The sequence below is a fragment of the Herbaspirillum rhizosphaerae genome, assembly GCF_046025915.1.
Lineage (GTDB): Bacteria > Pseudomonadota > Gammaproteobacteria > Burkholderiales > Burkholderiaceae_D > Herbaspirillum > Herbaspirillum rhizosphaerae_A.
In genome coordinates this window covers 1-57671 of sequence record NZ_JAQQFR010000020.1, presented here as the reverse complement: position 1 = coordinate 57671, position 57671 = coordinate 1, and the positions used below count along the sequence as shown (strand labels likewise).

The 57671-nt window shown below is 57.5% G+C and carries 50 protein-coding genes (1 of these 50 running past the window's edge); 33 read left to right on the top strand and 17 right to left on the bottom strand.

Going from position 1 to position 57671, the window contains the following annotated elements; translation table 11 throughout:
- On the top strand, positions 1-378 hold the 3' portion of the coding sequence (locus tag PQR63_RS22680; protein ID WP_408170441.1) for a peptidoglycan DD-metalloendopeptidase family protein. It extends 360 nt beyond the left edge of the window; only the last 378 of its 738 coding nucleotides appear in the window; the start codon falls outside the window, past its left edge; its stop codon occupies positions 376-378.
- A 74-nt stretch (positions 379-452) separates the two neighbouring features.
- On the opposite strand, the gene ubiA is transcribed toward PQR63_RS22680, so the two are convergent.
- Positions 453-1319: a 4-hydroxybenzoate octaprenyltransferase gene (ubiA, locus tag PQR63_RS22675; protein WP_408170439.1), complete on the bottom strand. Its 867-nt coding sequence runs from the start codon at positions 1317-1319 to the stop codon at positions 453-455.
- Between the two features lie 286 nt (positions 1320-1605).
- Here ubiA and ugpB point away from each other — a divergent pair, with 286 nt between their 5' ends.
- The 4 genes from ugpB to PQR63_RS22655 all read left to right on the top strand — a co-directional run bounded on the left by ugpB (position 1606) and on the right by PQR63_RS22655 (position 5949).
- Positions 1606-2913, top strand: a complete 1308-nt coding sequence (gene ugpB / locus PQR63_RS22670; RefSeq protein ID WP_408170438.1) for a sn-glycerol-3-phosphate ABC transporter substrate-binding protein UgpB — start codon at positions 1606-1608, stop codon at positions 2911-2913.
- A 188-nt stretch (positions 2914-3101) separates the two neighbouring features.
- Positions 3102-3986 carry a sn-glycerol-3-phosphate ABC transporter permease UgpA gene (ugpA, locus tag PQR63_RS22665; RefSeq protein ID WP_408170436.1) on the top strand — a complete coding sequence of 295 codons (885 nt, stop codon included), beginning with the start codon at positions 3102-3104 and terminating at the stop codon, positions 3984-3986.
- Between the two features lie 36 nt (positions 3987-4022).
- A complete protein-coding gene (gene ugpE, locus PQR63_RS22660; RefSeq protein ID WP_094562756.1) occupies positions 4023-4874 on the top strand; it encodes a sn-glycerol-3-phosphate ABC transporter permease UgpE in 852 nt (283 codons plus the stop codon).
- A 4-nt stretch (positions 4875-4878) separates the two neighbouring features.
- Positions 4879-5949, top strand: coding sequence for a sn-glycerol-3-phosphate import ATP-binding protein UgpC (locus tag PQR63_RS22655; RefSeq protein WP_408170434.1), 1071 nt, complete (start codon positions 4879-4881; stop codon positions 5947-5949).
- Positions 5950-6023: 74 nt separating this feature from the next.
- Here the strand turns inward: PQR63_RS22655 and PQR63_RS22650 are convergent, their stop codons facing one another.
- On the bottom strand, positions 6024-6488 hold the full coding sequence (locus PQR63_RS22650; RefSeq protein ID WP_408170433.1) for a RidA family protein: 465 nt from the start codon (positions 6486-6488) through the stop codon (positions 6024-6026).
- Between the two features lie 144 nt (positions 6489-6632).
- Between PQR63_RS22650 and gcvA the strand changes: the two genes are divergently transcribed.
- The 3 genes from gcvA (at position 6633) to cheD (ending at position 9588) form a co-directional block, all read left to right on the top strand.
- On the top strand, positions 6633-7547 hold the full coding sequence (gene gcvA / locus PQR63_RS22645; protein WP_408170431.1) for a transcriptional regulator GcvA: 915 nt from the start codon (positions 6633-6635) through the stop codon (positions 7545-7547).
- A gap of 26 nt (positions 7548-7573) precedes the next feature.
- Positions 7574-8650: a fumarylacetoacetate hydrolase family protein gene (locus PQR63_RS22640; RefSeq protein ID WP_408170429.1), complete on the top strand. Its 1077-nt coding sequence runs from the start codon at positions 7574-7576 to the stop codon at positions 8648-8650.
- Between the two features lie 335 nt (positions 8651-8985).
- Positions 8986-9588 carry a chemoreceptor glutamine deamidase CheD gene (cheD, locus tag PQR63_RS22635; protein ID WP_408170427.1) on the top strand — a complete coding sequence of 201 codons (603 nt, stop codon included), beginning with the start codon at positions 8986-8988 and terminating at the stop codon, positions 9586-9588.
- A 16-nt stretch (positions 9589-9604) separates the two neighbouring features.
- On the opposite strand, the gene PQR63_RS22630 is transcribed toward cheD, so the two are convergent.
- Genes PQR63_RS22630 through PQR63_RS22610 form a run of 5 tightly spaced genes read right to left on the bottom strand, consistent with a single transcriptional unit; the run spans position 9605 to position 13120 of the window.
- Positions 9605-9988, bottom strand: a complete 384-nt coding sequence (locus PQR63_RS22630; RefSeq protein ID WP_408170425.1) for a nuclear transport factor 2 family protein — start codon at positions 9986-9988, stop codon at positions 9605-9607.
- A 40-nt stretch (positions 9989-10028) separates the two neighbouring features.
- Positions 10029-11036 (bottom strand): TRAP transporter substrate-binding protein, encoded by a 1008-nt coding sequence (locus PQR63_RS22625; RefSeq protein WP_408170423.1) that lies wholly within the window; start codon positions 11034-11036, stop codon positions 10029-10031.
- A gap of 55 nt (positions 11037-11091) precedes the next feature.
- Positions 11092-11730 (bottom strand): glutathione transferase, encoded by a 639-nt coding sequence (yfcF, locus tag PQR63_RS22620; protein ID WP_408170422.1) that lies wholly within the window; start codon positions 11728-11730, stop codon positions 11092-11094.
- Between the two features lie 38 nt (positions 11731-11768).
- Positions 11769-12134: a glyoxalase superfamily protein gene (locus tag PQR63_RS22615; RefSeq protein ID WP_408170453.1), complete on the bottom strand. Its 366-nt coding sequence runs from the start codon at positions 12132-12134 to the stop codon at positions 11769-11771.
- 38 nt (positions 12135-12172) lie between these two features.
- Entirely contained in the window at positions 12173-13120 is a 948-nt protein-coding gene (locus tag PQR63_RS22610; protein ID WP_408170420.1) for a LysR substrate-binding domain-containing protein, read from the bottom strand.
- A 143-nt stretch (positions 13121-13263) separates the two neighbouring features.
- Between PQR63_RS22610 and PQR63_RS22605 the strand changes: the two genes are divergently transcribed.
- The gene (locus PQR63_RS22605) at positions 13264-13674 is read left to right on the top strand and encodes a c-type cytochrome (protein WP_408170419.1); all 411 of its coding nucleotides are present in this window, start codon (positions 13264-13266) and stop codon (positions 13672-13674) included.
- Between the two features lie 40 nt (positions 13675-13714).
- On the opposite strand, the gene recG is transcribed toward PQR63_RS22605, so the two are convergent.
- The gene (gene recG / locus PQR63_RS22600) at positions 13715-15865 is read right to left on the bottom strand and encodes an ATP-dependent DNA helicase RecG (RefSeq protein WP_408170417.1); all 2151 of its coding nucleotides are present in this window, start codon (positions 15863-15865) and stop codon (positions 13715-13717) included.
- Between the two features lie 109 nt (positions 15866-15974).
- Here recG and queA point away from each other — a divergent pair, with 109 nt between their 5' ends.
- On the top strand, positions 15975-17000 hold the full coding sequence (gene queA / locus PQR63_RS22595; protein ID WP_408170415.1) for a tRNA preQ1(34) S-adenosylmethionine ribosyltransferase-isomerase QueA: 1026 nt from the start codon (positions 15975-15977) through the stop codon (positions 16998-17000).
- Positions 16993-18120, top strand: coding sequence for a tRNA guanosine(34) transglycosylase Tgt (gene tgt, locus PQR63_RS22590; RefSeq protein ID WP_408170414.1), 1128 nt, complete (start codon positions 16993-16995; stop codon positions 18118-18120). The genes queA and tgt overlap by 8 nt, the downstream gene beginning before the upstream one ends.
- Before the next feature lie 120 nt (positions 18121-18240).
- Here tgt and manD read toward each other — a convergent pair whose 3' ends face one another.
- Positions 18241-19449, bottom strand: coding sequence for a D-mannonate dehydratase ManD (gene manD / locus PQR63_RS22585; RefSeq protein WP_408170412.1), 1209 nt, complete (start codon positions 19447-19449; stop codon positions 18241-18243).
- Positions 19450-19759: 310 nt separating this feature from the next.
- Between manD and PQR63_RS22580 the strand changes: the two genes are divergently transcribed.
- The 7 genes from PQR63_RS22580 (at position 19760) to PQR63_RS22550 (ending at position 29255) form a co-directional block, all read left to right on the top strand.
- On the top strand, positions 19760-20557 hold the full coding sequence (locus tag PQR63_RS22580; RefSeq protein WP_408170410.1) for a FadR/GntR family transcriptional regulator: 798 nt from the start codon (positions 19760-19762) through the stop codon (positions 20555-20557).
- 392 nt (positions 20558-20949) lie between these two features.
- On the top strand, positions 20950-22134 hold the full coding sequence (locus PQR63_RS22575) for a porin (RefSeq protein WP_408170409.1): 1185 nt from the start codon (positions 20950-20952) through the stop codon (positions 22132-22134).
- 136 nt (positions 22135-22270) lie between these two features.
- Positions 22271-23563, top strand: a complete 1293-nt coding sequence (locus PQR63_RS22570; RefSeq protein ID WP_408170408.1) for an ABC transporter substrate-binding protein — start codon at positions 22271-22273, stop codon at positions 23561-23563.
- Positions 23564-23634: 71 nt separating this feature from the next.
- Entirely contained in the window at positions 23635-24615 is a 981-nt protein-coding gene (locus tag PQR63_RS22565) for a carbohydrate ABC transporter permease (protein ID WP_408170406.1), read from the top strand.
- Positions 24616-24667: 52 nt separating this feature from the next.
- Positions 24668-25729, top strand: coding sequence for a carbohydrate ABC transporter permease (locus tag PQR63_RS22560; RefSeq protein WP_408170404.1), 1062 nt, complete (start codon positions 24668-24670; stop codon positions 25727-25729).
- 20 nt (positions 25730-25749) lie between these two features.
- The gene (locus PQR63_RS22555) at positions 25750-26805 is read left to right on the top strand and encodes an ABC transporter ATP-binding protein (protein WP_408170403.1); all 1056 of its coding nucleotides are present in this window, start codon (positions 25750-25752) and stop codon (positions 26803-26805) included.
- 35 nt (positions 26806-26840) lie between these two features.
- A complete protein-coding gene (locus tag PQR63_RS22550; RefSeq protein WP_408170401.1) occupies positions 26841-29255 on the top strand; it encodes a glycoside hydrolase family 31 protein in 2415 nt (804 codons plus the stop codon).
- A 4-nt stretch (positions 29256-29259) separates the two neighbouring features.
- On the opposite strand, the gene PQR63_RS22545 is transcribed toward PQR63_RS22550, so the two are convergent.
- Positions 29260-30909, bottom strand: a complete 1650-nt coding sequence (locus tag PQR63_RS22545) for an acyl-CoA synthetase (protein ID WP_408170399.1) — start codon at positions 30907-30909, stop codon at positions 29260-29262.
- 257 nt (positions 30910-31166) lie between these two features.
- Between PQR63_RS22545 and yajC the strand changes: the two genes are divergently transcribed.
- The 4 genes from yajC (at position 31167) to tcdA (ending at position 35539) form a co-directional block, all read left to right on the top strand.
- Positions 31167-31538: a preprotein translocase subunit YajC gene (gene yajC / locus PQR63_RS22540; protein WP_459251796.1), complete on the top strand. Its 372-nt coding sequence runs from the start codon at positions 31167-31169 to the stop codon at positions 31536-31538.
- Between the two features lie 113 nt (positions 31539-31651).
- Positions 31652-33556, top strand: a complete 1905-nt coding sequence (gene secD / locus PQR63_RS22535) for a protein translocase subunit SecD (protein WP_408170395.1) — start codon at positions 31652-31654, stop codon at positions 33554-33556.
- A 77-nt stretch (positions 33557-33633) separates the two neighbouring features.
- Positions 33634-34578 (top strand): protein translocase subunit SecF, encoded by a 945-nt coding sequence (secF, locus tag PQR63_RS22530; protein ID WP_408170394.1) that lies wholly within the window; start codon positions 33634-33636, stop codon positions 34576-34578.
- Positions 34579-34678: 100 nt separating this feature from the next.
- Positions 34679-35539, top strand: coding sequence for a tRNA cyclic N6-threonylcarbamoyladenosine(37) synthase TcdA (gene tcdA / locus PQR63_RS22525; RefSeq protein ID WP_408170392.1), 861 nt, complete (start codon positions 34679-34681; stop codon positions 35537-35539).
- Between the two features lie 186 nt (positions 35540-35725).
- Here the strand turns inward: tcdA and ggt are convergent, their stop codons facing one another.
- Positions 35726-37498 (bottom strand): gamma-glutamyltransferase, encoded by a 1773-nt coding sequence (gene ggt / locus PQR63_RS22520; protein ID WP_408170390.1) that lies wholly within the window; start codon positions 37496-37498, stop codon positions 35726-35728.
- Between the two features lie 231 nt (positions 37499-37729).
- Positions 37730-38779, bottom strand: a complete 1050-nt coding sequence (gene gntR / locus PQR63_RS22515; RefSeq protein WP_408170388.1) for an HTH-type transcriptional regulator GntR — start codon at positions 38777-38779, stop codon at positions 37730-37732.
- 425 nt (positions 38780-39204) lie between these two features.
- Here gntR and PQR63_RS22510 point away from each other — a divergent pair, with 425 nt between their 5' ends.
- From PQR63_RS22510 to PQR63_RS22495, 4 genes are read left to right on the top strand one after another with little or no spacing between them, the layout of a single operon-like run.
- Complete coding sequence (locus PQR63_RS22510; protein ID WP_094562782.1) at positions 39205-40557, top strand: GntP family permease; 1353 nt, start codon at positions 39205-39207, stop codon at positions 40555-40557.
- Between the two features lie 40 nt (positions 40558-40597).
- Positions 40598-42142 (top strand): gluconokinase, encoded by a 1545-nt coding sequence (gntK, locus tag PQR63_RS22505; RefSeq protein ID WP_408170386.1) that lies wholly within the window; start codon positions 40598-40600, stop codon positions 42140-42142.
- 36 nt (positions 42143-42178) lie between these two features.
- Complete coding sequence (locus PQR63_RS22500) at positions 42179-42964, top strand: SDR family NAD(P)-dependent oxidoreductase (protein WP_408170384.1); 786 nt, start codon at positions 42179-42181, stop codon at positions 42962-42964.
- 15 nt (positions 42965-42979) lie between these two features.
- Positions 42980-44017, top strand: coding sequence for an L-idonate 5-dehydrogenase (locus PQR63_RS22495; RefSeq protein ID WP_408170382.1), 1038 nt, complete (start codon positions 42980-42982; stop codon positions 44015-44017).
- 113 nt (positions 44018-44130) lie between these two features.
- On the opposite strand, the gene mctP is transcribed toward PQR63_RS22495, so the two are convergent.
- From mctP to PQR63_RS22480, 3 genes are all read right to left on the bottom strand, one after another.
- Entirely contained in the window at positions 44131-45633 is a 1503-nt protein-coding gene (gene mctP / locus PQR63_RS22490; RefSeq protein ID WP_408166222.1) for a monocarboxylate uptake permease MctP, read from the bottom strand.
- The gene (locus tag PQR63_RS22485; protein ID WP_094562787.1) at positions 45633-45812 is read right to left on the bottom strand and encodes a DUF3311 domain-containing protein; all 180 of its coding nucleotides are present in this window, start codon (positions 45810-45812) and stop codon (positions 45633-45635) included. Before PQR63_RS22485 ends, mctP begins: the two co-directional genes overlap by 1 nt.
- 331 nt (positions 45813-46143) lie before the next feature.
- Complete coding sequence (locus tag PQR63_RS22480) at positions 46144-48075, bottom strand: AI-2E family transporter (RefSeq protein WP_408170380.1); 1932 nt, start codon at positions 48073-48075, stop codon at positions 46144-46146.
- 268 nt (positions 48076-48343) lie between these two features.
- Between PQR63_RS22480 and PQR63_RS22475 the strand changes: the two genes are divergently transcribed.
- Positions 48344-49885: a sensor domain-containing diguanylate cyclase gene (locus tag PQR63_RS22475; RefSeq protein WP_408170378.1), complete on the top strand. Its 1542-nt coding sequence runs from the start codon at positions 48344-48346 to the stop codon at positions 49883-49885.
- Between the two features lie 202 nt (positions 49886-50087).
- On the opposite strand, the gene PQR63_RS22470 is transcribed toward PQR63_RS22475, so the two are convergent.
- Both PQR63_RS22470 and PQR63_RS22465 read right to left on the bottom strand, forming a co-directional pair.
- Positions 50088-51176 (bottom strand): alkene reductase, encoded by a 1089-nt coding sequence (locus PQR63_RS22470; protein WP_408170376.1) that lies wholly within the window; start codon positions 51174-51176, stop codon positions 50088-50090.
- Between the two features lie 255 nt (positions 51177-51431).
- Positions 51432-52130 carry a GntR family transcriptional regulator gene (locus PQR63_RS22465; protein ID WP_408170374.1) on the bottom strand — a complete coding sequence of 233 codons (699 nt, stop codon included), beginning with the start codon at positions 52128-52130 and terminating at the stop codon, positions 51432-51434.
- A gap of 222 nt (positions 52131-52352) precedes the next feature.
- On the opposite strand from PQR63_RS22465, the gene PQR63_RS22460 reads away from it, so the two are divergent.
- The 6 genes from PQR63_RS22460 (at position 52353) to PQR63_RS22435 (ending at position 57601) form a co-directional block, all read left to right on the top strand.
- On the top strand, positions 52353-53459 hold the full coding sequence (locus tag PQR63_RS22460; RefSeq protein ID WP_408170372.1) for a mandelate racemase/muconate lactonizing enzyme family protein: 1107 nt from the start codon (positions 52353-52355) through the stop codon (positions 53457-53459).
- A gap of 67 nt (positions 53460-53526) precedes the next feature.
- Complete coding sequence (locus PQR63_RS22455) at positions 53527-54210, top strand: amino acid ABC transporter permease (protein WP_408170371.1); 684 nt, start codon at positions 53527-53529, stop codon at positions 54208-54210.
- 11 nt (positions 54211-54221) lie between these two features.
- Positions 54222-54878 (top strand): amino acid ABC transporter permease, encoded by a 657-nt coding sequence (locus tag PQR63_RS22450; RefSeq protein ID WP_408170369.1) that lies wholly within the window; start codon positions 54222-54224, stop codon positions 54876-54878.
- Complete coding sequence (locus PQR63_RS22445; protein ID WP_408170367.1) at positions 54862-55587, top strand: amino acid ABC transporter ATP-binding protein; 726 nt, start codon at positions 54862-54864, stop codon at positions 55585-55587. The genes PQR63_RS22450 and PQR63_RS22445 overlap by 17 nt, the downstream gene beginning before the upstream one ends.
- Before the next feature lie 43 nt (positions 55588-55630).
- A complete protein-coding gene (locus tag PQR63_RS22440; protein ID WP_408170366.1) occupies positions 55631-56422 on the top strand; it encodes a transporter substrate-binding domain-containing protein in 792 nt (263 codons plus the stop codon).
- A 78-nt stretch (positions 56423-56500) separates the two neighbouring features.
- The gene (locus PQR63_RS22435) at positions 56501-57601 is read left to right on the top strand and encodes a porin (protein WP_408170364.1); all 1101 of its coding nucleotides are present in this window, start codon (positions 56501-56503) and stop codon (positions 57599-57601) included.
- The last annotated feature ends 70 nt before the right edge of the window (positions 57602-57671 follow it).

The window sequence follows — 57671 nt, the reverse complement described above, 5'->3', positions numbered from 1 at the left end:
GAAGCTGAACGCCTGAACTGGATGTGGCCGGCCCAGGGCAAACTGAGTCCGACCACCGACCGCAATCTGAAGGGTATCGATATCGTTGGCACCAGCAGCCAGCCGATCTGGGCTGCCGAAGCGGGCAAGGTGACGTACGCAGGGCGCGGTATTCGCGGCTACGGCAACATGATCATCATCCGGCACAGCCGCACGTTGTTGTCGGTCTATGCCCACAACAAGTCGATCATGGTCAAGGAAGGACAGACCGTCAATCGCGGACAGCAGATCGCAGAGATGGGTGATACCGACAGCAGTACGGTGAAGCTGTACTTCGAGATCCGCAGCAACGGCAAGCCGATCAACCCGACGCCACTGTTACCGAAGCCACACGGCTGAAGGGGTGAGGCGTACTCAACATCTGTTTGCGATCCGGCGGCTATCCAACAAGGCAGCAAGATCGCAAACAGCTTCTAGCGCAGGGCGTAGTCCAGCGCGACTCCGGCAAACATCGCCGCACCCAGCCAGTTGTTATGCATGAACGCGGCAAAGCAGCGGCTGCGGTCACGTTCATGGATCAGGCGATAGTGATACACCGCACAGCCGGCAGCAACCAGCATGCCGAGGCTGAACCAAGTGCGCAAACCGTATTGCCAGCCCACCGCCCAGAAAATTCCCAGCGCTGCGACATAGCACAGCATCACCGCCAGCACGTCAAAGCGGCCGAAGGTGATGGCTGACGTCTTCATGCCCAGCTTGATGTCGTCATCGCGATCGACCATTGCGTATTCGGTGTCATAAGCGACTGCCCAGAAGATGTTGGCCACCAGCATCAGCCAGGCGGCCAGCGGCACCGAGTCCTGCACTGCAGCAAATCCCATCGGAATGCCGAAACCGAATGCAATACCCAGATAAGCCTGCGGAATGGCAAAAAATCGTTTGAAGTAGGGATAGCTGCCGGCCACGATCAAGGCCGCGACGGACAATTGCTTGGTGAGCCCGTTCAGCGGCAGGATCAGCAGGAAAGAGATCAAGGCCAGTACGGCTGCCACCATCACCGCTTCCCAACTCTTGATCTTGCCTGCGGTCAGCGGACGGTCAACGGTGCGCTTGACGTGCTTGTCGAAGTCGCGGTCAGCGTAGTCGTTGATGGCGCAGCCGGCTGAACGCATCAGAATGGTGCCCACGGTAAAGATCGCGACGATATGCCAATCCGGGCGACCGTCCGACGCCAGCCAGACCGCCATCAATGTTGGCCACAGCAGCAGCAGGATGCCGATGGGTTTATGCAGGCGGATCAGTCGGAAATAGAGAGTCAGGCGTTGATTCAGCTGATTCATGTCGGGCGGGCAAGAAGAAAAGCGCCATTATAAATGGTGGAGAAATAGTCGCTCACTGACTCCCGGACTGGCGGATATTCCTGACTGTCCTGACAGAATCCGGTAGAACCTTTTCTCACTCAATTTCATTCGAAATGAACAAATGTAACAATGCTTGTGAATTTTTGATCAAAAAAGCGAAATTATTTGCGATTGAGGAAATTAGACGTTAATGTACGACCGGTGTAACGAGACAGTCACAATGACTTGATAACATCGGTCACCTTTTTTCGGGAGGATTACCCTAATGAAACTGCATCTGAAAGCTTTTGCAGCAGCCGCTGTGATGGCGACAATGACAAGCTCCGCCTATGCGGTTACTGAAATTTCGTGGTGGCATTCGATGACCGGCGCTCTGAGCGAACGCGTCAACACCATGGCAGACGAATTCAACAAGAGCCAGTCCGATTACAAAGTTGTCCCTATTTACAAGGGCACTTATGATGAATCGATGGCAGCAGCGATTGCCGCTTATCGCGCAGGCAATGCTCCAGACATTCTGCAGATTTTTGAAGTCGGCACAGCGACCATGGTGTACTCCAAGGGCGCGATCAAACCGGTCTATGAAGTGATGCAGCAAGCAGGCGAAAAGTTTGACCAAAACGCCTACGTGCCAGCCGTCTCCGGTTACTACTCGACTGCGAAGGGCATGATGTCCTTCCCGTTCAACAGCTCGACCACGATCATGTTCTACAACAAGGACCTGTTCGCCAAGGCCGGTCTGGATCCGAACAAGCCGCCAGCGACCTGGCAAGAGTTTGTCGGCATGGCTGCCAAGATGAAGGCCAGCGGCGTCACCTGCCCTTACACCACCACATGGCAATCGTGGGTGCATCTGGAATCGTTCGCAGCATGGCACAACACTGAAACCGCTTCCAAGAGTAACGGTTTCGGCGGCCTCGATGCGCGTCTGAAGATCAATGGCCCACTGCAAGTGCGCCATATCGAAAACATGTCCAACTGGGCCAAGCAAGGCTACTTCATCTACGCAGGCCGCAAGGATGAAGCCAACGCCAAGTTCAACGCCGGCGAATGCGCAATCATCACCGGCTCATCGTCTGCTTACGCCGATATCCGCAAGAACGCCAAGTTCAAGTTCGGCGTTGCACCGCTGCCTTACTACAGCGACGTTGCAGGCGCACCGCAAAACACCATCATCGGCGGCGCATCGCTGTGGGTCATGGGCGGCAAGAAAGCTGACGAATACAAGGGCGTAGCCAAGTTCTTCACTTACCTGTCCAAGCCTGAAGTGCAAGCCAAGTGGCATCAGGAAACCGGCTACCTGCCAGTGACCAAGGCTGCTTACGAAATCACCCAGAAGTCCGGTTTCTATGAGCGCAACCCAGGCACCGACGTCGCTGTAAAACAGATGATCGTCAAGACCACCGATAAATCGCGCGGTATCCGTCTGGGCAACTACGCACAGATCCGCACCGTGATCGACGAAGAGTTGGAAAACGTCTGGACTGGCAAGAAGACACCGAAGGATGCGCTCGACAGTGCCGCCAAACGCGGTGACGAATTGCTGGCGCGCTTCGAAAAAGCCAATAAGTAAAAACAGTCATCTGAAATGCATCTTCGGCTCCGGCCGGGATGCAAATCTCAGAAATGACGATAGCAAGACACTCAGCCCCGGCCCGCGCCGGGGCGATGTATTTTTTAGCTGCTCAGAGAATTTGTTGATGCGGATGTAAACGTTCTCAACAATTCTGACGCTGCCTCGTTTATAGGACACAAGCTATCGTGGAAAAACGCGCTCGCTTCACATCATCATGGCTGCCGTATGCGCTGGTCGCACCGCAGATCCTGATCACGATATTATTTTTCTTCTGGCCTGCAGTGCAGGCCTTGTACCAGTCGGTGCTGTTGCAGGATGCCTTCGGCGGCTATTCCGAATTCGTCTGGTTCGACAATTTTTCCGCCTTGTTCGGCGATCCGACTTATCTGGCGGCGTTCGGGACCACGGCGATTTTCTCCGTGCTGGTGGCGGTGGGCGGCATGGTGCTGTCGCTGATTCTGGCGGTGTTCGCTGATCGCGTCGTCAAGGGTGCGGCGATCTACAAGACTTTCCTGATCTGGCCGTACGCCGTGTCGCCGGTGGTTGTCGGCGTGCTGTGGATGTTCCTGCTGAGTCCTTCGCTGGGCCTTCTTTCGCACGTGCTGGCCTGGCTCGGCATCAACTGGAATTACATGATCAACGGCAATCAGGCGATGACCCTGATCGTCATTGCAGCGATCTGGAAGCAGATCAGCTACAACTTCCTGTTCTTCCTCGCCGGTCTGCAATCGATTCCGAAGTCGCTGATCGAAGCCGCAGCCATTGATGGCGCCGGTCCGGTCAAGCGCTTCTTCACGATCATCTTCCCGATGATCTCGCCGACGACCTTTTTCCTGATGGTGGTCAATATCGTGTACGCGTTCTTTGACACGTTTGCCATTGTCGAAGCGACGACGCACGGCGGTCCGGGCAAGGATACGGAAATTCTGGTCTACAAGGTCTTCAGCGACGGCTTCAAAGGCGGCGATCTCGGCAGCGCCGCGGCGCAATCGGTGGTGCTGATGGTGATCGTGATCCTGTTGACCGTGGTGCAGTTCAAGTATGTAGAAAAGAAGGTGCAATATGCCTAAGTCTTCATTGCATTTCATCCTGAAAGGAGCGACAGCATGATAGAACGCCGCCCCATTCTCGACGCGATCAGCCATTTGGTGCTGATCATCGGCGCGATCATTGTGATCTTCCCGTTGTACGTGGCCTTCATCGCCAGCACCCAGACCGCCGAGCAATCGGCCATGTCGCCGCTGTCGCTGATGCCTGGTACAGAGATGGTCGCCAACTATAAAACCGTGTTGACGCAAGGCGCTTCCGGCAACGTGTCGTCGCCACCGGTGTCGCGCATGTTGTGGGTCAGCCTGGTGACGGCGCTGGTGATCGCGATCGGCAAGATTTCGATCTCCATGCTGTCGGCATTTGCGATGGTCTACTTCCGTTTCAAGGGCCGCAATTTATTCTTCTGGATGATTTTCGTCACCTTGATGTTGCCGGTGGAAGTGCGTATCACGCCGACCTATCAGGTGGTATCGGACTTCGGCATGCTCAACAGCTATGCCGGGTTGACGGTGCCGCTGATTGCTTCGGCGACGGCAACTTTCCTGTTCCGGCAATTCTTTTTGACGGTGCCGGATGAGTTGGCGGAGGCCGCGCGTATCGATGGTGCGGGACCGCTGCGCTTCCTGAAAGATGTGCTGTGGCCGCTGTCGCGCACCAACGTGATTGCGCTGTTCGTGATCATGTTCATTTACGGCTGGAACCAGTATCTCTGGCCGCTGATGATCGCTACCGAACAAACCATGTACCCGATCGGCATTGGTATCAAGACGCTGATTTCGGGTGGTGATTCGGCAGTGGAATGGAATATGGTGATGGCAACGATGATCCTGGCAATGTTGCCGCCGGGGCTGGTCGTCGTAGTCATGCAAAAGTGGTTTGTTAAAGGTTTGGTCGATTCCGAGAAATAGAGACATGGCGAAAATTCATCTGAAACAGGTCAAGAAGACCTACGGCAAAGCACCGAAAGCAGTCGACGTCATCCACGGCATCGACATCGATATCGACGACGGCGAATTCATCGTCATGGTCGGTCCTTCCGGATGCGGCAAGTCGACGCTGCTGCGCATGGTCGCGGGACTGGAAGAGATCAGCTCCGGCGACATCATGATCGGCGACCGTGTGGTCAATAATCTGGAGCCGAAAGAGCGTGACATCGCGATGGTGTTCCAGAACTACGCGCTGTATCCGCACATGAGCGTGTACGAAAACATGGCCTACGGTCTCAAGATCCAGGGCCTGCCGAAAGCCGAGATCGACACCCGCGTGCAACGTGCGGCAGAGATCCTGGAATTGGGTGCGCTGCTGGACCGCACACCGCGTCAACTGTCCGGCGGTCAGCGTCAGCGCGTGGCGATGGGTCGCGCGATTGTACGCAAGCCGGCGGTATTCCTGTTCGACGAACCGCTGTCGAACCTCGACGCCAAGCTGCGCGTGCAAATGCGTCTGGAAATCCAGAAGCTGCACGCCTCCTTGCGCACCACCAGCCTGTACGTGACGCATGACCAGGTCGAAGCGATGACATTGGGCCAGCGCATGATCGTCATGAACAAGGGCCGTGCAGAGCAAATCGGCACCCCGGCGGAAGTCTACGGCAAGCCTGCCACCACCTTCGTTGCCAGCTTTATCGGCTCGCCGCCGATGAACCTGCTTAACGGCAAGCTCAGCGACGACGGCGCACGTTTCACCTTTGACGACGGTTCGACGGTCGAACTGCCGGCATCGAAGAGCATCGGCGGCGGCGCGCGTATCCTCGGCATTCGTCCGGAACATCTGCATCTCGGACGTCCCGGTCTGAACATGGAAGTCGAACTGGTCGAAGCATTGGGCGCCGAGTTGCTGGTGCACACGCGTTGCGGTGGCCAGTCGATGGTGATTCGCTGCGCAGCGGGCACTGACGTGGCGATGGGCCAATCGGTCACTGCCGGTTTCGATGCCAATCTGTTGCACTGGTTCGATCCGCAAACCACGCACCGTATTGACTGAGCGTTAAGTTTCGATACTTCGCAATAAAAAACCGGCAGATATCTGCCGGTTTTTTTATCTGTCATATCTGCAGGTCAGTTTTCCAGCGCCACCACAATATCCAATTCCACCGCCGCATTGCGCGGCAATTGCGCGACGCCGACGCTGGTGCGTGCGTGGCGACCTTGTTCAGGGCCGAACAATTCATAAATCAGGGATGACGCGCCATCGGCTACGGCGCTTTGCTGGCTGAAATCCTCCGTGCTGTTGACGTAGACATTCAGGCGCAGGATCTTGTCGATGCGCCGGAGATCGCCGACGGTGTCGCGCAAGGCGGCCAGCGCACGGATCAGCGCGGCGCGTGCGCCCATCTTTGCGTCCTCGATACTGACCTCGCGACCCAGCTTGCCGGATACCAGCACGCGATCGCCGTCGCGTGGTAGTTGACCGGCGATCCAGGCGAGACCCTGATGTACGACGCCGGGCGCGTATTGCGCACCGGGCGCGGCGGAGGCGGGCAGGGTGATGGCGAGTTCGGTAAGGCGTTGTTCCAGATTCATTGAGGTTCCTTGGGGAAGTGCGGGGCGGTTGCCGACGTTGAGGTCTATAATAAATTTCCTTGTGCCGTGAGTGCAAAGCATCTTTTCTCAGGCTGGCCTTAATTTTTTTCTTGTCACCTTGCTTACCTTTTTCGCTTTGTCACGATGACCGTACGCAAACTGCCTTCGCTCAACGCTTTGCGCGCCTTCGAGGCATCGGCGCGGCATCAGCGTTTTACATTGGCGGGAGAAGAGCTTAACGTCACCGCCGGTGCCGTCAGCCATCAGGTCAAGGCGCTGGAAGACGAACTCGGCGTCATTTTGTTCGAACGTTTGTCTAATCAACTGCGGTTGACGCAGGCCGGACAACGTTATCTGGCGGTCATCGGCGATGCCTTTGACCGTATCGAAAGCGGCACCCGCAGCTTGTACGTGCAAGCAGATCGTCAGCGTCTGGCGATTTCCACGTCCCCCAATTTCGCCGCCAAATGGCTGGTGCCGCGTTTGGGCGAATTCACCGCGCAATATCCTGAGATGGAATTGCGTCTGGATCAGAGCGAACTCCATACCAACTTCATCCGCGAAGAAATCGATGTCGCCATTCGCTACGGCGAAGGCCCATGGCCCGGCTTGTCCTGTTTGCGGTTGGGCGACGAATTCTTGCTGCCCGTTTGTGCGCCTTCCCTGATCGCCTTCCGGTCCGTGAAGGAAATTGCCGATGCCAGTTTGTTGCACGTGAATGATCGTCAAGGATGGACGAGTTGGTTCGCGGAGCATGGCGAGCCGATCGTGGCCGGCGGCGGCATTGTCTTCAATCAGGAAAGCGCGGCCGTCGATGCAGCCATCGCAGGGCAGGGCGTAGCACTGGTGCGTTCTTCGCTGGTGGCGCATGCTCTGCAGCAGCAACGGCTGGTCGTACCACTGGTGCAGAATCTGACGTTCAGACAAGGCAAGCAAGCTTACTGGCTGGTGTATCCGCAAGAGGGCGAGATCGACGGCAATGTTGCCGCCTTTTCCAATTGGTTATTGCAGGCGTTTGAGAAAGACCGGCAATTCTGGAAGGAGTTGACCGGAAAATAAGGTAATTAAAAAAAGAGGAGACAAAGATGGATAAGAACCGTCGCAATTGGATCAAGGCCGGTGCATCGGCAGCAGTGGGCAGCATGTTGATGGGGCAGAATCTGTCCCAGGCGCAGACCGCAAACAACGGCCAGCAAGCGTTGGTAGTCACACCGCTGCCAGGCAAAATCGGCATGCGCCTGGCCACGGCAAGGTTGGGTAATTCCAGTGTATCCACCGTCATCGTTGTGCTGGACGACGGCCGTGTGGTCGATCTGAAAAGCGAAGCGCAGCGCCAGAATATGACGCTGGGGTTTGACGCCTCATCGATGCTGGCATTGGTTGCCAGCGGCAACGCGGGATTCGCACAGGTGAAGGCGGTGGTTGATCGTGCGGCTCAGCAATCCGGTTTGCCGAATGTCAGCCAGACCACGCTGATGTCGCCGATTCCTCGTCCCGATCGGAATATCTATTGCGTCGGCTGGAACTACCTCGATCACTTCGAAGAAGGCAAGAATGCACGCGCCGACAAGGCAGTGCAAAAGCTGCCCGATCATCCGGTGTTTTTCACCAAGGCTACGCATACGATGAACGGCCCCTTCGATCCGATTCCGCACGATATTACCAACTCCAACACCACCGATTGGGAAGCAGAACTCGCTGTCGTCATCGGTCAGCGCGGACGCAATATTCCGGAAGACAAAGCGATGGATTACGTCTTCGGCTATGCCGCCTACAACGACACCACGTCGCGCGAAGTCCAGCAGAAGCGTCACGGCGGACAATGGTTCAAGGGCAAGAGCCTGGATGGACATGGGCCGATGGGGCCGTGGATCGTCACCGCCGCGGGCGTGCAGCTCGACGACGTGCGCGTGATCTGCCGCGTCAATGGCGTCGAAAAACAGAATGCCAGCTACAAGCAGATGTATTTCAAAATTCCGCGCATCATCGCCGAGCTGTCACGCGGCATGACGCTGGAGCCGGGCGACATCATCGCGACCGGTACGCCATCGGGTGTCGGCTTTGCGCGCACGCCACCGGAGTTCCTGAAGCCGGGCGACCTGCTGGAAACTGAAATTACCGGCGTCGGCATCATTCGTAATCCGATCAGATCGGAAGTGTAGAGATAAGCAATCGCGCGTTAGAAGAAGCGGCCCGGCATGGATAAAAATGCCGGGCCGTTTTGTTTGGTGCAGAGTAAACAATGCTGTACGGAAAAAAAGCGTATTGCCAGTGTGGCAAATTGTTCCTGTTTCGCAGCGGCAAATAATTTGCGCCTGCCTGCTCTTCTTCCGTTCTGGGCCTGATGTTGCCGTCAATACTGGAAGGCGCTCGACTATAGCCTAGGGGATTCCCCTATATCGACAATGCGTGAGTCTGCATAAAATCGTTTCAACATACTCAATAAGATGTCACCCTAAGACAACGAACGGTGCCCCACGCCGGAACAGGAAAAACGATGAACGCAAATATCGAGCAGTTCGCTTCCCATGTCTACCATGACCGCAATTTCAATTGCGATACGGCAAAAATTCTTCCTGGCGAATACTATTACACGCATCACGACATGATGATCGTGACGGTACTGGGATCGTGCGTGTCGGCGTGCATTCGCGATCGGGTCACAGGCATCGGCGGGATGAATCATTTCATGCTGCCGGATGGCGGTAATGATGCCGACAGCCCGATTTCATCCTCGATGCGCTATGGTACCTACGCCATGGAAATCCTGATCAATGAAGTCCTCAAGGCCGGCGCCAAGCGCGAGAATCTGGAGTCGAAGGTATTTGGTGGTGGCGCCGTGTTGCGCGGATTCAATGCGATCAACGTCGGCGAGCGCAATGCCGCTTTCGTCAGGAGCTATCTGCGTACCGAAGGCATTCGCGTGGTGGCTGAAGATCTGAACGACATCTGGCCGCGCAAGGTGCATTACTTCCCGCGTTCCGGCAAAGTACTGGTCAAAAAACTGAAGTCTGCCGATCCGGCGCTGGAGATGAAAGAACGCGATTACGCCGGAAAACTGGCGAAGAAGCCAGTAGGCGGCGATATCGACTTATTTTAATCTGCAGGAAAATTTTTCAATATTTTTCTTCTACGAGCGGCACGCGTTGCGCCGGGTCGTAGAAGAAAGTCTCTTCGGCGATACGTTCGCCTTCCCAACGCTGATAGGCCAGCTCTTCCATGTGGGTGACGGTGCCGTCTTGCCATTCAAAACGGAAGATCCATCGAATCACCACTTTGTCGCCTTCTATAAACACCGGTCGCACGCATTTTGACTTCAGGCTCTTTACACGCGCCATGACCTTGCGTTCGTTGGCGATGTGGGCATCTCGGCCAAAGCGTGGCGGGTTGCCGTTTTCCTGCATGGTGGAGTCTTCGGCGTAGAACTCTTCCACCGCCTCAATATGCGCATTCGCTTCGACGCGAGCGATGAACTTTTCCAGCGTGTCTTTGCTTGGCATCAGGATCTCCTCGATTTCTTCAATTGGTTCTTTACAGTGCTTATTTTGCCTGCAATACGGCCGTGCAGCGTGTCCGGACTTCGCTATTTTTATCTTGCTGCCACCAGCTGTCGGTTTGCTCCTGGCCGGCCTTGCGCAGCGCCAGGCGTACGCTTGCCGCGGGCTGCAGATTCAGCTGCATATTGTGTTCTTTCATGCGGGCATAGTTGTCCTGGATGCGGCTCTTGACGTTGGCCCAGCTGGCGTCGCTGGTGGCTTTGGCCGCTTGCGTCAGGATGCTTTGCTGCGCCGGTGTCAGCTTGTTCCAGGCATCGTTGTTGATGATGGTGTAGCTCAACGGGATTGCATAGCTGATGGCGGTAAAGTTAGGCAGATGGTCCCACAGACGATTGCCCGCGCCGCCGTCGCCAGATGACAGCACGGCATTGAGTTCGCCGGAAACCAGCTTGGGGCCGACAGCAGAGAATGGCAGGTTGACGCTGTTGGCGCCGACGCGTTGGAAGACGCCTCGGCTGTTGTCGTCATAAGTACGGATGTTGAGCGCCTTGATTGCATCGACGTCCGGCACTGCCTTGGCCGACCAGATCCCGGATGGCGGCCACGGTGTGGCGTACAGCAAGCGCATGTTCAGTGCCGCCAGATGGCGTTCCAATTCCGGCTGGGTGCAGGTGAACAGCGATTGCGCCTGCTCGAAATCATCCACCACGAAAGGCAGTGAAGACAGCAGGAAGAATGAATCGCTGCCGCCCAGAATGCCGGCGAAAAGTGTGCCGATTTCCGCCTTGCCGCTACTGACTGCGCTGACCTGATCCTTGCCCTTGTAGGGATTCGCGGTTTCTTGCAGAGTGGTCACGGCGATGTCGTCATTGGACAACTGTTTGACCGCGGCCGCAAACTGCAGGTCGGCGCTGGCAGTGATCGAGGTAGCCGGATATTCGTTGATCAGATGCAGCGACGCACTTTGTGCTGCTGCCGGTCCGGCCTGCAAAAGCAAGGCCGAGATAGCAACGGCAAGGGCACAACGTTTGGTCAGTGAGGACAACGACATGAACACTCCTGTGATTTTTCTTATTGAACGGTGAGGGAAATGACAGAGATAGTTGTTACGAAACGGTCGGCCGTTCCAGCGCCAGCCAACGCTGCACCGATGGCCGCTGCCACTGTTGCTGTGCATAGGCAATCAGTTTGGGCGGCAAGGCGTCGCCATGCAAGGCGAGGCGATTGATCATCACCGCGAGATCGGTGTCGGCGATACACCATTCTCCGAACAGGTTGGCCGCATCTTCACTCAGCAGCGCATCGACGGCCTGAATCAGCTTGTGCGCGGCAAACTGTGCTGCGGTCGACAAGGGGTCGTACTTTTTGCCGAGAAACACAGCCTCGGTAGGGCGCTCTTGCCGGATCGGTCCGAGGTCGCTGCGCAACCATGCCTGTATTTCACGGGCTTTGGCCTTTTGGCGCGGATCGCGTGGATACAGCGGGGCAACTTCAGAGAACCGGTCTTCCAGATATTCGTCGATGGCGGACGATTCCGACAGATGGAAATCTCCTTCGCAGAGCGTCGGCACGCGATGCGTCATCGACAGTTGCGCGTATTCCGGCAAATGATTGTGCTGCAGCGTCAGGTCGACGGTACGCAGTTCAAAGGGCTGATTTTTTTCCGTCAGCGCGACGAAAGCGGACATCGCATAAGGACTGAGAAATTGGGCATCAACGTACAGGGTGAAAGACGGCGAGTTCAAAACAGCTCCTCCATGAAGGGATGGGACGACGAAGATTTCTAGGAATGCATTTGCTCACAGAAGCGCAGACGATTGCCGAAAGGATCGGCGATTTGCATCTGGCGCCCCCAAGGCAGGCTTTCCACGCCCGGACGGGCGTAGGGATAATCTTTGGCGGTCAGCTCCTGATGAAACGCATCAATGCCGTGTACCCGCGCAAAGATGGTCGCCCCCGGTGCGGCGTCGCCATAGTGTTCACTCAGATGCAGAATCAGGTCGGCGCGGCGGATCTGGAGGTAAAGCGGAGCACCCGCTTCAAAGCAGTGCTCCCAGTCGATTTGAAAACCAAGAAAATCGAGATAAAACTCTCTGGCCTTGTCTTCGGAAAAGATGCGGATGATCGGGATCGCGGGCATCAACTGCACATTCGATTGCACGTAGGTGCTCCTTATTGATTGCTTGTTCAGCCTTCCGTGACTTCTGCTTCATGCAGCATGTCGACGCCCGGCAAATTGCAGGCCAGCACGGCCTTGCGTACTGTGTCGATGGCCGCCTGGCGGGTGAAGCTCTTGCGCCAGGCGATGACCACGCGGCGTGACGGAACCGGTTTGGCGAACGGCACGTAACGCACCATGCCGTCCTTGGCGTTCATGTCGGGCACCGAGGCTTGCGGCAGCACGGTGATGCCGATACCGGACGACACCATATGGCGGATGGTTTCCAGCGAAGAGCCCTCGAAGGTGCGCGCAATGCCGTCGCCGGCGGTCGAGAAGCGCGACATTTCCGGGCAGACTTCCAGCACCTGATCGCGGAAGCAATGACCGTTGCCGAGCAGCAGCATGGTTTCGGTTTTCAGATCCTGCGCAGTGATTTCCTTGCGCTCTGCCCATTTGTGATGCTTGGGCAGGGCGATGACAAATTCTTCGTCGTATAGCGGTTGCACGATCAGGCCGTGCTCAGGAAAAGGCAGCGCCATGATGGCCGCATCCAACTCGCCCTGGCGTAGCAACTCGATCAGGCGCGTGGTGAAATTTTCCTGCAAGATCAGCGGCATTTGCGGCACCGTCTCGATCATGGTCTTGACCAGCGATGGCAGCAGATAAGGGCCGATGGTGTAGATGATGCCCAGGCGCAGCGGGCCGGACAGCGGGTCTTTGTTCTGGCTCGCGATTTCCTTGATGGCGGCGGTTTGTTCCAGCACGCGTTCGGCCTGTGCGACGATCTGTGCACCCAATGGCGTGACCGACACCTCGGTGCCGCCGCGTTCGAAGATGATGACGCCGAGTTCGTCTTCCAGTTTCTTGATCGCGACCGACAAGGTCGGCTGCGCCACAAAACAGGCTTCGGCAGCGTGGCCGAAATGTTTTTGGCGCGCTACGGCGACGATGTATTTGAGTTCGGTGAGTGTCATAAGGCTTTATTGGCTGATGCGAGCTGATATGCGCAGACTATAGCTCATTTGCGGGTGGCATGCAGGGCAGCGGCAGCGCGGCAGGCAGCATGATAGAGTTGCGCCCAATCGCAGAAGGAATCTGCGGATTTGCAGGTAAGAACATGAGTAAAAAACAAGTATGGATTCAGGCGCTGCAAGCCTTGCAGGCTTTGCTCAGGATAGCGGCGGCCACGATGTTTTGCCTGCCGATTTCGGCAAAGGCTGCAGGCGACGTTGCAGCCGGCAAAGCGGCGTTTGCCAAATGCGCCAGCTGCCACCAGATCGGCCCCTCGGCGCGCGCCGGTTTCGGGCCGCAGCTCAACGGTATCGTCGGCCGTCCGGCCGGTTCGACCAAGGACTATCGCTATTCAGCGGCGATGCAAAACTCGCGCATCGTCTGGACCGAAGACAAACTGCGGGCTTTCATGAAAGCGCCGGGTGAGGTGGTGCCGGGAACCAAGATGCGGTTTTGGGGCATCAGCAATGAAAAGGATCTGGATAACTTGCTGGCATACATGAAAACGAATCCTTGATGTCCGCATGATCGGGCACGAGGTCATCAGATTTAGGTCATCAGACCTTGAGGAAATCTTCCTTGCCACCGAGCCAGCGCTGCAAATGCGCGTCGACAATAGCGTCCTCATTTTGCAGCAGCGTCTGCGCCAGATTGCGGGCTTTTTCCACCAGCCATTGATCGGTCGCCAGATCGGCAAAACGCAGCAGTGCTTCTCCCGATTGGCGTGCGCCGAGGAACTCGCCGGGGCCGCGGATTTCCAGGTCGCGGCGGGCGATTTCAAAACCGTCGGCGGTCTCGCGCATGGTCATCAGGCGCTGCTTGGCGGTGCCGCCGAGCGGGCTTTGGTAGAGCAGGATGCAGGCGCTGGCTGCGGCGCCACGGCCGACGCGGCCACGCAACTGGTGCAGCTGCGACAGACCGAATCGTTCCGCGTGTTCGATCACCATCAGCGAGGCATTGGGTACGTCGACGCCGACTTCAATCACGGTCGTGGCGACCAGTACGTGGATTTCGCCGCGGCTAAAGGCATCCATTACATCTTGCTTCTCAGCTTGTTTGAGGCGGCCGTGGACCAGGCCGATGCGCAGGTCGGGCAGCGCTTCCGCCAGCATGGAATAAGTGTCGGTCGCGGTTTGCAGCTGCAGGGCTTCGGATTCTTCGATCAGCGGGCAGACCCAGTAAACCTGGCGGCCTTCCAGCGCATTGGCGTGCACGCGCGCGATGACTTCTTCGCGACGGTTCTGATCGATGGTGCGCGTGACGATGGGCGTGCGGCCTGGTGGCAGTTCATCGATGACGGAGACTTCCAGATCGGCGTAATAAGTCATCGCCAGCGTGCGCGGGATCGGCGTGGCCGACATCATTAATTGATGCGGGACGGTTTGCGTCGCCGATGGCATTGCGGAGATGTCCGCGTCGGCATCCCGTGCTTTGTTACGCAACGCCAGCCGCTGGCCGACGCCGAAGCGATGCTGCTCGTCGACAATCACCAGACCGAGCTTCTGAAACTGCACATTGTCCTGAATCAGCGCATGCGTGCCGATGACCAGCCGTGCCTCGCCGGATTCGATGAGCGCGTTGGCTTCGGCCTTTTCTTTCTTTTTGAGGCTGCCGGTGAGCCAGGCGACCTTGACGCCGAGCGGCTCCATCCATGCGGCGATCTTGCGAAAATGTTGATCGGCCAGGATTTCGGTCGGCGCCATCAATACCGCCTGAAAACCGCTGTCGATGGCTTGTGCAGCAGCCACGGCGGCAACCACGGTCTTGCCGCTGCCGACGTCGCCTTGCAGCAGTCGTTGCATGGGAAAGGATTCTTGCAGGTCATGGCGAATCTCTGCCAGCACGCGTTGCTGTGCGCCGGTCAGCTTGAACGGCAATTGTTTGATGAATGCCCTGGAAATCTTGCCGATGGTCGGCAGTGCGCTGGCATTGCGCGCGCGGCGTGCCGCCTGGGCGCGTTTGAGCGACAGTTGCTGCGCCAGCAATTCATCGAACTTCATGCGGATCCAGGCCGGATGCGAGCGTTCTTCCAGCGCGTATTCGTCGACGTCGGTCGGCGGATTGTGCAGCAAGCGTATCGAAGACTCGAAGCCGCCCAGCTTCAGTTCTTCCAGCATGGCTGGGGGCAGGGTGTCGCGCCAGTTGATGCGGCTCAGGGCGCCGCCGATGGCTTTACGCAGATACGCCTGCGAGAGGCCTTCGCCAGCCGGGTAGACCGGTGTGAGCGCGGTCGGCAATGGAGCGCCTTCGAGCACGACTTTATACGTGGGGTGAACCATCTCGGCGCCGAAGAAACCGTGGCGCAATTCGCCGCGCACGCGAACGCGAACGCCTTCCGATAACTGCTTGGCCTGGCTGCCGTAGAAATTGACGAAGCGCATCACCAGTGGGCCGCTGTCGTCGGTAATCGTGACGACCAGCTGCCGGCGCGGGCGGAACTGAATGTCGCTCTTGCTGACGATGCCCTCGACCTGAACCACTTGCGTGCCGCGCAGGCTGGCGTCGTGGATGCTGATGACCTGCGTTTCGTCCTCGTAGCGCAGCGGCAGATGCAGCGCCAGATCCATGTCCGAGCGCAGGCCCAGTTTGGCGAGCTTGTTTTGGGCCTTCTGGGCATTGCTCAGCGGCGGCGTGCTCTTTGATGCTTTGGCTGGGGCTTTGCCTTCCTTGGTGCTGTCGGCGGAAGCTTTCTTCTTCGGTGCTGGCATGCAGAGAGGTTTCTATGTCGAGAAAGCGTAAAATAGAGGGTTTGGCGCTATTTTACTGTGTTTAATTACAGTATTGTCGCAGTATTGTTGCTTCTATTCTTTATTTTCCATGTATTCACTTTCCGATTTCGATTTCGACTTGCCGCCTGAGTTGATTGCCCAGCTGCCGCTGGCGGAGCGCAGTGCTTCCCGTTTGCTGCAAGTCGATGGCGCTGCCTTGACCGACCGTCGCTTCGCCGATGTGGTCGACTTGCTGTCGCCCGGCGATTTGCTCGTCTTCAACGATACCCGCGTGCTGAAGGCGCGCTTCTTTGGCGTCAAGGAAACCGGCGGCAAGGTCGAGGTGTTGGTTGAGCGCGTGCTCGACAGCCGCAGCGTGCATGCTCAGGTGCGGGCGTCCAAGTCGCCGCCGGCAGGTACGCGTATTCGTCTGGCCGAGGCTTTCGACGTGATCGTCGGCGAGCGCTATGGCGAGTTCTACACGCTGCAATTTCCGTCGGATGTATTCGAACTGCTGGAACAATACGGCAGTCTGCCGTTGCCGCCGTATATCGAGCACGAAGCCGATGAGTTCGACGAGACGCGCTACCAGACCGTGTACGCCAAGGAGCCGGGTGCGGTTGCCGCGCCGACTGCGGGTCTGCATTTTGATGAAGCCTTGCTGGCGAAGCTGAAAGCCAAGGGCGTCGATACCGCCTTTGTCACACTGCACGTCGGCGCCGGCACTTTCCAGCCGGTGCGGGTGGAAGACCTGTCCGAGCACAAGATGCACAGCGAGTGGTACACCATCGCGCAAGAGACGGTGGATAAAGTACGCGCGGTGAAAGCGGCGGGCGGTAAGGTAGTCGCCGTCGGCACCACCAGCATGCGCGCATTGGAGTCGGCATCGCAATCCGGTGCGCTGGAAGCGGGCAGCGCCGACACGCGGCTGTTCATCACGCCGGGCTATACCTTTAACACCGTGGATCGCCTGATTACCAACTTCCACTTGCCCAAGTCGACGCTGCTGATGCTGGTCTCCGCCTTTGCCGGCTACGACAACATCCGTGCTGCTTACGCACACGCCATCGCGCAGCAATATCGTTTCTTCAGCTATGGCGACGCCATGCTTTTAACCTGTACACATCATGCTTGAATTTACTCTGCTTAAAACCGACGGCAACGCCCGTCGCGGTCGTGTCAAACTGAACCACGGTGTGGTCGAAACGCCGATCTTCATGCCGGTCGGCACCTACGGTTCCGTCAAGGCGATGTCGCCGCTGGAACTCAAGGAGATCGATGCCCACATCATCCTCGGCAATACCTTCCACCTGTGGCTGCGCCCGGGTCTGGAGGTGATGGCCAAGTTCGGCGGCTTGCATGGTTTCATGGGTTGGGACAAACCGATCCTGACCGACTCCGGCGGCTTCCAGGTATTTTCGCTGGGTGAGATGCGCAAGATCACGGAAGAGGGCGTGCACTTCGCCTCGCCGATCAACGGCGACAAGTTGTTCCTGTCGCCGGAAGTGTCGATGCAGATCCAGCGCGTGCTGAACTCCGACATCGTCATGCAGTTCGACGAATGTACGCCGTATGAAATCGACGGCCGTCCCGCCACGCAAGTGGAAGCGGCGCAATCGATGCGCATGTCGCTGCGCTGGGCCAAGCGTTCCATGGATGAGTTCAAGGGTGGTGAAAATCCCAACGCGCTGTTCGGCATCGTGCAGGGCGGCATGTTCGAAACCCTGCGCGACGAATCACTAGCGGGCCTGAACGAACTGGGTTTTGACGGCATTGCCATTGGCGGCCTGTCGGTCGGCGAGCCGAAAGAAGACATGATGCGCGTGCTGGAGCACATCGGCCCGCGTCTGCCTGCGGACAAGCCGCACTATCTGATGGGTGTCGGCACGCCGGAAGATCTGGTTGCCGGCGTGGCCAGCGGCGTCGACATGTTCGACTGCGTCATGCCGACCCGCAATGCGCGCAACGGCTGGCTGTTCACGCGTTTCGGCGATATCAAGATCAAGAACGCGCGCTACAAGGAAGACACCAAGCCGCTCGACGAAACCTGCGACTGCTACGCCTGCAAGAACTTCTCGCGCGCTTATCTGCATCACCTGCATCGCACCGGTGAAATCCTCGGTGCGCGTCTGAACACGATTCATAACCTGCATTACTACCTGCAGATCATGAAGGAAATCCGTGCTGCCATCGACGATGGGCAGTTCACGCAATTCGTCGCCAAGTTCAAGGAAGACCGCGCACGCGGCGCCTGATCTCCCGACAGAATTTGGCAGTCTTCCCAGCGAAAGCTGGGACCCAGTGTCGTGACGCGCTTAGATACGACACTGGGTCCTGACTTTCGTCAGGACGACAGCAGCAGAATCAACTCGCTCTTACCAGTTCCACACCGTACCGTCACGCAGACGGCAAGTCGGCAGATAGGCGCGCTCATATGGGAATTTGAGCGCAGCCGCTTCGTCGATGTCCACACCCAGACCCGGTGCATCGGGCAACATCAGATAACCCTTGTCGAAGTGGTAGCCATGCGGGAAGACCGCATCCGTTTCCGGCGTATGGCGCATGTATTCCTGTATGCCGAAATTGGGCACCCACATGTTGAAGTTGAGTGCTGTCGCCATGCTCACTGGGGACAGATCGGTCGCGCCGTGGCAGCCGGTCTGCACCTGGTATAGCGAGGCGAGATCGGCGATGCGGCGCAGGTGCGTGATGCCGCCGGCATGGACGACGGTGGTGCGGATGTAGTCGATCAACTGATTCTGGATCAGATCCTTGCAATCCCAGATGCTGCTCATGATTTCGCCGACGGCCAGCGGAGTGGTGGTGTGCTGGCGGATCAGTTTGAAGGCTTCCTGATTCTCTGCCGGCGTGGCGTCTTCCATCCAGAACAGCTTGAACGGTTCCAGCGCCTTGCCCAGTTGCGCCGCTTCAATCGGTTTGAGACGGTGATGGCAATCGTGCAGCAGGTGATGATCGCTGCCGTATTTGACGCGCACCTTTTCGAACAGGTCGGGCGTATGGCGCAGGTACAGCGGCGTATCCCAGATTTCTTCGTCGGGCAGGCCCTTGTCGGCCGGTTCGTAATACATGTTGCCCTTGCCGACGCCGTAGGCCTTGTCCAGACCCGGTACGCCGGACTGCACGCGGATTGCCTTGTAACCCATGTCGATATAGTGGCCGACAGCATCCAGCGCTTCGGCGTGGTCGCGGCCGTTGGCGTGGCCGTAGACCATGACGCCTTCGCGGCTCTTGCCACCCAGCAGCTGATACACCGGCAGATTGGCAGCCTTGCCCTTGATATCCCACAGCGCCATGTCGACGGCGGCGATGGCAGTCATGGTGACCGGGCCGCGGCGCCAGTAGCCGCCGCGATAGAGGTATTGCCAGGTATCTTCGATGCGTGAGGCGTCGCGTCCGATCAGGCAAGGAATGATGTGATCTTCCAGATACGATTTGACGGCAAGTTCGCGTCCGTTCAGGGTGGCGTCACCGATACCGTAAATGCCCTGGTCGGTTTCTATCTTGAGGGTGACGAAGTTGCGGCCTGGACAGGTCACGATGACCTTGGCGCTGAGGATCTTCATGGATGCGATTTCCTTGTCTCGATGCGGAGCGGTCCGGTTTCGGATGACCTGGGCGCTCGGCTGTTCTGAATGAATTTTCAATGTGGTCTAACCAATATTGATTATGGCACTCCAATTTGACTGGCGCAATAGTCGCAGCGCCGGGCCTCCCCGTAGGCTTTTGTTTTTAAGCCACAAACCGGTACGCATGAAGATTGACATGGTTAGACCAAAGTGAGAGTATCGCTGAAATTGGTAAGCCACTGTTTGCTTTGAACGCTGCTTTTCTATACAGTGGATAGACCAATTTAAAGCTAAAAAAGAGGGTTTTATGGCAGATCGTCAGATTCGATCATCAGCCTCAACTGTGGATACAGCAGCAACGAATTCAGCAAACAAGGCAGTAAAAGTAACAAGAAAAGCAGTGCGTTCAGAATTGTTGGAGCCAGCGTCAGCACCGGAGCGGTCGTATCAGCGTCTGGCAGAACAGATTGCCGACCTGATCCTGCAGGGCGAGTTCAAGGCCGGCGAGCGCTTGCCTTCGGAGCGAAGCCTGGCGGACCGGTTTGAGATCAGCCGCACCTCGGTGCGCGAAGCGATCATCGCGCTGGAAGTGCAAGGGCTGGTGGAAGTACGCGGTGGCTCCGGGATTTATGTCTGCGACGCGGCAACCAAGCCGGTCGGATTCATCCCTGACGGTGGCGCGGGGCCGTTCGAGTTGTTGCGGGCGCGTTGGGTGATTGAGTCGGAAGTGGCGGCCTTGGCTGCACAGAACCGCACCGATGCCGACATCGACAAGATCTATACGCAGTTGGCGGCGATGGGACGCAATTTTAACGACAAGCTGGCCAATGAAGCGGATGACAGGTTGTTCCACATCCGTATCGCCGAAGCCAGCGGTAACAGCGTGATGGCGCAAGTCGTCACGGCATTGTGGGATCAGTTGCGCGGTGTGTTGTGGAAGAAGCTGGAAGAGCATTTTCACACGCCGCAGTTGCGCGAAGCTTCGCTGGAAGAGCATCAGAAAGTGTTTGATGCGCTGGTGGCGCGGGACCCGGTCGCTGCACGTGATGCGATGCGTGAGCATCTTGAGCGCGTGATGAATGAATTCAAGAAAGCATGGCGTTAGGATTTTCTGTCGCGTCATGCTGACAATGAACGTCCCACAGAGGGCGTCACACATGACGGAGACGGCAATGAAAACAATCAGCACTCGCACAAACCTGTGCACCCCGGCGTACACCTCAGTGTGCGCTTTCCCGCCCTTCACATAGGACGCGGCCTGAACTGATCGGCGCCGCGGCAGCGGCGTTCTCCCGATAACACCACATGGCATGCAGTCGCCCGCTTCGTTGCGCCGCACTGCGGCGGGAGCGTTGTTGCGTCTTCGATTTGTGCGTTTCACAGATGTCGGTTGTCACACAAGGTTTTGAATCCGGTGTTGCCTTGCAAGGCTGGAATCAATTTAGGGCGGAGTCATACCAATACCGCAAATATCCGAGTAGAAGAAGAGGAGAAGAAATGAAACTACGACGCAGTTTGGCAATGGGAGGGCTGGCAATTGTCGCGGCAGGTGCATCGGTGCAGGCATCTGCACAGAGCAGCGTGACAATCTATGGCGCAATCGACGATGCGCTGGTCTACACCAACAATCAAGGCGGTCTGCACAACTTGTACCTGCGCACCGGTAACCTGAACGCCAGCAAGATCGGCTTCAAGGGAGCGGAAGATCTGGGCGGCGGCTCGCAAGCCGTATTCACTCTGGAAAATGGCTTTGACACCAATACCGGCGCCATGAGTTCAGCCAATACCTTGTTCAATCGTCAGTCCTTCGTCGGTCTGGTCAACAACAGCTACGGCAGCATGCTCGTCGGCCGTCAGTACACCCCATACTTTCAGTATGTCGGCGCCATCGGCCCGACCAGCGTGCTAACCGGCGCAACCGGCGCTCACCCTGGCGACGTCGATGGTCTTGACACAACGGTACGTATCAGCAATGCGATCACCTACATTTCGCCGACTTTCGGTGGTGGTGCACAGATCAGCGCCTTGTATGGTTTCGGTGAAACCGCCGGTTCCACGTCCACCGGCAATGCCTACAGTCTGGCGGGTAAGTATGACGTCGGCCCATGGAATTTTGCGCTCGGTTTTCAGCGCCTGAAGAACGGCTCAGGTCCGGCGACTGCTTGGAACTCGACAGCCTCCGGCAGCTTCGCCACTTCGGCCATCAACAACGGTTACGCCTCTTCCGACAACGTGGTGATGATCGCCGGCGCCACACGCTACACCACCGGCAACTGGATGTTTGGCGCCAACTACGCCAATGCCCAATACAAGCCAGGCAACGGTTCGCTGTTCACGCAAAAAGCTACCTTCGATACGCTGGGTGTGATTACAACCTATCAGGCGACTCCTGCGTGGATGCTGGCTGCAGGTTACAGCTACACCCGCGAGCGTGCTGCCAACGGCATCAACGATCCGGCCAAGTATCATCAGATCGCATTGGAAGAGACTTACTCGCTGTCCAAGCGCACAGCGTTCTATCTGCTGCAAGCGTATCAACTGGCACGCGGTCAGACGCTGGGTAAAGCAGGTGCGGGCAACATCGTCAACGCGGTCGCTGTGGTCGGCGATTCGCAAAACGGTTCACCATCGTCAGGCCGCAATCAGGCTGTGATCATGGCGGGCTTCCGTCATTTCTTCTAAGTCTTGCCTGAATGAGTTTGTGGACTGAAATAGCTTGAGGTTGGCCACCCCTATCTGCTAAGGTCGGGGTGGCTTTTTTCGCAGAAAAATAAAAATCAGCAGCTGCTTCAAAGCGGCGCGATACAGTGGAGACAACATGATTCAATCCAAAGCCCATCCCGGCCGCCATCGTCATGCACTGTGCTTGTTGGCGTTATGCGCTGCAGCGACCTGCAGTGCTGCATCATGGGCCGCCGATGTCCGCGTCATGTGCTATCAGGACGGCAACGAATGCGACGTCACCGCCGAACTGGCCAAACGTTTCGAAGCAAAAAATCCGGGTACAAAGATCATCGTCGACAAGGTTCCCTACAAGACCGTGGTCGAGCAGCTTCCTGTACAACTCGCCTCAGGCCAGGGCCCAGACATCGCCCGCGTGACGGAAATCGGCGGCCTGGCCAAGTACTATCTGGATATCGGTCCTTATGTACAGGATCGCAACTACTGGGAAAAAAATTTCGGCAATACGCTGTCGTGGATGCGCACCAGCGCCGGGGACAAGGGTATCTACGGTCTGATGTCGCAACTGACGGTGACGGGACCGTACGTCAACAAGACCTTGTTCGAACAAGCCAATGTGCCGCTGCCCGGCCCGAAGGCGACCTGGGATGACTGGGTCGCCGCCACGCGTAAAGTCGCCAAGGCCACGCAGCTGGAAGCATCGATGGCATGGGATCGCTCCGGCCATCGCTTTGCCGGTCCCGCCATCAGCTATGGCGCCAAATTATTCAATGCCAGTGGCGATCTGGTTATCGATGACGGCTACAAGGCGATCGTGCAAAAATTTGTCGGCTGGAACAAGGACGGCACCATGTCCAAGGAAGTCTGGGCCGGCGCAGGCGGTTCCGCCTACCGCGACGGTTTTGAAGATTTCAAGAACGGCCGCATCGTGATGTACCTGAGCGGTTCGTGGCAGATCCGCCGCATGAGCAGCCAGATCGGCAAAAACTTTGATTGGATCGTCGTGCCCAATCCTTGCGGGCCGGCAGCCTGTTCAGGCATGCCGGGCGGCGCCGCCTTCGTCGCCCTGAAGGGCAGTAAATCACCGAAGGAAGCCGGCCGCTTCCTCGACTTCCTGGCGCAGGAAGACGTCTACGCCGAGATGATGGCCAAGACCGAGAACTTGCCGGCGCATCAGGGTCTGGTGCAAAAGGGTGTCAACTACACCTCCGCACCGGAAATCAAGGCTGCACTGGCAGTCTTCTCCACCGACATCCCCCGCTTGTCGCCGCTGGCGTATCGCCTGCAGGGTTATCAATACAATCGCTCCCTGATGTTCCCGACCGTCACGCGCGTGACCCAAGCCATTGTGGGCGAGATGAGCGTCAACGACGCCATGACGCGACTCTCCAGCGACATGGCCGAATCTGTCAGGCAGGCGAAGAAATAAACCTGAGGCTGCGATGGCTGCAGGGCGGGCCATCGCAGTGTTTGCCGGCGTTTTATACTCCAGGAGAAGTCGTGGGTTTCATTGCAAGCTGCTTTTTCAATCTGTTTGAACCGTTCTTCCGCGTCGGTCAACGCTGGCTGGGTTTGTCGCGCATTGCCTGGCTGTTCGTTGCGCCCAATCTGATCATCTTCGGGATGTTCACTTTCCTGCCCATCCTCATCAACTTCCACTACGCGATGACCTCCGGCGTGCAGATCATGCCCGCGGCGCGTCCCTTTGTGGGCGCGGAAAATTTCTCGATGCTGTTTGAATGCAGCAATCATTTCGACATCTCCACCTGCAACCAGGATCTGTTCTGGAAGGCGATTGCCAACACGTCGAAGTTCACCGTGCTGCAAGTCGTGCTGATGGTGTTCTTTTCGCTGCTGACCGCGCTGGTGCTCAATCGCAAGATCATCGGCCGCAGCTTCTGGCGCGGCGTGTTCTTCTATCCCGTGTTGTTGTCACCGGTCGTGGTGGCATTGCTGTGGAAGTGGATACTGCAAAAACACGGCTTGCTGAATGCCGGCCTCATGGCAGGCGGCTACGACGCGCAGGAATGGCTGACGGATGCAAACTGGTCGTTCTTCTGGGTGATCTTCGTGTCGATCTGGGCGCACATGGGTTTCTACACGCTGATCCTGCTTGCGGGTTTGCAGGCGATCCCGCGCGATGTATACGACGCCGCCGAGATGGACGCCGCATCGCCCTGGCGCACGCTGTCCCGCATCACGATTCCGCTGCTGATGCCCAATCTGATCGTGGTCGTGGTGCTGGCGCTGATCCGCGCCATTCAGATCTTCGACGAGGTATTCGTACTGACCGGCGGCGGTCCGGGTTCGGCTACGACTTTCATTGTTCAGTACATCTATCAGGTCGGCTTTGCCGAGCAGATCCATCTCTATGGTCTGGCAGCGGCCGCTTCGCTGGTGCTGGCGGCGGGAATTCTGGTGCTGACGCTGCTCCAACTGAAACTGTCGCGCGCCGGTGAGGCCGGAAAGAGAAAGCGCTGATGGCTTCGCAGATCCGTAAGCAAATTGACACGAGACTATTGAGACTGCCGGCATGAAAAATTTTCTTACCCGTACTCGCGGTCGCCAGCGTTTGCACTGGACCGACTGGCTCAGCTACCTGTATTTGCTGATGGGCTTGCTGCTGATGTTCGCGCCGGTGTTATGGCTGGTGTTGTCGTCGCTCAAGAGCGAGGCGGCGATCAGCGAATTCCCGCCGACCTTGCTACCCTACACGCAAAAGATGGTGAAGCTACCAGGTGAATCCGATGATGGTGCCGTTGCTAAGCTTCATCCGGTGTTCACCGTCAAAGGCACCGACGGAAAATCGCGGGAAATGGTAGAACTGCGCCGCATGGGCATTATCGCCACCATGGTTGATCCTGCTCAGCCCGGGCAGGAGCTGAAGATCAATATCCGGGAGCGCAAGCCGGTACGCGAAGTGAGCGTGGCGACCGGCAATTACACCGAGCTGTTCGGCAAGTTCAATTTTCTGCAGAACCTCAACAACAGCGTCTTCATCACCGTCATGGCGACGGCGATTACGCTGCTATTCAATTCAATGGCGGCCTTCGCCTTGTCCAAATATCGCTTCACCGGGCAGAAGGCGGTGTTGCTGCTGATCGTAGCCACGCTGATGATCCCGCCTACCATCATTCTGGTGCCGGCCTTTCTGATCGTCTCCGGCGTCGGCTTGTTCAACAGTCTGTGGGGTGTGATCTGGCCGGCGGTGGCGACGCCCACCGGCGTCTTCCTGCTGCGTCAGTACATGCTGACCATCCCGGACGAACTGATCGAAGCGGCGCGCATGGACAACGCCAGCGAATGGCGCATCTACTGGAAAATCGTATTGCCCTTGTCGGCGCCAGCGCTCGCGGTGCTGGCGATCTTCTCGGTCATGTGGCGCTGGAACGACTTTCTGTGGCCGCTGCTGGTCTTGTCCAAACCGGAGAATTTCACCTTGCAGCTGGCGCTCAATTCCTTTCAGGGCGAGCTGACCACTGAATGGCACTATCTGCTTGCCATGACCGTCATCACGCTGGTGCCGGTGACGCTGGTGTTCGCATTTTTACAAAAATACATCGCCACCGGCATCGCCAGCGCGGGCGTTAAATAGTCAAAGTCTGGAGCTGAGTAATGGCCACACTGAAGTTGCAACAAGTCGTCAAACGTTTTGACGCCACGACCACGCTGCACGGTATCGATCTGGAAGTGCAGGACGGTGAGTTTGTCGTTTTCGTCGGTCCCTCGGGTTGCGGCAAGTCGACCTTGCTGCGTGTCATCGCGGGGCTGGAACCTGCCACCTCGGGGCAAGTGCTGATCTCAGGCCAGGATGTTACGGATCGGTCGGCGGCCGAACGCGGTTGCGCGATGGTGTTTCAGTCTTACGCGCTGTATCCGCACATGAGCGTGTACGACAACATGGCGTTTGGCCTGATCAACTCCGGCGTCAAGAAGGCCGAGGTGCAGAGCAAGGTCGGCGAAGCCGCGCGCATGCTGCGCCTGGAAGAGCTGCTGCAACGCAAGCCCACGCAGTTATCGGGCGGCCAGCGCCAGCGCGTCGCGATCGGCCGCGCTATTGTGCGCGATCCCAAGCTGTTCTTGTTCGACGAACCATTGTCCAATCTGGATGCGGAGCTGCGTATCTCCATGCGGGCCGAAATCCGCGACCTGCATACGCGTCTGGGCACCACCATGATCTACGTCACGCACGATCAGGTCGAGGCCATGACCATGGCTGACAAGATCGTCGTGCTGCGCGCGGGTAAAGTGGAGCAGATCGGTGCACCGCTGGATTTGTACAACCGTCCCGCAAATAGTTTCGTAGCAGGCTTCATCGGCTCGCCGCGCATGAACTTCCTGCCGGTGACGGCGCTGGACGCCACGCTGATTCAGCGACTGCAATTACCCGCTGCGGCGCACACCATCGGCATTCGTCCCGAGCATGTGACTCCTGATGCCGCCGGTGCGATTGCCTTGCAGATTACGCAGATCGAGCGCATGGGCGGCAGCAGCCTGATTCGGGGCAAGATCGGCCACCATCAGGAGAGCAACTTCGAATTCGTGGTCAACGGCCAGACTGATTTGCAGGAGCGCAGCAGCGTATTGCTGGATTTCCCGAAGGCACAGCTGCATTGCTTCGGCGCCGACGGCGCGCGCATCGAACTGGATGTCCAGCGCCACGCCGCATAAAAATAAACATCGCAACAAGCACATCGGATTTCGCCATGACTTCATTGCTGCACCCACCGCAATTCCATCTCGAAAAACAGACTGAAAACCATCTGCGCTTGCGCAGCGATACGGCAGCAGTGATCGATGTCTTCGTATTGGAGCAGGACATCATCCGCGTACGCGTTCTGCCGAACGGAATGGCGCGCGGTCCGCGCAGCTGGGCCATCGCGCCGGGACAGGACGATGTGGCGATTGACGGTCGTGATCGTCTCGATCTGAGCGGTTTTTCGCTGCCGGTATTCACCTTGCGCGAGGCGGCCGACAAGCTGCATGTGCAGACGGAAGACGTACGCCTTGAAATCAGCCTGAACGGCGGGCGCTGCAACTGGTCGCTCAAGCGCGACGGCGCCTGGCATACCGTGCTGGAAGATCGCGCGACGCAAGCCTACAACTTCGACTGGTGGGATGACCGCGTGTATCACTACAAGGCGCGCCGACCCGACGAAATCTATCTCGGCCTGGGCGAGCGCGCCGGATTGCTCAATCGCGCCAACCAGAGCTACAAGATGGTCAACGTCGACTGCATGGGTTACAGCGCGAAGACTACCGATCCGCTCTACAAGCACATTCCGTTCTACCTCACCTGGCAGCCGCAGGCAGCGCTCGGCTTCGGCCTGTTCTACGACACGCTGGCCGACTGCACCTTCGACATGGGGCGCGAGATGGACAACTACCACGGTCTGTACCGCCATTTCGTGGCGGAGCATGGCGATCTCGATTACTACTTCATCGCCTCGGCGCATTCCCCGCTGGATGCGGTCAAGCGTTTCACCTGGATGACCGGCACGCCTGCCTGGATGCCGAAGTCGGGGCTGGGCTATTCCGGCTCGACCATGAACTACACCGATGCGCCCAATGCGCAGGAGCGCATGCAGGAGTTCATCGACAAGTGCCGCGAGCACGACATTCTATGTGACTCCTTCCATCTGTCGTCCGGCTATACCTCAATCGGTCCAAAGCGTTATGTCTTTAATTGGAACCACGAAAAATTTCCCGACATCCATGGCTTCACTAAAGGCTACGCCGATAACGGCGTAGCGCTATGCGCCAATATCAAGCCTTGCCTGTTGCAGGATCATCCCGCGTTTGAGGAAGTGCAGCGCGCCGGTTTGCTGATCGCCGGGCCAGACGGGTCACCATCCTGGGTGCAGTTCTGGGATGAGGTCGGCGCCTATCTCGATTTCACCAATCCCGCCACCATCGATTGGTGGAAAGAAAAGGTGAAGGCAGCGCTGCTCGACTACGGCATCGTCTCCACCTGGAACGACAACAACGAATTCGAAGTGTGGAACACGAAGGCGGTTGCCAACGGTTTTGGTAAAGCTTTTCCCGCGCACGAGGCCAAGGTCTTGCAAACCATGCTGATGATGCGCGCCTCGCGCGACGCCCAGCGTGAACATGCGCCGCAGAAGCGACCTTTCCTGGTGTCGCGTTCAGGCGGCGTCGGCATGCATCGTTATGTGCAAACCTGGTCGGGCGACAACTACACCTCGTGGGAAACGCTGCGCTACAACATCAAGATGGCCTTGGGACTGGCCTTGTCAGGCATCTCCAATATCGGCCACGATATCGGCGGTTTCGCCGGCCCGGCGCCGGGGCCTGAGCTGCTGTTGCGCTGGGTTCAGCATGGCGTGTTCCTGCCGCGTTTCAGTATTCACTCGTGGAACGACGACCGCAGCGCCAACGAGCCTTGGATGCATCCGCAGGTCACGGCGCAGATTTCCGATCTGATCAAGCTGCGTTATCGCCTCATCCCTTATTACTATCATCTGCTGTGGCAATGGCATCGCAGCTATGAGCCGGTGCTGCGTCCGACCTTCGCCGAGTTTCCCTGCGACCCGCGCTGTTATGAAGACGGCGACGACATGATGGTCGGCGATGCTTTGCTGGTGGCGTCGGTGGTGGAGGAAGGCCAGGCCGAACGAGAGGTGTATTTGCCCGAGGGGGCACGCTGGATATCGTATTGGAGCGGCGAACTGTTCGACGGCGGCAAGACCGTCACTTTGCCGGCTCCCTGGGAGCAGCCGGTATTCCTGATTCGCGAAGGCAGCGTGGTGCCGTTGAACGTGGCCGAACAGCATTTCGCCAGACCGGCGGATCAACGCGCCTTCCTGATCGTGCCGCCGCAAGGCGTGGCCGAAGTGGAGGGCAGTTGCATTGAAGACGACGGCGTCTCCGAGGCCTGGCGCAATGGTGATTACGGGTACTGGCAGGTTGCAGCGCGCGGCGACGACACGACGCTGCATCTGGAGCTGTCGTTCAGCGGACAGCTGCCGCGCCCGCAGAGTACGGTACAAGTACATCTGCCGGCGTACGAGAAACGTCAGATCGCGGTTGCCAATGGCGCACTAGTGGCGCAAGAGCAGGTCGGCGGCTGGCTGCAACTGACGATAGCGCTCGCCGCCTGATTGCTTAAGCTCGCAAAGGCTGTGAGCGCCATTCGCTGACGCGTGCCCGCAACTCACGCCGGATCACTTTGCCGGTGGTCGTCATCGGCAATTCATCGACGAAGAAAATTTCTCGCGGATATTCATGTGCAGCGAGACGTACTTTGACGTGTTCCTGAATCTCGCGCTTGAGCTGATCGTCGCCGGTGACGCCTTCTTTCAGCACGACAATGGCAACCACGATCTCAGTGCGCTGCGCATCGGGCGAACCGATTACGGCGACCATTTTCACGGCGGGGTGTTGGAGGATATTGTCTTCAATCTCGCCGGGGCCGATGCGGTAACCGGCTGACGTGATGACATCATCATCGCGGCCGACGAAGCGGATATAGCCTTCGTCATCCATGCAGCCGGTGTCGCCGGTGAGCAGCCAGTCGCCGACGAACTTGTCTTGCGTGGCTTGTGGATTATTCCAGTACTGCAAAAACATCACCGGGTCGGGACGCTGCACAGCGATGTTGCCGTCGCTGCCGGGTGGCTGCACCTGGCCCTGCGCGTCGACAATGGCAAGCGTATGTCCGATGGCGGCGCGGCCGATGGCGCCGGGTTTGCAATCCATGATGGCGGCGCAGGACGACACGGTCATGTTGCATTCAGTCTGGCCGTAGAACTCGTTGATCGTCAGGCCGAAGGTCTTACGTCCCCAGTCGAGCAATTCCGTGCCCAGCGATTCGCCGCCACTGGCGACGGAACGCAATTGATAGCGCCAACGTTTTTCCGGCTCGGTGACGGTGCGCATCATCTTCAATGCAGTCGGTGGCAGGAAGGTGTTGCGTACGCCGTAGTCCTGTAGCAACTGAAAGGCCGCTTCGCCTGTGAATTTTTCAAAGCGATGCGCCACCAGCGGGACGCCGTGATGCCAGGCCGGCAGGAAGACGTCGAGCAGCCCGCCGATCCAGGCCCAGTCGGCCGGTGTCCACAGCAGGTCGCCTTCCAATGGAAATAAATTGTGTGAAAGCTCCACGCCGGGAAGATGCCCCAGCAGTACGCGATGCGCATGCAGCGCCCCCTTGGGCTGGCCGGTGGTGCCGGAGGTGTAGATGATGACGGCGGGATCTTCGGCTTTGGTCTTGACCGGCGTCAGGTCGCTGCTGGCTTGCTTTAAAGCCAGATACAAATCGACGGTGCCGTCAAAGGTACCATCGATGGTGAGGATGGTTTTCAGCTCAGGTAAGCGGTCGCGGATGCCGGCCAGCTTGGCGGCACCGGCGGCGTTGGTGACGACCACGCGGGTGCCGCTGTTATGCAGGCGGTATTCCAGCGCCTCGGCACCGAACAGCGCAAACAGCGGGATCGCGATCGCACCGATTTTGTAGGCAGCGACATGCGCCATGGCGGTTTCCGGGGCTTGCGGCAGCAGGATGCCGATGCGGTCGCCGATTTGCGCACCGCAGGACTGGAACAGATTGGCCAGGCGGTCCGAGCTTTCCTTGATTTCGCCGAAGCTGTAGCGGCGGTTCGAACCATCTGCCGCAACGTGGATCAGAGCAAGTCTGCCGGGATCGGTTTCAGCCCATTTATCGCAGACATCGACACCGATGTTGTAGTACTCGGGGATATTCCAGCGGAAGGCGTTGTTGATTTCCTGATAAGGCCGGGCTTCGGTGGGCAGCATGGTGGAACGTGTCTCCTGAGGTAATGGGCAAACTGTTTGGCAGTGTTTGGCCGTTGCTGGCAATTCTTTGCTCTTGTTGGCTTGCTAATGTAACCCTGTACCCCCATATTGGCGATGCCGATATAACAATTTTTCCTCGCGGCAAGGCAGTTTTCTCCCGTTTTTCCAGCACTTTTTCGCCGCTTTTGCCTGTTATCAGCGCTTTCCCCTGATTCGGTCCGTCCGGAATGGGGGGAAGCGCCCGGCGCAATGCTAAAATGCGGGGCTATTTTTTAAACAACCATTTGGAGCGACACGTGTTTATTACCGATGCAATTGCACAAACCACTGCTGCAGGCCCAGGCGGCCTGATGGGCAATCTGACCAGTTTCCTGCCCATCATCCTGATGTTCGTTGTGTTGTACTTCCTGATGATCCGTCCTCAGATGAAGCGTCAAAAAGAACAAAAGGCCATGATGGAAGCACTCGCCAAGGGTGACGAAGTCGTGACTTCCGGCGGCTTGCTGGGCAAGATCGTCAAGGTGAGCGATGCTTACATCACCGTTGAAGTTTCCGAAGGCAACGAAATCGTCGTGCAAAAATCGGCGATCACCACGCTGCTGCCTAAGGGCACCCTCAAGGGTCTGTAATCAGCCTCATGGCTTGCAGGGCGCATACCGTGTTTCAGGCGGATGCGCCCTTGTTCGTATCTGTTGTCATGCCAGTTTTCATCCTGGATGTTCATCATCAACGCTGAATCAATATGAATCGTTATCCTCTCTGGAAGTACGTCCTAATCGTCATAGCCTTGCTGTTCGGCACGCTTTATACGCTGCCAAACTTCTTCGGCGAATCGCCTGCCGTGCAGATCAGCAGCGCCAAATCCACCATCAAGGTGGACAGCGCAGTCGCCGAGCGTGTGCAGCAGCTTCTGCAACAAGGCAGCCTCCCGCCAGAGAGCGTGGTTTTCGATAACAGCAGCACTGCGCCGTCCGTGCGCGCCCGGTTTGCCAATACCGATACCCAGTTCAAGGCCAAGACCTTGCTGGAAAAAGGCCTGAATACCGATCCTGCCGATCCGACTTATATAGTCGCCTTCAACCTGCTGCCGAACACGCCGCAATGGTTGCAAAGCCTGCATGCCTTCCCGATGTATCTGGGTCTGGACTTGCGCGGCGGCGTGCACTTCCTGATGCAGGTCGACGTCAAGGCAGTGATGAACAAGCGTCTGCAAGGCTTTCAGTCGAGCGTGCGCAGTGTGCTGCGCGACAAGAACATCCGTCATAACGGCATCAACCGCAATGGCGACCAGATCGAAATTCTGTTCCGCGATGCCGACACCCGCACCAAGGCGCGCAGCGTGCTGGCCGGCGAAGTCTCCGAGCTGGCATTGCAAGACGCCGGCACCGGCGAAGACCTGAAGCTGATCGCCACACTGCGTCCTGAAGCGCTGAAGCAAACTCAGGAAGACGGCGTCAAGCAAAACATCTCGACGCTTTCCAAGCGCGTCAACGAACTGGGCGTGGCTGAACCGATCATTCAACGCCAGGGCGCTGACCGTATCGTGGTTCAGCTGCCGGGCGTGCAAGACGTCTCCCGCGCCAAGGACATCATCGGCCGTACCGCCACGCTGGAAGTGCGCATGGTCGATGACTCCGTGACCCGCGGCACAGAAGAAACCGCCACGATTCCTTTCGGCTCCGAACTGTTCAAGGTCGGCAAGGGCGCACCGGTCGTGCTGTTCAAGGATCCTGTCCTGACCGGCGACTACATCTCCAACGCCTCGGCCAGCTTTGATGAAAACCATCAACCGGCCGTCAGCATCGATTTGAATGGCGACGGCGGTCGCAAGATGCGCGACGCCACCCGTGAAAAGGTCGGCAAGGCGATGGCCATCGTCCTGTTTGAAAAAGGCAAGGGCGAAGTCTTGACCGTGGCAACCATCCGCTCCGAACTGGGTTCGCGCTTCCAGATCACCGGCATGGGTTCGGCGGAAGCCTCGAGCGATCTGGCTCTGCTGTTGCGCGCAGGTTCGCTGGCTGCGCCGATGGAAATCATCGAAGAACGCACCATTGGCCCGCAACTCGGCGCTGAAAACATCCGCAAGGGTTTTGACGCGACGCTGTACGGTTTTGCCGCCATGGCCGTGTTCATGATCGTGTACTACCAGTTGTTCGGTCTGTTCAGCGCGCTGGCCCTGTCGGTCAACGTGCTGCTGCTGATCGCCGTCCTGTCGACGCTGCAGGCGACGCTGACTCTGCCGGGTATCGCGGCGATCGCGCTGGCGCTGGGTATGGCGATTGACTCCAACGTGCTGATCAACGAACGCATTCGCGAAGAACTGCGTAACGGCAATTCGCCGCAAGCTGCGATCAGTATCGGCTTTGACCGTGCATGGGCCACCATTCTCGACTCCAACGTGACAACCTTGATCGCCGGTCTGGCGCTGCTGATTTTCGGTTCGGGCGCGATTCGCGGTTTCGCGGTGGTGCACTGCCTGGGTATTCTGACGTCGATGTTCTCGGCGGTGTTCTTCTCGCGTGGCCTGGCTAACCTCTGGTACGGCCGCAAGAAGAAACTCACCAGCCTGGCGATCGGCCAGATCTGGAAGCCCGAAGGCAAGGCCAACACCGGCGCCGACGTCAAGTCGGACGTCAAAGTCAAATAGTCAACTAAGCGCAGCGACCAGAATCCCGTGCGCCTTTGCCCGACAGATGGCAGAGGCGCAGAACTGAAAGGTATGTGATGGAATTTTTCCGCATCAAAAAAGATATCCCCTTCATGCGCCATGCGTTGATATTCAACGTCATCTCGGCGCTGACCTTCGTGCTGGCAGTGTTTTTCCTGCTGAGCAAGGGCCTGCACTTCTCGATCGAATTCACCGGCGGCACCGTGATGGAAGTCGCGTACACCAAGCCGGCCAATATCGAGAACATCCGCAAGTCGGTTGAAGGCCTCGGTTTTACCGACACGCAAGTGCAGAGCTTCGGCACGGCACAGGACGTAATGATCCGTTTGCCGGCACAGCATGGCGTCAATTCCACGCAGCAAAGCGAAAAAGTCATCGCTGCACTGACCGCGCAAGATGCTGACGTCAAGCTGCAGCGCGTTGAATTCGTCGGCCCGCAGGTCGGTGACGAGCTGGCGCACGACGGTCTGATGGCGCTGGGCATGGTGGTGATCGGTATCGTGATCTACCTGGCCTTCCGTTTCGAATGGAAATTTGCGGTCGCAGCCGTCATCGCCAACTTGCATGACGTGGTGATCATCCTTGGCTTCTTCGCCTTCTTCCAGTGGGAATTCTCGCTGACCGTGCTGGCCGCGGTGCTGGCAGTGCTGGGCTACTCCGTCAACGAATCGGTGGTGGTGTTCGACCGGGTGCGCGAAGCCTTCCGCGATCGCCGCTACGGCAAGCTGTCCGCGCCGGAAGTGTTGAACCACGCGATCACGAGCACGATTTCCCGTACCATCATCACCCACGGCAGCACCGAAATGATGGTCTTGTCGATGCTGATCTTCGGCGGTCCGACACTGCATTACTTCGCCGTTGCGCTGACCATCGGTATCTTGTTCGGTATTTACTCGTCGGTGTTCGTCGCCGCAGCGATCGCCATGTGGCTGGGCGTCAAGCGCGAAGACCTGATCAAGCCGGTCAAGCCGAAAGACGAAACTGACGGCGCAGTCGTTTAAGCAGCAAAGTCGGCTTCAAGTCGATAGTTAAAAAATTTGCTATCTTGCAGGCTGTTTCTCAGGAAACAGCCTGTTTTGCTTTTTATCCGGATAAATTCTCATGTCCAATGTTCAACCTGCCGTTGCTTCTAACGACGCCGATATCGATTTCGACCGCCGCTTCGGCGGCATCGCCCGTCTGTACGGCGTCCAAGGCCTGGCGCGGTTTCGTACTGCGCATATCTGCATCGTCGGCGTCGGCGGCGTTGGGTCATGGATCGTCGAAGCACTGGCGCGCAGCGCCATCGGCAAGATCACCATGATCGATCTCGACAACCTCGCCGAATCCAACATCAACCGCCAGATCCACGCATTGACCGATACGCTCGGCAAGGCCAAGGTCACGGCGCTGCATGAGCGCATCATGCAGATCAATCCATATTGTGAAGTCACCGAGGTGGAGGACTTTCTCACGCCCGACAACGTCGGCGAGATGATCGGCGTTGGCCGTTTCGATTACGTGATTGACGCGATCGACAACGTGCGCGCCAAGGTGGCGTTAATCGCCTATTGCCGTGAAAACAAGGTGCCCTTGCTGACCAGTGGCGGCGCCGGTGGTCAGATCGATCCGACCAAGATTGAGATTCGCGATCTGTGTCGTACCGAGCAGGAGCCGTTGTTGGCAAAGGTCCGCAAGCGCCTGCGTGCCTGGCACAAGTTTCCGCGTGGGACCAAGAACAAGTTTGGTATCGATGCGGTGTTCTCGACCGAGCCTTTGCGGTTTCCGGAAGGGGAGGTTTGTGAGGTGGATACGGACGATGCTGCGGATGGGCTGGATACGGTTGATGCCGATGGGCGTCGTCAGGATGCGGGTGTCACCGGGCTTAATTGCGCGGGGTTTGGGTCGGCGATGGTGGTGACGGCTTCGTTTGGATTGGTGGCGGCGGGGTTTGTGTTGAGGAAGATTGTTGAGCGGCCTTAAATAAGCGTTCGTTCCAAGCTGAGTTTTGTTCCGATTTACCTGTATGGATAGCTGAGGTTGAACGAATAAAGAAAGAATCAATCAACGCGAAACGGTCGTCGGGACAAATCCAAAACCCACCCCCAATGAAAAATGCCGCCTGATTTCCATCAGGCGGCATTTTCATTTCAAACCACAACTAAACCATCAGAACCCCAGCGTACGTCCGTCCGGATTACGCGGATCCGAATAGCCATAGAAAGCGCCATCCTTGATCTGAATAGTTTGCGTACGTCCCATAGAAGGTTGCACGCTTATCTTCTGACCCTTGTCTTGCAGGATCTTGATCGTATCGGCGCTGATGCCCTTTTCGATACGCAACTGATCCGGCGCCCATTGATGATGGATGCGTGGCGTGATGGTCGCTTCGGCGACGTTCATGTCATGTTCGATCACGTTCAGGATGGTTTGCATCGTGGTCGTGATGATGCGGCTGCCGCCTGGGCTGCCGGTGACCAGGAAAGGCTTGCCATCCTTGAGTACGAATGTCGGTGACATCGAGCTCAGCGGACGCTTCGCTGGGCCGATAGCATTGGCTTCGCCACCGACCAGACCGAAGGCGTTCGGAACGCCAGGTTTGGCGGAGAAGTCATCCATCTCGTTGTTGAGCGTGATGCCGGTGCCGGTGGCGACGATGCCGCTACCGAAGTTCAGGTTCAGCGTGTAGGTCGTGGCGACCAGATTGCCTTGCTTGTCGGCGACCGAGAAGTGCGTGGTCTGATCGCTTTCATACGGTTGCGGCTTGCCTGGCTTGATTTCGGACGATGGCGTTGCGCGATCAGGATTGATCTTCTTCGCCAGTTCGTCGGCATAGGCACGGGATGTCAGACCCTTGACCGGCACCTTGTTGAAATCCGGATCGCCCAGATATTCCGCACGGTCGGCGTAGGCCAGCTTCATCGCTTCGGCCATCAGATGAATGGTCTGTGCGCTATCAGCGCCGTATTGCTTCAGCGGATAGCGTTCCAGGATGTTCATCATCTGGATGATGTGAATACCGCCCGAGCTTGGCGGCGGCATCGACATGACTTGATAGCCGCGATAGTTGCCGACCACGGGTTCACGTTCGACGACCTTGTAGTTCTTCAGGTCGGCAGCGGTGATCAGGCCATTGTGCTTGTCCATTTCGGCGACGATCTTCTTGCCGATCTCACCTTCATAGAACACTGAAGGCCCTTTCTTGGCGATCAGTTTGAGCGACTTGGCGAGGTCTTTCTGCACCAGTTTGTCGCCGGCTTCCAACGGGCGGCCGTCCTTGAAGAAGATCGCCTTGCTGGATTCCCATTGACCGAGGTGGTCACGTTCTGCCGCCAGGATCAGTGCCAGGCTCGGGCTCACCGGATAACCTTTTTCCGCCAGCTTGACCGCAGGCGCGATGACGTCGGACAGCTTCATCGTGCCGTATTTTTGCAGCGCGTGCGTCAGACCCGCGACAGTGCCGGGAACGCCTATCGCCAGATGGGTGTACAGCGAGCGACCCGGTGCGACGTTGCCCTTGTCGTCCAGGTACATGTCGCGGCTGGCTTTGGCAGGTGCCATTTCGCGGAAATCGAGCGCGACGTTTTTACCGGTCTTCGCATCGTGAATCATCATGAAGCCGCCGCCGCCGATGTTGCCTGCGTTCGGCAGCACAACTGCCAGCGCGAAGCCGACGGCGACGCCTGCGTCAATCGCATTGCCGCCGCGCTTGAGAATGTCGAGGCCGACTTGCGTCGCCAGTTCCTGCTCGGAAGCGACCATGCCGTTTTTCGCCATCACCGGGCTGATGATGTCGTAGGTCAGGTCGTACTTGACTACCGGCGCGGCCGCTGGTGTTGCTGGTGCTGCGGTCTGTGCGTGGGCAGGCAGGAAGGCGAGGGAAGTGCAGAGGGGCAGCAATGCCATGGTAGCCGGCTTGAGCAAGCCGTTGATTTTCCGCATGGGTGATTCTCCTGGAGGTTATCTTTATCTGAGTCTAGTTATAGTGCTACTCGTGCTTTTTGCACTCGATGATTGTAGCCTCAGGAGATGTCGTGTCTATAGAATTTATTGATAAATTTTAGATGCAGTACAGCATGCGTCGTGCCTGTTTCATCAATCTCCTGTAGGACAAGACGATTGATGAATTGCATCGGACGAACGTGTGACAGGTCGCTGACGCGCCTGCGGGTTTTACGTACTTTCGCGCACGGCCAGTTGGAAGCCGAGATCAAGGCGCGCCTTCTCGACAGGCTCCCCCTTGAGTTGGCGGATCAGCAATTCTGCCGCCTTGTAGCCGATGTCGTAGCGCGGCGTGATGATGGTGGTGATCGATGGTGTGGCACATGCGGCCCACGACAAGTCGTTGAAGCCGGCAATCGCCATTTGCTGAGGGACTTTGATACCGCGGCGTTGGCATTCGAACAAGGCGCCCAGTGCAAGGTCGTCGTTGCAGCAAAAGACCGCATCGCAATCAGGGGAAATCTCCAGCACGCGCGCCAGCAATTGCGCACCCATGTCCACCGTGGTCGGCGTCGGCAGCAAGACCTCGACGTTCGGCTCCAACCCTGCCTCGGACAAGCCTTTGCGAAAACCTTCACGGCGTTTCATCATGCGCGGATCAAGCTGCGCTGCAAGAAAAGCAGGTCGCCGATAACCGCGTTCAATTAAATGCTGCGCCACCGCATAACCGGCCTTGGTTTGAGAAAATCCGACCGACATGTCGCTATTGGTTTTGCCGAGATCGAACATGCGCACGGCCGGGATATTGCTGCTCGCCAGTTGCTGGCGCAGCAATTCATGCTGATCCGAGCTCGACAGCAGAAAGCCCGCAGGCGCATGCGCCAGGTAGGTGGAGATCAGCTGGCTTTCCTTCTCTTTCGAGTAGCCGGTCTCGCCGATGAGGAACTGATAACCGGCTTGCGAGAGATAGTCGCGGATCCCGCTGAGCGTCTCGATGAACACCGCATTGGTCAGCGACGGCACCAACACGCCGATCACCTGCGATCGCGCAGAAGCCAATGTGCTGGCGGCATGATTGGGGACGTAGCCGAGTTTCTTGATGGCCGCAGTGATGCGGTCGCGCGCTTCCTGCTGCACCAGTTCCGGCGTTTTCAGCGCCCGCGAAACGGTCATCGGGCTGACCCTCGCTTCATCGGCGACGTCGACAATCGTCACGCGACCGGTGGCGCGGCTTCCTTTAGTTGGTTTTGCAGGTTTTTCGGCAGCGGCTTTTTTGCTCATGATGGGACAGGTTTCTCTATTGCCGACATCATACCTGAGCACTCTTTGCTCAGAGGGATTAAGGGTTTTCTTAATTCATGCTGCGCCGCCGCATCGCGTGCGTGACGGGCTTCTCCGCGTCCAGATATTCATACAAATGATTTGACACATAAATTTTGGTAGCGTTATCATCGCGGCCAATGTTAACGCTAACATCTAAAAATGTAGTCGATGCACAAGCAGCGTTCAACAAACAATTTTCTTATTTTATAAACACTACGCAGATAGTGGGCACGGCAGCCTGAATGCAGCAATGAGCAACAAGGCGCGTCGTCGAGACAATGTAAAGACTCCGTAGTGGATGGCAGGCATGGTGTTGACGGCGCAGCAATGATGGCTCTTGTTTCTGAATGCCCGTGCGCACTATCGACCCTGGAGACATCCTCATGTTCGGATTGAGTAACGAAGCAAGTCTGTTGTTGAACGCCTTCCTCGCCATAGTGGTGCTGATTGTCATGATCACGCGCCTGCGCATTCATCCCTTTATCGCCCTGATCATCACGTCCGGTTTCCTCGGTCTGATCTCCGGCATGCCTTTGCCCAAGATCGTCAAGTCCTTCCAGGATGGCTTTGGCGGCGTGCTTGGTTTCGTCGGCATCGTGCTGGGCCTGGGCACCATGCTCGGCAAGATGATGGCCGAATCCGGCGGCGCCGATCAGATCGCGCAGACGCTGGTGCGCGCTTTCGGCAAGCAGCGCGTGCACTGGGCCATGATGATCGGTGCTTTCCTGGTCGGCATTCCGCTGTTCTTTGAAATCGGCTTCGTGTTGTTGATCCCGCTGGTGTTCATCGTGGCGCGCCGTTCGGGCGTGCCGCTGTTCAAGATCGGCATGCCGATGCTGGCCAGCCTGTCGGTGATGCACGGCCTGGTGCCGCCGCATCCAGGCCCGCTGCTGGCAATCGGCATCTTCGGCGCCGATATCGGCAAGACCATTTTCTATGGCCTCATCGTCGGTTTGCCGACCGTGATCATCGCCGGTCCGATGTTCGGCGCCTTTATCTCCAAGTATGTGGACATCAAGCCGTCCGACGAGTTGATGGAGCAACTGGCGCGTGAACCGCAAACCAAGGAACTGCCGGGCTTCGCCATCACTCTGATCACGGTGTTGTCGCCGGTCTTCCTGATGTTGCTGAAAACCTTCGTCGACGTCACCCTGCCGGAAGGCAGCGCCATGCGCGACCTGATGGATTTCATCGGCAACCCGATCGTGGCCTTGCTGGCGGCGCTGCTGCTGTCGCTGTACACTTTTGGCGTGGCGCGCGGTTTTACGCGTCAGCAAGTGTTGAAGTTCGTAGATCAAAGTCTGGCCCCGACTGCAGCCATCGTGCTGATTATCGGTGCAGGCGGTGGCTTCAAGCAGATGCTGGTCAATAGCGGCGTCGGTACGGCAATCGGTCAACTGGCCGTGCATGCGCAGATCTCGCCGTTGCTGCTGGCCTGGTTCGTGGCGGGTGTGATTCGCGTGGCGACCGGTTCGGCAACGGTAGCGACCATCACCGGTGCAGGCATCGTGGCGCCGCTGGTAGCACTGATCCCCGGCACCAACCGTGAACTGCTGGTGCTGGCTACAGGCGCCGGATCGCTGATTCTGTCGCACGTCAACGATGCAGGCTTCTGGCTGGTCAAGGAATACTTCAACATGAGCGTAGGCGAAACATTCAAGACCTGGACGGCGATGGAGACCATCATCTCGGTGGTGGCGCTGGCCTTCATCATGTTGCTTAATTACATCGTGTAAGCGCACCTGCGTTTTCACGATCGCAGTAAAGGAAATACTCATGTCGCACTTCATGCTCGGCGTCGATATCGGCACCACCAGCACCAAAACTGTCGTGTTCACGTTGGACGGCCAGGTCGTTGCCCAGCATGCAGTCGAATACCCCTTGCTCTGTACCGTGCCGGGCATGGCGGAGCAGGATCCCTTGCAGATTTATGATGCCGTGCTGGCATCCATCGGTCAGGCCGTGAAAGCGGCTAAAGCCAAGGTCAGTATCGGCGAGATCGCGCTGGTGTCCTTCAGCGCTGCCATGCATAGCGTCATCGCCATCGGCAAAGACAACCAGCCGCTCACCAACAGCATCACCTGGGCCGACAACCGCGCCAGCCTGTGGGCGCGCCGCATCCGCGAAGAGCATGACGGCCAGGCCATCTATCAGCGCACCGGTACGCCGATTCATCCGATGTCGCCGCTGTGCAAGTTGATGTGGCTGCGTTACGACCATGCCGATATCTTTGCCCGCACCGAACGTTTCGTCGGCGTGAAGGAATACGTGTTTTTCCGTTTGTTCGGCCGCTGGCTTGTGGATTATTCGATTGCCTCCGCGACCGGCCTGTTCAATCTGCAGGAACTGAATTGGGACAAGGGCGCGCTGGCCCTGATCGGCATCGACGCCGCGCAGTTGTCCGAACCGGTACCGACCACACATCACATCGCCGGACTGCCGTCTGATGTCGCCGCGCAACTGGGGTTGAACACCGACACGCCATTCGTCCTCGGCGCCAATGACGGCGTGCTGTCCAATCTCGGCGTCAACGCCATCCATCCGGGCCAGGTCGCCGTCACCATCGGCACCTCGGGTGCGATGCGCACGGTGATCGACCGGCCGATGACGGATCCGTCCGGCCGCACCTTCTGTTATGCGCTTACGCAAAAGCATTGGGTCGTCGGTGGCCCGGTCAACAATGGCGGCAATATTTTCCATTGGGTGCGCGACGAGCTGGCGACTGCCGAAGCCGAAGCAGCGCGCAAGGCCGGTGTCGATCCCTACGACGCCTTGACCGACATTGCCGAAAAAGTATCTCCCGGCGCCGAAGGCCTGCTGTTCCATCCTTACATGGCGGGCGAACGCGCGCCGCTGTGGAATGCCGACCTGCGCGGTTCCTTCTTCGGTCTGGCCTTGCATCATCGCAAGGAACACATGATCCGCGCCGCGCTCGAAGGCGTGATCTTCAATCTCTACACCATCCTGCCGGCGGTCGAAGACCTCATCGGCCCGACCCAGCGCATGATGGCCACGGGCGGTTTTGCACGCTCGGCCTTGTGGCGTCAGATGATGGCCGATATTTTCAACCGTGAAGTCGTGGTGCCGCAAAGCGTCGAATCCTCTTGCCTGGGAGCCGCCGTGCTCGGCCTGTTTGCGCTGGGCATGATCCGTTCGCTGGATGTGATTTCCGACATGGTCGGTTCGACCAACCGTCATGTACCTATCGAGAAGAACGTCGCGATCTACGAACGCCTGCGTCCGATTTTTCTCTCGATTCCCAATAAGCTGGCTGATGAATACAGGGCGTTGTCCGAGTTCCAGCGGCTGAGTGTCAAATAATCCAAAACCGCAACGCATAACAAACAAGGAGACAGAATGACCGCAACACTACCCGCAGGTCTGCAGAGTTTTTCGCTGACCGGCAAACTGGCATTGATCACCGGCTCCAGCGGCGGCATCGGTCTCGCGCTGGCGCGCGGCCTGGCCGCTGCGGGCGCGTCCATCGTGCTCAACGGCCGCGATGCCGCCAAGCTGGCAGGTGTTGCAGCGAAGCTGCGTGAAGAGGGCTACACCATCCATGAGTCTTCATTCGACGCGACCTCGTCGGCATCGGTGGAAGCTGCAGTGGCGAAGATTGAAGCCGATATCGGTCCGATCGAAATCCTGTTCAACAACGCCGGCATTCAACGCCGTGCGCCGCTGGAAGACTTCAAGGAATCCGACTGGAATGACCTGATCAGTACCAATCTCAACAGCGTCTTTTTCACCGCCAAGGCAGTCGCACAAGGCATGATCAAGCGCGGCCGCGGCAAGATCATCAACGTCTGCTCAGTACAGAGTGAACTGGGGCGTCCGAATATCGCGCCATACACTGCCACCAAAGGCGCAGTGAAAATGTTTACCAAAGGCATGGCGATCGACTGGGGCAAGTACGGCCTGCAAGTCAACGGTCTCGGCCCCGGCTACTTCAAGACTGAGATGAACATGGCGCTGGTCGCCGATGAAAAATTCTCCGAATGGCTGATCGGTCGCACGCCGTCGCGTCGCTGGGGCGATGTCGAAGATCTGGTCGGTGCGGCGGTATTCCTCTCCAGCGACGCCTCGAAATTCGTCAATGGACACATTCTGTATGTCGATGGCGGCGTTACCGCTACTCTGTAAAACAAGGACAACATCATGCAACAAGGCATCGTCATCCACGCGCCGCACGATTTGCGCGTACAAGAATTGGAAACCGCTGAACTGCAACCGCATCAGCTCAAGGTCAAAGTCAAAGCCGGCGGCATCTGCGGTTCAGACTTGCACTACTATCACAACGGCGGCTTCGGCACCGTGCGCATCAAGGAGCCGATGGTGCTCGGCCATGAAGTCTCAGGCGTGATCGCCGAAACCGGCTCGGCAATCGGCGACATCAAGCCGGGCACGCGTATTTCCATCAGCCCAAGCAATCCTTGTGGCATCTGTAAATACTGCCAGGAAGGCAAACATAATCACTGCCTCGACATGCGTTTCTACGGCAGCGCGATGCGCATGCCCCACGTGCAGGGTGCTTTCCGCCAGGAGATAATCATTGAACGTGCACAGGCGCATGCTGTTGCTGATCACGTCACCGATGGCGAAGCCGCTATGGCGGAACCATTGTCGGTCGCGTTGCATGCCGTGCGCCGCGCCGGCCCCTTGTTCGGCAAGCGCGTGCTGGTCACCGGCTGCGGTCCGATCGGCGCGTTGACCGTGATCGCTGCACGTCGCGCAGGCGCCTTGCAGATCGTTGTCACCGACGTCGCCAGGATGCCTTTGGAAAGCGCGCTCAAAGTCGGCGCCGATCAGGCCATCAACGTCGTCCAGGATGCCGATGCGCTCAAGGCTTTCACACAAGACAAGGGCACTTTCGACGTGTTGTTCGAAGCCAGCGGCAACGAGCAGGCTTTGCGTGGCGCGCTCGATACGTTGCGTCCAGGTGCGGTGATCGTCCAGGTCGGCCTGGGCGGCGATATCAACTTCCCGGCGAACCTGCTGGTAGGTAAGGAACTGGAATGGCGCGGCGCCTTCCGCTTTCACGAAGAGTTCGCACTGGCGGTGGAATTGATGAACAAGAAGCTGGTCGACGTGAAGCCGCTGATCTCGGCAACTTATCCGTTCGAGAAATCGGTAGAAGCGTTTGAGATCGCCGGTGACCGTTCGAAGATGATGAAGGTGCAGTTGAGCTTCGACTGAGCTTAGGTTGAACTTCGATTTAACTTCAATCAAGCAGCACCAATTGAATGAAAAAGCCGCTCAATCGAGCGGCTTTTTCTATTGCAGATCAGCTTGCTGAATCAGTGCTTCACTCAGTGCTTCAATGCCGGTGCTTTCGCACCGCCCTTGCCAAACACCAACTGCACCACAACTGCCACAACGATATTGATCGCCAGAGCAATCAGACCGGTGTACATGGAGTACGAATCAGCGCCGATATGGAAGGTATGCACCGGCTTGATGCCGTCTGCATACGCCAGCCAGCTGCCACCGATGATGCCGACTGCCCAGCCTGTCAGCAGCGCATTGGCGCCAAACCAGCCGATAAACAGACCGAACACCAGCGCCGGGAAGGTTTGCAGAATCCACACGCCGCCCAGCAATTGCAGATCAAGCGCAAACTTGGTCGGCAAGAACAGGATGAACACCAGCGCGCCGAACTTGACCACCAGCGACACCATCTTGGCAACCTTGGCTTCGCCTTCGGGCGACACATTCGGATTCACGTACGGCTTCCAGAAGTTGCGCGTGAACAGGTTAGCCGCACCAATCGACATCACCGCCGCCGGCACCAGGGCGCCGATGGCAATCGCCGCGAACGCAAAGCCACTGAACCAGCTCGGGAACATCGCATTGAACAGCGCAGGAACGATGTCATTGTTCGCTTCGACCTTGACACCCGCCGCGTAAGCCATATAGCCCAGCAGCGCGATCAGACCCAGCAGCACCGTGTACGCAGGCAGGAACACAGCGTTCTTGCGGATCGTGTCAGCGCTCTTGGCCGCGAAGATGCCGGTCAGGGTGTGCGGATACATGAAGGCCGCCATCGCCGAACCCAGCGCCAGTGTCGCAAACGGCAGGAACTGAGCAGGCTTCAACGTTAGGCCGGTCATGCCGCCCTTGGCGGCAAACGCCTCGCGCGCCGAGTTGAACACGATACCGTAGCCGCCCAGCTTCATCGGCACCAGCACCACCGCCACCAGCACCACGATGTAAATCATCAGATCCTTGACGAAGGCGATCAGCGCAGGCGCGCGCAGGCCGGCCGAATAGGTGTACAGCGCCAGAATCACGAAAGCCGCCAAGAGAGGCAATTCACCGGTGACACCGAGCGCCTTGATCACGACTTCCATCCCGATCAGTTGCAGCGCGATGTACGGCATGGTCGCCACCACACCGGTCAGGGCAATGGCCAGTTCCAGCTTACGTGACTTGTAGCGGCCGAACACCACGTCCGCAGCGGTGACGTGACCGGCCTTGTGCGCAGCGTGCCACAGCTTGGGCATGATCAGGAACACGATCGGATAGACCAGAATCGTGTACGGCAGCGCGAAGAAACCGTAAGCACCGACCGCATACACCAGCGCCGGCACTGCGATCACGGTATAGGCAGTATAGAAATCGCCGCCGACCAGGAACCAGGTAATCCAGGTGCCGAAGTTACGGCCGCCCAGACCCCATTCGTCGAGATGTGCGCCCTTGTTGGAGGACCCGCCGCTTTGCCAGCGCGAGGCCCAGAAGCCCATGACGGTGACCAGCGCAAAGAAGAAGATGAAGACGCCGAGGGCAGTCCAGTTGATGGAAGAGGAATTCATTATTCGACTCCCTTTCTGAGGCCGTCTTTATAGACGATCCAGATGATCAGTGCGGTGAGCGGAACCCACATGAACTGATACCAGTAGAAAAACGGAAAGCCGAACAGCGCGGGCAGTTCGTCGTTGTAAAACGGGACCCACAATAGACCAATGAACGGCAACAGGAGTAAGAGCCGCATAGAAATTCTCCTCATACTTTTGGTGGAAGGATTGTTATTAAAATCGCAGCGCAATTATAGTGAGAATCGTCGCGATCCGTTTGCGGCGCGGCATTTTTCAGTGACTTGTCAGGCTCTGAGAGCCGCTATGGGACTTGGTTTGCGAGGGGGGGGGGCGGTGACGACTTGCTTTTGCGACGCAATAAATATCGCTGAATAAAAGGCTGCAAGCGATATTGAAAATAAGTCATTCGCTTTTTTGTCAGTGCATCGTCAGCTTGAAAAAAAGCGTAAAAAAACCGCCGACCAAAATCAACGAAGTCAGCGGCCATCATCGTCAGGCTGAGAGCTTTCAGCTTTTGCTGCTCAGGCCTGGCTTGTCATAGACGTGCAGGTTGCGCAGACAACTCTGCACTGCCTCCTCAAACGAATGCACCACCTCATGCGCGCCTTCGATGGCGTTGTCTTCCAACTGCAATTGCTCAAACGGATTGGCGATCTGCAGTACCAGTTGTTTGACGTTCGGCAGGCGCTGCTTCATCTGGACCAACGCCGATTCGATCTGCGCCTGTTCCTTCATTGGCTCAATGCTGACCAGACAGAACATCGCGACAATGCCGGGTTTGACGTCGGGCGGCGGTGCGTCGCCCATTTCTTCCAGCGTGACATGGCGGCCGTCCAGGTTTTGTTTGCGCAGGATGCGCACCAGGATTTCCGCCGCCAGCTCGTCGCCCCCGGATCCGGCGCCGATACCCAGCACGATGGTGCCGGCCGGGACGTCGAAAGAACCTTGCGTGCCGCCGATGACTGCTTCGCGGCGACGGCGCAGCTGGCGACCGATGTTGACGTCTTCCAGCATGGAGATGCGCGTGTATTGGCGCCACCACTTTGGATTTTCGCCGAGCGCTTCGATGACGGAGGCGATGGCGCTGCCGACCTTCAGTTGCTCGCTCTTGCTGATCGCGTTGGCGTCCAGATCCGCACGCGCCAGATGCAGTGCCGGTACCACCACCGAGTCGCAATACGCGGCAAATGATTTACGCTTGAGAATCTGGCGTGCGCTGGCGATGATTTCTTGTGTGTCGCCGGAGAGGGCGCGCTGATAAAAATTCTGCGGCAGCGTCAGGGCGGGAATTTCACCGAGCAGGATTTCAAACATGTTCAGTGCGCGGAAATATCTGCCCGCCACCACCAGACACAAGGTCAGCGGTGTCGATAACACCAGTCCGACCGGGCCCCAGATCCAGCTCCAGAAAATTGCCGCGATGACAACCGACAAGGGCGACAGGCCGGTGGTGTGGCCGTAAAGCTTGGGTTCGACCAACTGGGCAAAAACGATCTCAATGACCAGAAACAGCATCAGCGTCATGACCGCCAGCGACCAGCCCGGTGAGATCGCAGCAGCCAGCAAAGTCGCACAGAATGCGGCGATCCACACGCCGACATAGGGTATGAAGCGCAGGATCGCCGCCATCGCGCCCCATAGCAAGGCCTGCGAAAGGCCGAGGATGCTTAGCCCTATCCATACCAGCACGCCGACACCGATGTTGACGGCAAACTGCGACACGAAAAAACGCGACAGGCGTTCACCGGCGTCATTGACCGCTACCGTCGTCGCGCGCAAGTCATTGCCGCCGGCCAGACGAATGAAGCGGTCGCGCAAGGCCTCGTGTTCCAGCAGGACAAAGATCAGCACCACAAAAACGATACCGGCGGTTTCCAGAGGGGCCCAGACGGACGACGCGATGCGCGTCAGCAATTGCAGCGGCTTTTGCGGCGGCGAGTGGATTTCCACTGGGATCGGCGTATTGCTGCCGGCACTCAATTTACCCAGGCCGCCCGATGTCGATGCTGGCGTCGTGCTCTTGGCTGTGCCCGGATCTTTCTGGTCGGACAGGTTGTCGATCCAGCGTCCTGCCTGGCCGTTAAGTTCGCCCAGTTTTCCCAGTGTCAGGTGATCGAGTACGGAGACCTTGCTGCGGATGGTGTCGGCATACTGCGGCAGGCTGGCGCCGATGCGCACCACCTGCGTGCCAATGATCAGGCCGACTGCCGCCAGGGACAGTGCCAGCGTGACGACAGCGACACCGACCGAAAGAGTCTGTCCCAGGCCGATCCGCCGCAGCCGATGAATGAAAGGCGTAATCAGCAGGCTGAGGATGATGGCGAGCGTGATCGGAATCAGTACATCGCGCCCGAAGTAGAGCAGGGCGAGTACGGTCGCCGTGCCGAGGATGCCGGCAACCTGATTGGATTGACGACGGGGTTCTTGTTGACTCGACAAGGGAAGACCTCAGGAATGATTAAAGTGACAAGACGGACGGATTGTAATGCAGCTGCGTGGCTACCTCTGCTGCGGCCGGACAGTGAACATAGACCCGCCGGGCTGCATTTTCCTTTTGCTAACTTTATCATGCGCGGGCGACAAGTTTCCGGACAGGACAGGCGGGGCGCGAGGAGGTTGAATGTGATTAAAGGTATCGTTCGGATGGTTTTCAAAATATCATGCTGCTGAAATTACTTTCGATTTCGTCCAATGTCGTTCAGAAACCATGTCTGACAAAAATAGTGTTTCCACAGGCAAGCGAGCGCGGTTCTTTATTGCCTTGATTGCGCTGGCTATTGTCGCTCTCGAAATCTGGGGGATCAGCTATAGCCGCAAGGTGCAGGTGGAAGAAAGCCGGGCGTCCATTTCCAACGTCACGCGCGCATTGGCGCAGCATGCCGAAGATACCCTGAAAGAAGCCGATATCGTCATTGGCGACGTGCTGGAGCGGCTGGCGCGCGACAGCGCATCGCCGGAAGGCGAAGAGCGTACACATCAGGCCTTGCGTGCGCGGCTGTCGGCTTTGCCGCAAATCGACGGCTTGTATGTGGAGGATCAGGACGGCAAGCTGATTGTCACCTCTCAGGAAAAGCTGAACAGAGAATTGAACGGCCGCGACCGCGCCTACTTTCTCTACCATCAGAATCATGCGGATCTCGGTATCCACATCGACGTACCGATACAAAGCAGATCCACGGGGCACTGGGGATTTACGGTCAGCCGGCGTTACAACAAATCGGATGGCAGTTTTGGCGGTGTCGTGGTGGCCACGATCGACATGACGTATTTTGAAAATTTTTACAAGACGTTCGATATTGGTAGCGAAGGGGCGATCGTGCTGATCCGGTCGGACGGCATATTGTTGTATCGCCGTCCGATGCGAAACGAATTTGCCGGCAAGAACATGACCGGTACAGCCTTGTATCGAGCCTACCGTGAGAATGCGCTCACCGGTTCTGCGCTGATCAAATCGTCGCAAGACGGTATTATGCGCATCAATGTTTATCGCAGTGTTGCCAGCTATCCGCTATTCGTCGCCGTAGCCATGTCGGAAGACGAAATATTGGCCGACTGGCGTCGCGAATCGATGACGCATGGCGGCAGCATGGTGTTGTTGTTGGTCGCAGTACTATTCGCCGGAAACCGGTTGATTACGCAGATCAATCAACGCTCCAAGACCGAAACCGATGCGCTGGATGCGCAGGCGAAAGCCGAGAGAGCGAACCAGTCGCTGGAGCAACTCGCTTTGAGGGATGACGTGACCGGTTTGCCCAATCGCCGCCAGTTCGACACGCTGTTGAAGAGCGAACTCAATCGTGCCAAGGAAGGGCTGGCGACGGTATCGCTCCTGATCATCGATATTGATCGTTTCAAAGTGTTCAGCCATCTGTACGGTCACTCCAGCAGCGACGACTGTCTGCGTGCTATCGCAGGAGCAATCAAGGCAAGCCTGAAGCAATCTGCTTATATCGCCGCGCGTTACGGTGAAGAGCAATTCAGTGTCATCCTGCCGAACTGCTCCCAAGCGGCTGCGGTCGCTTTTGCCGAGCAGCTGTGTGAGGCAGTGAGCGCACTTGCGATTCCACACTGGGAAAGCGACGAAGGCGTCGTGACCGTGAGCATTGGCGCCAGTTGCCTGGACTCGGTGGACGACAATGATTTGAGTGCCGACCTGATCCGCTCGGCAGACCACGCATTGAGCATGGCGCAGCAGCGCGGCCACAATCAGGTCGCCAGCTTTTCGTTGCCGAAAATCGCAAAAAAATAAGCCGCACTTTTTCAGGCCGGCACTTTTCTAGCAGCATCTTTATTGAAGATGCTGCGTGTGGCTGCAAGCGATCATCCGAATCTGGATCTGGAGGGGGTTAAATCCAAATAGAAAACGCCGTCGGTATCATCGACGGCGTTTTATTTTTTGCTACGAACTCCGTGCTGCGCAGCGGAGCTTTTTCATGCGCCTTCTACTCTTCTTATGCAGGCAACGCAGGATAGTCGATATAGCCTTCCGCACCGCCACCGTACATGCCTTCTTCGCGCAGCGGGTTGAGCGGCTTGGATTCGCGCAAACGGCGCACCAGATCCGGATTGGCGATGAACAGGCGGCCAAATGCCACCGCGTCGGCCAGCTTGTCGCTCAATACAGATTGCGCTTCAGCACCGGTAAAGCCGTTGTTGACCAGGAAGGTCCCCGGGAAACGGCTGCGCAGCGCAGCGTAGTCGAACGTCACTGCGCCGGCCGGTTGGCGTGCGCCACCGGTCTCGCCTTCGACCACGTGCAGGTAAGCCAGACCCAATGGTGCGATCTGTTCCACTACATAGTTGTAGAGCGCTTGCGGCTGGCTGTCGAGCTTGGTGTCATTGAAGGTCGTCATCGGGCTCAGACGAATACCGGTTCGGCCGCCGCCGACTTCCTTGGCGACTGCTTGCATGACTTCGATCAGCAGGCGTGCACGATTCTGGATGCTGCCGCCATAAGGGCCGCTGCGATCATTGACGCTGTCGCGCAGGAACTGTTCCAGCAAATACGTGTTGGCGGCATGCACTTCAACGCCGTCAAAACCGGCATCAATCGCATTGCGTGCAGCCTTGCGATAATCCTCTACCAATCCCGGCAGTTCGTCGTCGCGCAGTGCACGCGGTGTCGATACGTCGCTATAACCGTCAGCAGTGAAGGTCTTGGCGTTAGCAGCGCGGTTGGTCGACGACACAGGTGCTGCGCCATCGGGCAACAGCGAGCTGTGCGAGATACGGCCGACGTGCCACAGTTGCAGCACGATCTTGCCGCCGGCGGCATGCACGGCATTGGTGACTTCACGCCAGGCGGCGACCTGTTCTTCGGAATGGATGCCAGGTGTGCCGATATAGCCTTGGGCCATCGGGCTGATCTGGGTAGCTTCCGCGATGATCAGACCGGCGCTGGCACGTTGACGGTAGTACTCAACGGTCATTGGTCCCGGCTTCAGACCTTCGATTGCACGGCTGCGAGTCAACGGCGCCATGACGATACGATTGGCGAGCGCGATATCGCCCATTTGTACTGGATCGAATAAAGATGTCATGAACAACTCCTTTTTAAAATGAAAAAGACAGTGGCATATCACTGTCTTTAAAACGGAAACCTGCAAATCTGGATCGCAGCATCGCGATGGAGTTCCATCATACCTTAAAATTAGACCGGTCGTCTAAGTCGGTGGGGTTTGCCGTTTTGAACGGAGAAATCTGAGCTTGCAGGGCATGTATTGAACGACCGGAAGGCGTGATGAGGCTCTGTCGCGATGTGGCCCCGACTACGCTACCGGGGCCAGACTGGCATGTCAGCTTTTCTGCTGATCGCCTTGTATGCGTCCACGAGCGGAATGCAAATGTCCGCGCACAGCGGCTTCTGCACGATCGGGATCGTGCGCTTTGAATGCGTCGAGGATCTCTTGATGTTCGTCCGCGACATCATTGGTACTGACGTTGTCGCTGTTCGGCACTACGGATAAGCGAGCCACCAGCAAAATCGTATGCAAGGCGCGATAGGCCGACGATATCGCGGGATTGTCAGCGCTGTCCACGATGGCCTGATGAAATACCTGTTCCAGGTCGATATAGGAGCGGTACTGCTTGTAGCCGACACCTTTCTTCATCATCGCGGCCATGGTGTCATGGGCTTTTTCCATGACGGCAATGGTTTCTTCCGAGGCGGCCAGCGCGCCTGCTCTCGCGCAGTGCGCTTCCATCAGTAACCGGAATTCCATGATCTTGTCGATCTTGGCCTGATCTGGCCGAGGGGCGATGGAAAAACCGGTATTCGTGCTCGATACCACCAGCTCTTCCGATTCCAATCTGATCAATGCCTCTCGCAGCGGCGACGAACTTATGCCGCATTCGCGCGACAAGGCATCGATATTCAGGCGCGCGCCAGGAAGCAAGCGCTGGTCGAAGATCTGCTTTTTCAACTCTTCATAGGCTTGTTCGGCGAGCGAAACCTTGACGATACGGGAGGAGGTGGGTGGGTTTTTGGTCGTCATTTCATCGCGGGTGTAGTCGTTTTCAGCGCCGATTATGGCACACCACCAGAAAACTTTTTACGCGATTTGTTTCTTGAATGACACATAATGTATTGCGTATCGTAGATCGTGCACGATATATTATGCGTGATTTTCGAGCTTCAGAACTCTACCTATATGGAGTTGCAGGGGGCTTGCGCGCCATATCGATCACGGCTTCTTCATTGAATCAAAGGAATTAACATGACCAGCATCACGAAAATTGATATCACGCAGGTGGATTTGGCGCCGAAAACGCAGCGCACCGATGCCATCCAATCGTTCGTTACCCAAGAGACGGTCCTGGTCACCCTGCATTGCAGCGATGGCAGCAGCGGCACCGGCTACACCTACACGATAGGCACCGGCGGATCTTCCATCGTTGCGCTGCTGAAGGATCATCTGGCACCGCGTCTGATTGGTCAGGCTCCGGAAAACTACGAGCGCATCTGGCAAGACCTGCTGCGTCACACCAATGCGACGGCCGTCGGCGCAATTACCAGTCTGGCACTGGCCGCAGTGGACAGTGCCATCTGGGACCGTAATTGCCGCCACGCCGGGCTGCCGCTGTGGCGCATGATTGGCGGCGCTCAGGTGAGCGTCCCTGTGTACACCACTGAAGGCGGCTGGTTGCATCTGTCGCCTGGCGAACTGGTCGAGTTGACTCTGAAAGCCAAGGAACAAGGATTTTTGGGCGCCAAGATCAAGGTCGGCAAGCGCCATGTGGCAGAGGACATGGCTCGCCTGGTCGCCGTGCGCGAAGCGGTTGGTGACGCTTTTGACATCATGGTCGACGCCAATCAGAGCTTTTCCGCTGCCGAAGCGGTACGTCGCGCCAAGGCTTACAGTGAAGTTGGCATCGCCTGGCTGGAAGAACCGCTGCCGGCACAAAACATCAGTGCCCACCGACAGCTTGTTGCGCATACCAGCGTCCCGATCGCAGTCGGTGAATCGATGTATGACCCCGGCCAGTTCGGCGAATATCTGAAACTGGATGCCTGCTCCATTGTGCAGCCCGATGTGGCGCGCGTGGGTGGCATCACGCCGTGGCTCAAGGTCGCGCATCTGGCACAGACGCTCGGTGTGGTCGTGTGCCCGCATTTCCTGATGGAGCTGCATGTCAGTCTGTGTGCAGCCACGCCCAATGCCGCCTGGGTCGAATACATCCCTCAGCTGGACGACCTCACACATAGTCGCATCGTCATCAAAGACGGCTATGCCTTGCCGCCCGAACAAGCGGGCATCGGCATCGAATGGGACTGGAAGCGCATCGCCGCAGCGCAAAAATTCACTCCGCTGAGCATCGGCTGAACTGTGCGATTTCCGGCTCTACCCCCATCCCATCAGCCTTGCCGACAGAGCAAGAGCGAGGAGACACATGCATTACGAATTCGACTTTTCCGGCGTGCTGGCGCAATGGCCGTTGTTTTTGCAAGGAGCCTGGGTGACAGTCAAGCTGACGGCCTTTTCCACCGTACTGGGTTTCTTGCTGGGAACGGTATGCGCGATCGCGGTTGGCAGTCGCTGGCGTGGCCTGCGTTGGCTGGTACACACCTACGTCGAGCTGATTCGCAATACGCCGCTACTGGTGCAGAGTTACTTCCTGATTTTTGGCATGTCGAGCATAGGCGTGACGATGCCGATTACTTTCGGCGTGGTGCTGGCAATGGTCATCAATGTCGGGGCTTATACCTGCGAAATCATGCGAGCCGGTATCGAGTCGATCCATCCAGGGCAGATCGAAGCGGCAGAATGCCTTGGCATGTCCCGCTCCTCGGTGTTCTTGCATGTGGTGTTGCTGCCGGCGGTGGAGCGCGTCTATCCCTCGCTGACCAGTCAGTTCGTCTTGCTGATGCTGGCATCGAGCATCATGTCGGCCGTCGGCGCCGAAGAATTGCTTGGCATCTCCAACCGCGTGCAATCTGATACCTACCGCAGCTTTGAAGTGTTCCTGGTTGGCTGGGTGGTCTATCTCGCGTTGTCCTATCTGATGCGCATCGTGTTTGCGCAGTTGGCCAAGTATTTCTTCCCACGCAGAAGAAAACTCGGCACGCCGCTTTAACGGAGGCCGCCATGAACCCTATTACCACTCTACAGTTGCACTACATGCTGGCCGGCGCCGGCGGCACTTTGTTGCTGACCGTGCTGACCTTTGGTGGTGGCGCCCTGGCGGCGATGAGCGTCGCGCTATTGCGGGTGTCACCGCGGCAGGTGCTGCGCCGGGTAAGCAGCGGCTATGTGCAACTGATCCAGGGCACTCCCTTGTTGATCTTGATGGGACTGTGTTTTTACGGGCCTAACATCATCGGTATCGGCACAGTGCCGGCGCTACCTGCTGCAGCGGTGGCGATGATCATCTACTCCAGTGCCTTCCTCGGCGAAATATGGCGTGGGTGTATCGAGGCAGTACCGCGCACGCAATTCGAAGCGTCCGAATGTCTGGGATTGACCCGCACTCAAACCATGTTCCGGGTGATCTTGCCGCAGGCCATGCGCATCGCCACGCCGCCGACGGTTGGCTTCATGGTACAGATCGTAAAGAACACTTCGGTCGCTTCCATCGTGATCGGCTACGCCGAACTCTCGTATGCGGCGAAGGAGCTCAATAGCGCTACTTTCGAACCCTTCATCTATTTTGGTCTGGCGGCCGCATTGTATTTCGCAATGTGCTATCCGCTGTCTTTGTTGAGCAAGCGTCTGGAAAGGAAAATGAATGCAAGACGTCGTTAGATTGAAAGACGTACGCAAGAGCTTCGGTAGCGTAAATGTGCTCAATGGCGTGACGTTGAATGTCAAAAAAGGGCAGGTCGTAGCCATCATCGGAAAAAGCGGTTCAGGAAAAAGCACGGCGCTACGCTGCATCGACCGGCTTGAAAAAATCGACAGCGGCAGCATTGAAGTCTGTGGCCAGTTGGTTGATGACGCCTGCGATATCAACATCCTGAGACGCGACCTCGGGATCGTATTCCAGGGGTACAACCTGTTTCCGCATCTGACGGTGCAGCAGAACATTACGCTGGGGCTGACTGTAGTGAGAAAAATGCCCAAACCGGAAGCAGACGACATTGCGCACGCCATGTTGACCAAAGTTGGTTTGGAGGCCCGGAAGACAGCCTATCCAGAACAGCTTTCGGGTGGTCAGCAGCAACGTGTGGCGATTGCCCGCTCGCTGGCAATGATGCCGAAAGTAATGCTGTTCGACGAAGTGACGTCGGCACTTGACCCGGAATTGACGGGCGAAGTCCTCAAGGTCATGGAGCAACTTGCAGAGGGCGGCATGACGATGATTCTGGTGACGCATGAAATGGGATTCGCGCGCCATGTCGCTGACCTGGTGGTGTTCATGCATCAGGGAAAAGTATGGGAGAGCGGTAGTCCGGAAATCATGGACGCACCCGAGACCGGGGAGTTCAGGCAATTCGTTGGTTCCAACTTATAGCGTTGTGAACGATCAAGTCGTTTTCTTTCATCTGGAGACAAAAATGATTTTTAAAAAAATTACAACTACCTTGTACGTAGCCCTGGCACTGACCTTGGCACAGGCGCAAGCCGATACACTCGACAACATTCAAAAAGCTGGTCGCATTCGCATCGGCATCGGGATGGACGTGCCGCCTTATGGCATGAAAGATGCGCAACTCAAACCGATTGGATCGGACGTGGAAACGGCAAAGCTGATTGCCGACGACATGGGCCTGGCGCTGGACATCGTGCCGACCACGGCCGCCAATCGCATTCCCTATTTGCAGACCAACAAAGTGGACATCGTAATTGCGTCGCTGTCGGTGACGCCAGAGCGCGAAAAAGTGATCGATTTTTCTACCCCCTACGCGGCAATACTGGCCGTGGTCGCGGCGCCGAAAAGCATGACCATCAAAAGCTTCGCTGACCTCGCCGGCAAAAAAGTAGTAGTGACGCGTGCCTCGACCAACGATGCTGAAATCACAAAGAATGCCAAGGATGCGCAAATCGTTCGCTTTGACGATGACTCTACCTCGATCACGGCAATCCTGAGCGGACAGGCCGACATCTTCGTGACTTCACCGGCCCTGATGATCGTGATCAATAAAAGAAATCCGCAAAAAGATCTGGAAACCAAACTGGTGATCAAGACCTTCAAATTGGCCATCGGCATCAGGAAGACCGACGGACGTCTGAAGGAAAAAATGAATGCCTACGTCAAGGCCGGTCTCAAGGACGGAAAGTTAAGCCAGATCTATCAGAAGTACCACGGTGTGCCGCTGCCCGATGACATTTTGAAAGGCGCGGACTGAGTTCTCGCTCCTGCGCTTTCCGCCGTAAAAATGCGGGCGGAGATCGCCCGACTACAGAACAACAAGCTGGAGACAAACATGAAAAATTACATGGTGGCCGCGCTCGGCCTAAGCGCGGGCATATGCATGAGCACTGCGCAGGCGCAATCCAACGTCACTATCTATGGCGCTATCGATGCCGGTATCACGATGGCGAATAACTCGGGGCCTAATAACGGTAACGTGGTGCGCATGGATAGCGGAACGCTGTATGGCAATCGGCTTGGTTTCAAGGGCAATGAAGATCTCGGTGGCGGCAATCGGGCGGTGTTCCTGATGGAAAGCGGATTCGCCGCTGACAACGGCGGCAGTACCCAAGGCGGATTGTTTTTCGGCCGGCAGGCGTTTGTTGGTGTTGAAGGCGGGTTCGGCAGCTTGACGATGGGCCGGCAATATACGCTTGACCTGGAGATGGCGGCTTATCACGCATTTGTCGCGAGCCGGGTCAATAATTTCGCCGGACTGTCGCATTGGGTTGACCGTCTTGGCGATCGCGTCGACAACTCGATTCGTTATCGCAGTCCGGAGATTGGTGGCTTTTCAGTTGCAGCACTGGTCGGGCTGGGTGAGCAGGCGGGAAAATCTTCCGCGAGCCGCACTCTGAACGGTGGTATCAACTATGTCAACAGCGCATTGGCGATGGGTGCGACGTATTTGCGCATCAACGATGTCAATGGCAATCGTCTCACCGGTGTCGCCGTGCTGGATGGTCAATACAAAATGGGTGCTGCGACCATCCATCTGGCCTACACCGACACGCGTGGCGTGGCGGCCAACAGCCTCTGTTTTTCAACCTGTGCAGCCCGCACCGGACAAATCGTACGGACGTATGAAGCTGGCCTGGATTACCAGTTCAATCCGGCGGATCGCATCTATGTAGGCGGCGCATTGACTCGATTCAGTCAGGATCTGAGCGGCAAGGCGCTGCAATATAACCTCGCCGGATTCCATGCATTGTCAAAGCGGACGGAGCTGTATTCGCTACTGAGTTTCACCAAGACGTCAGGCCTGGGCGGCTTCGCACGCGCCGCATTCGGCACGCCGGATTTCGGCGCCACCGCATTTGCCACCAACCCGCAAGGCACTGCAGACCAGGGTAGTCAGCTGGCCTTGAGGATAGGTATGTCGCATCGTTTTTGATGGCACATGACTGGGGGAGGGTGTGTTACGGCTTGGCGGCGGACAGCATTCGTTCGACATAACGCGCAAG

Coding starts and splice junctions, on each gene's coding strand:
- yajC (WP_459251796.1), top strand. CDS start 31,167: ATGCGGGGCTATTTTTTAAACAACCATTTGGAGCGACACGTGTTTATT.
- manD (WP_408170412.1), bottom strand. CDS start 19,449: ATGAAGATCCTCAGCGCCAAGGTCATCGTGACCTGTCCAGGCCGCAAC.
- PQR63_RS22650 (WP_408170433.1), bottom strand. CDS start 6,488: ATGAATCTGGAACAACGCCTTACCGAACTCGCCATCACCCTGCCCGCC.
- PQR63_RS22495 (WP_408170382.1), top strand. CDS start 42,980: ATGCAACAAGGCATCGTCATCCACGCGCCGCACGATTTGCGCGTACAA.
- PQR63_RS22605 (WP_408170419.1), top strand. CDS start 13,264: ATGAGTAAAAAACAAGTATGGATTCAGGCGCTGCAAGCCTTGCAGGCT.
- PQR63_RS22485 (WP_094562787.1), bottom strand. CDS start 45,812: ATGCGGCTCTTACTCCTGTTGCCGTTCATTGGTCTATTGTGGGTCCCG.
- PQR63_RS22465 (WP_408170374.1), bottom strand. CDS start 52,130: ATGACGACCAAAAACCCACCCACCTCCTCCCGTATCGTCAAGGTTTCG.
- cheD (WP_408170427.1), top strand. CDS start 8,986: ATGAACGCAAATATCGAGCAGTTCGCTTCCCATGTCTACCATGACCGC.
- ugpB (WP_408170438.1), top strand. CDS start 1,606: ATGAAACTGCATCTGAAAGCTTTTGCAGCAGCCGCTGTGATGGCGACA.
- PQR63_RS22460 (WP_408170372.1), top strand. CDS start 52,353: ATGACCAGCATCACGAAAATTGATATCACGCAGGTGGATTTGGCGCCG.
- PQR63_RS22630 (WP_408170425.1), bottom strand. CDS start 9,988: ATGCCAAGCAAAGACACGCTGGAAAAGTTCATCGCTCGCGTCGAAGCG.
- mctP (WP_408166222.1), bottom strand. CDS start 45,633: ATGAATTCCTCTTCCATCAACTGGACTGCCCTCGGCGTCTTCATCTTC.
- PQR63_RS22640 (WP_408170429.1), top strand. CDS start 7,574: ATGGATAAGAACCGTCGCAATTGGATCAAGGCCGGTGCATCGGCAGCA.
- PQR63_RS22500 (WP_408170384.1), top strand. CDS start 42,179: ATGACCGCAACACTACCCGCAGGTCTGCAGAGTTTTTCGCTGACCGGC.
- queA (WP_408170415.1), top strand. CDS start 15,975: ATGTATTCACTTTCCGATTTCGATTTCGACTTGCCGCCTGAGTTGATT.
- recG (WP_408170417.1), bottom strand. CDS start 15,865: ATGCCAGCACCGAAGAAGAAAGCTTCCGCCGACAGCACCAAGGAAGGC.
- PQR63_RS22545 (WP_408170399.1), bottom strand. CDS start 30,909: ATGCTGCCCACCGAAGCCCGGCCTTATCAGGAAATCAACAACGCCTTC.
- PQR63_RS22510 (WP_094562782.1), top strand. CDS start 39,205: ATGTTCGGATTGAGTAACGAAGCAAGTCTGTTGTTGAACGCCTTCCTC.
- gntK (WP_408170386.1), top strand. CDS start 40,598: ATGTCGCACTTCATGCTCGGCGTCGATATCGGCACCACCAGCACCAAA.
- PQR63_RS22575 (WP_408170409.1), top strand. CDS start 20,950: ATGAAACTACGACGCAGTTTGGCAATGGGAGGGCTGGCAATTGTCGCG.
- PQR63_RS22455 (WP_408170371.1), top strand. CDS start 53,527: ATGCATTACGAATTCGACTTTTCCGGCGTGCTGGCGCAATGGCCGTTG.
- tcdA (WP_408170392.1), top strand. CDS start 34,679: ATGTCCAATGTTCAACCTGCCGTTGCTTCTAACGACGCCGATATCGAT.
- PQR63_RS22625 (WP_408170423.1), bottom strand. CDS start 11,036: ATGTCGTTGTCCTCACTGACCAAACGTTGTGCCCTTGCCGTTGCTATC.
- tgt (WP_408170414.1), top strand. CDS start 16,993: ATGCTTGAATTTACTCTGCTTAAAACCGACGGCAACGCCCGTCGCGGT.
- ggt (WP_408170390.1), bottom strand. CDS start 37,498: ATGCGGAAAATCAACGGCTTGCTCAAGCCGGCTACCATGGCATTGCTG.
- PQR63_RS22475 (WP_408170378.1), top strand. CDS start 48,344: ATGTCTGACAAAAATAGTGTTTCCACAGGCAAGCGAGCGCGGTTCTTT.
- PQR63_RS22440 (WP_408170366.1), top strand. CDS start 55,631: ATGATTTTTAAAAAAATTACAACTACCTTGTACGTAGCCCTGGCACTG.
- gcvA (WP_408170431.1), top strand. CDS start 6,633: ATGACCGTACGCAAACTGCCTTCGCTCAACGCTTTGCGCGCCTTCGAG.
- PQR63_RS22470 (WP_408170376.1), bottom strand. CDS start 51,176: ATGACATCTTTATTCGATCCAGTACAAATGGGCGATATCGCGCTCGCC.
- PQR63_RS22655 (WP_408170434.1), top strand. CDS start 4,879: ATGGCGAAAATTCATCTGAAACAGGTCAAGAAGACCTACGGCAAAGCA.
- secF (WP_408170394.1), top strand. CDS start 33,634: ATGGAATTTTTCCGCATCAAAAAAGATATCCCCTTCATGCGCCATGCG.
- PQR63_RS22445 (WP_408170367.1), top strand. CDS start 54,862: ATGCAAGACGTCGTTAGATTGAAAGACGTACGCAAGAGCTTCGGTAGC.
- PQR63_RS22580 (WP_408170410.1), top strand. CDS start 19,760: ATGGCAGATCGTCAGATTCGATCATCAGCCTCAACTGTGGATACAGCA.
- ubiA (WP_408170439.1), bottom strand. CDS start 1,319: ATGAATCAGCTGAATCAACGCCTGACTCTCTATTTCCGACTGATCCGC.
- PQR63_RS22450 (WP_408170369.1), top strand. CDS start 54,222: ATGAACCCTATTACCACTCTACAGTTGCACTACATGCTGGCCGGCGCC.
- PQR63_RS22550 (WP_408170401.1), top strand. CDS start 26,841: ATGACTTCATTGCTGCACCCACCGCAATTCCATCTCGAAAAACAGACT.
- PQR63_RS22435 (WP_408170364.1), top strand. CDS start 56,501: ATGAAAAATTACATGGTGGCCGCGCTCGGCCTAAGCGCGGGCATATGC.
- PQR63_RS22610 (WP_408170420.1), bottom strand. CDS start 13,120: ATGACACTCACCGAACTCAAATACATCGTCGCCGTAGCGCGCCAAAAA.
- gntR (WP_408170388.1), bottom strand. CDS start 38,779: ATGAGCAAAAAAGCCGCTGCCGAAAAACCTGCAAAACCAACTAAAGGA.
- PQR63_RS22560 (WP_408170404.1), top strand. CDS start 24,668: ATGAAAAATTTTCTTACCCGTACTCGCGGTCGCCAGCGTTTGCACTGG.
- secD (WP_408170395.1), top strand. CDS start 31,652: ATGAATCGTTATCCTCTCTGGAAGTACGTCCTAATCGTCATAGCCTTG.
- ugpE (WP_094562756.1), top strand. CDS start 4,023: ATGATAGAACGCCGCCCCATTCTCGACGCGATCAGCCATTTGGTGCTG.
- PQR63_RS22555 (WP_408170403.1), top strand. CDS start 25,750: ATGGCCACACTGAAGTTGCAACAAGTCGTCAAACGTTTTGACGCCACG.
- PQR63_RS22570 (WP_408170408.1), top strand. CDS start 22,271: ATGATTCAATCCAAAGCCCATCCCGGCCGCCATCGTCATGCACTGTGC.